Raw genomic sequence first — 56,884 nt, forward strand, 5'->3', positions numbered from 1 at the left:
GTGCTCAGGAGCCCTTCCCAGGACTTGTCGAACTTTTCCAGGCCCTCATTCTCAAGGGCGTCGACGACGGCACGGTAGCTGATTCCAGCCGCTGAGATGCCGTCGAGCACCCGATTGGACTCCACGTAGGTGTCCGTCATGGTGTCGCCGTCCACCTCACCATGGTCAGCTAGAGCGTTGAGCGTCTTCTCCGGCATGGTGTTGACCACTCCGGCGGCGGCAAGCTCGGTGACGTAGAGCGTGTCTGACAGATTCGGATCTTTGGTCCCTGTGGACGCCAGCAGAAGACGCTGTGGCCGGCCTCCCCGTTCTGCCAGGAGTCTCCACCGTTCGGAGCTGAAGGACTCAGAAGCGATCTGGTGGGCCAGCCGTGCGTTGGCAATAGCGGCCTTGGACTTCAACTTCTCAGTCCCGGGCTTGCCCTCTTCTGCTGCCAGTTCCAGCCTCTTGTCCACTTCGCTGTCAACACGGGACACAAAGAAACTTGCGACGGAATGGATCTTGGAAATGTCTAGGCCGTCGGTGTGCGCCTTCTCCAAGCCGAGCATAAAGGCATTAATGACGGCTCGGTACCGTTCCAGAGAAAACACCAGAGTGACGTTGACGCTGATGCCCTCAGAGATCACTGCCGCGATAGCTTCGATTCCCTCAACGGTGGCGGGGATCTTGATCATCACATTCTCTCGACCAACGGCCTCGTAGAGACGTTTGGCTTCTGCGATGGTGGAATCAGCGTCACGGGCCATGCGCGGATCTACCTCAATGGAGACTCGTCCGTCGACGCCGCCCGAGGCGGAGTACGTCTCGGCGAATACATCGCATGCTTCCCGAACGTCTGAAGTAGTGATTTCGAAGACGGCTTGCTCAGCGTCCGCGCCCTTTGATGCCAGTTCCGCAAGTTGTTCCTCGTAGGCATCTCCGGAGCCGACTGCGGACTCAAAGATCGTCGGGTTAGTGGTCACACCGACCACGTGATGAGTCTCGATGAGCTTCGCCAGTGAGCCGGAGTTGAGTCGCTCCCGGGAGAGATCGTCCAACCAGATGGAGACTCCCACGTCGGAGAGCGCTTTGGTGCGGGGATTGCCAGTGGTGGCGTGAGTTTCGGCTGTCATTGTGTGCTCCTTGGTCAGAAGGTCGTGAAGTTTCAGTTCTTGGCTGCGCTGATTGAGTCCTCAGCCGCAGCTGCGACTCCATCGGCGGTAATGCCGAACTGTTCGTAGAGCTCCTTATAGTCAGCTGAGCCGCCAAAGTGGTCCAGGCCCACAATCCGGCCGGCGTCACCGACGTATTGATACCAACTCAGGGGATGCGCCGCTTCGACAGCGACACGGGCCCTAACGGCGGTTGGAAGGACGGACTCTCGGTAGGAGGCCTCCTGTTCAGCGAACCACTCAAGGCAAGGGGCTGAGACGACTCGTGCAGCGATGCCCTTAGCTGCGAGGCTCTCACGAGCATCGACGGCCAGTGCGACCTCGGAGCCGGTGCCGATGAGGATGACGTCCGGATCGACGACGACGCCGTCACGGACCGCTTCAGCCAGCACATAGGCACCTTTGGCTGCGCCTTCGACCGATCCGAACTCATCGGCGGTTGCCTCCCCGGTTCCGCGGGCGAATGTCGGCACGCCCTGACGGGTGAGGGCGATGCCAGCGGGTCTGTCAGTTCGTTTGAGGATTTCGCGCCAGACGAGCGCGACCTCATTGGCATCTGCCGGGCGAGTGACGTCCAGGCCCGGAATGGCCCGCAGACTGGCGAGCTGCTCCACCGGCTGGTGGGTGGGGCCGTCCTCGCCAAGTCCGATGGAATCGTGAGTCCACACAAAGATGGAACCGGCTCCCATCAGGGCTGCAAGGCGCACCGCAGGGCGCTGGTAGTCGGAGAATATGAGGAAGGTGCCGTTGTAGGTCCTGAGCGGCACCGACAATTGGATGCCGTTGGTGATGGCTGCCGCCGCGTGTTCACGGACTCCGAAGTGGAGATTCCTTCCGAAGGGCTGGGCAGAGAACTTTCCGGTGGACCACGTCTTGGGACCGAATGAGTCTTCCCCGGCGATCAGGGTGTTGTTCGAGCCCGCCAGGTCTGCTGATCCGCCCCAGAGCTCAGGAAGCACAGGTGCAACAGCGTTGATCACCTTGCCGGAAGCAGCACGGGTGGCGACGGCGTCACCAGCAGGGAATTCAGGAAGGCTGTCTTCCCAACCTTGTGGCAGCTTACCGGCAATAAGGCGATCAAAGAGAGCCGCGGCGTCGCTGTTGTCTTCCCTCCAGCTCGAGTAGGTCTTCTCCCACTCGTTGCGGGCCTGAGTGCCACGTTCGCTGACTTTACGAGCATGAGCGATGACTTCGTCATCGACATGGAAGTGCTGTTCGGTGTCGAATCCGAGGAATTCCTTGGTGGCGGCCAGCTCTTCTTCTCCGAGCTTTGAGCCGTGGATGCCGCCAGTGTTCTGCTTACCGGGGGCGGGCCAGCCGATGACTGTTCGCAGTGCGATCAGCGAGGGCTTTGAAGTCTCATCCCGAGCGGCGGAGAGAGCCCGGTTGAGCTCATCGATGTCTTCGGAGTAGTTCCCGGTCTTGAGCCAATCAACTCGCTGGACGTGCCACCCGTAGGCCTCATAGCGGGCCATTACGTCTTCTGTGAAGGCGATATCGGTGTCGTCTTCGATGGAAATCTTGTTGTCGTCCCAGATGACGTTGAGGTTGCCGAGCTGCTGGTGGCCGGCCAGTGACGAAGCCTCAGATGTGACGCCCTCCTGCAAATCACCATCGGAGGCGATCACCCAGACATTGTGATCGAACGGAGAGGCCCCTGGGGCAGCCTCGGGGTCAAGGAGCCCGCGAAGTCGGCGCTGGCCATACGCGAAGCCTACGGAGGAGGCTAGCCCTTGTCCCAGTGGGCCTGTGGTGATCTCAACTCCGTCGGTGTGGCCGTATTCAGGGTGGCCCGGGGTCTTCGACCCCCACGTGCGCAGTGCCTGGATGTCTTCCAATTCCAGGCCGTAACCCGAAAAGTAGAGCTGCAGGTAGAGGGTGAGGCTGGAGTGACCCGGTGAGAGAATGAAACGGTCCCGCCCGATCCATTGTGGATCCGAGGGGTCATGGCGCATGACTTTCTGGAACAGCAAGTACGCCGCTGGTGCCAGCGACATTGCGGTACCGGGATGGCCAGAACCCACTTTCTCAACTGCATCGGCGGCAAGCACCCGCAGAGTATCCACGGCCTTTTTGTCTAGGTCGGTGAAGATTTCGGTCACTGTGAGTGTCCTCCAAGCGGTGATGTGTTTCTACAAAGGGGCTTACAAGGAGGCACGCCCTTGTGCCGCATCTCACTCCACCCTACCGGTGGGAGTGAATTTCGTCGTGTCTCGTTGATACGCCCAGGGCGTAGGCCACCAATTCCAGACTGCGGTGGCTGATGACCAGGTCTGCGTGGTCAATCAGCGCCGGCTTCGCACAGAATGCGACCCCCACTCCTGCTGTCTTAACCATATCCTCATCATTGGCGCCGTCGCCCACTGCGACCACATTCTGAACATTTATGCCACTGCGCTTGCTCCATTCCAGCAGGCGCTGTTTTTTGGCTTCAGGGTCGACCACCTGTCCGATGGTTCGCCCGGTGAGACGCCCGTCAACAATGTCAAGGGTGTTGGCATCAAAGTCGGTGAGACCGAGTTCGGCCGCAAGGGGTTGCAATATCTGCTGAAAACCGCCTGAGACCGCGTAAACCGGCCATCGGCGGTCTTGCCAAATATTGATAAGTTCACGTGCGCCGGCAGTTGGGGTCAGGGCCCGGAACGTCTCGTAAAGGACTGTGCTCTCTAGTCCGGCAAGGGTCTCCACCCGCGCGTGCAGGCTCTGCGTGAAATCCAATTCTCCGCGCATCGCCCGTTCTGTGACTTTCGACACTTTCTCGGCTGCGCCGGCGAACCCAGCCAAAAGATCGATGACTTCCTGATCGATCAGCGTGGAATCCACATCCATGATCAGCATCATTTTTTCTCGGGGGCGGTGCTCGGAGTCCAGGACAGTACTCGTGACGTTGGAGCTGCTGAGCTGCTCTGCGGCGTCGTCGAGCAATGACCTGACCAGCTGGGTACCAGAAGAGTCGTCAGAATCACCAAGGTCCAGGCACCATCGGACGGCATGGAAGGGGCTCGAAGCAGTGTGGAACTCAGCGGCCTCCACGTGGAGCACCGTGCCGCGACGTTCAAATTCGGCAGTCAGGGAGCGGATAAGGGCACCGTCGAGTTCTTCGGCAGCGATCATGGCAACAGTTCCGGGAGGCAGGTCAGTCATAGCGAGTCTCACCCTATAACCGCTCGGCCGGTTCGATAGGGTTAGGCGCATGAATCCAGTGCTGAATCTTTCGGGTGTCACCGTGCGGCGTGGCCGCAAGCTGCTTCTCGACAACGTGAACTTCCGAATCGACGACGGTCAGCGCTGGGTGATCCTCGGGCCCAACGGAGCAGGTAAGACGACGTTGTTGCAGATCGCCTCCGCCAGGCTCTTCCCCACCACAGGCCAGACCCAGATCCTCGACGAGACCTTGGGAAGTGTTGACGTTTTCGAACTGCGCCCGCGCATCGGGCTGTGCTCGAACTCAGTGGCTCATACGTTGCCGGGGCGCGAAACGGCGCTCAACGTCGTCGTGACCGCCGCGTATGGGGTCACCGGCCGGTGGCGAGAGGAGTACGAGCGGCTCGACGAGCGCCGGGCCTTCGCGCTGCTCAACACCTGGGGAGTGGGTACCGTCTTCGATCGACCGTTCGCCACACTCAGTGAGGGCGAACGCAAGCGGGTTCAAATTGCCCGCGCGCTGATGACGGATCCCGAGTTGCTCCTGCTGGACGAACCCGGAGCCGGATTGGATCTGGCTGGCCGGGAAGCGCTGGTCGCCCGGACTTCAGAGCTTGTTCAAGATGAGTCGGCACCGGCGACAGTACTGGTGACACATCACTTGGAGGAGATTCCACCAGGTTTCACCCACGTATTGCTCCTCCGCGACGGCAAAGTAGTCTCAGCCGGCCCAATGGCCGAAACCCTCACCTCGGAGAATCTCAGCACGACGTTTGACATGCCACTCGATTTGACCGAGCGCGAGGGCCGCTTCAGCGCCTTCATGAGGAGCTGACGCGTTGGAGGCGCTGCTCGAGTTCGAATTGCACGGCCTAGGCATAGGTCTGCTGCTGCTGATCTTCGTCGCCGCAATCTGGGCGGGTTCGATCAATACAGTCGTGGGCTCTGGGACCCTGGTGACCTTCCCGGTGCTGGTGGCGATGGGAGTACCGCCGGTCTCGGCTACCGTCTCCAACGCCATGGGTCTTATCGCAGGGAACTTTACCGGTGCCTGGGGTTACCGGAGGGAGATCGTTCAGGTTAAGTCCGTGCTGAAGCGGCTGATACCGGCATCGTTCCTGGGTGGCGTCATTGGGGCCACATTGCTGATCACCTTGCCTGAGGAGGTCTTCGGTACGGTGGCCCCCGTGCTCATCGTGATTTCACTCGCGATGGTCATTGCACAGCCGAGGCTGGCTGCGTGGGTCAGACGTCGGGCTGCGGAACGAACTGAAGATCCGGATCCGAGCAGCCCGCAGCCGGAAGACGATTCTGAGATTGTGGCACGGAAGGCGGCTGACTCCGTCGGCTGGCCCCTGATTCTGCTGGTGTTTCTGGCCGGAATCTACGGTGGGTACTTCGTCGCTGCGCAGGGCATTCTGCTTATGGGCATTATGGGCATCCTTCTGGCGGCGACCATCCAGCAGGCCAATGGCGTCAAGAACCTCCTGGTCGCTTTCGTCAACCTCACCGCCGCGGTGAGCTATGTAGTGGTCGACTACTTGATTCGCGACCCGGATGACCGCGTGATCCTGTGGGGTGTAGTGGCGATTATCGCCGTGGGTTCCACTCTCGGAGGTTTTCTTGGCGCGTGGGTTGGTCGCAAACTCTCACCCCTGGTGCTTCGGGCTGTCATCATCACGTTGGGGTTGGTCGCTCTCGCGGTCATGCTGCACAACCTTTTCTTGGGGTGACAGACGGGTATTCACCGGCGACGCTCGACGCTGTCTAACGAAACAAGGCCCCTTTCCCAGACGTACTGGGAAAGGGGCCTTGCGTTGACTTTGGCCGTTTGAACGGGGGTACCGTCATCGTTCCGGCCAGTGCGCGGAGGGGGACTTGAACCCCCACCCTCATTAATAGAGGACTAGCACCTCAAGCTAGCGCGTCTACCTATTCCGCCACCCGCGCAGGGTGCCTGCCTCAATGTGAAGCCAAGAGAGCTTAGCACGTCGGCAGGCCGAGTCAGAAACTCTTACTTCTTCCCGCCGAAACCAGCGAAGCGCTTGTTGAACTTATCCACACGTCCGGCGGAGTCCATGATGCGCTGCTTACCAGTGTAGAAAGGGTGTGAGGCCGCTGAGATTTCCACGTCAATCACGGGGTAGGTGTTGCCGTCCTCCCACTCCATCGTCTTCTGACTGGTAGCGGTGGTGCGGGTCAGTACCTTTTCGCCGGAGGAAAGATCGTTGAAGATCACCGGCTGGTAGGTCGGGTGAATATCAGGTTTCATGCTCAGGTCCTTTTCATGCGCCGCTGGTTTTTGCCAGAAGCTGGGAAACTAAAGATCATAGACCGTTGATCGGCCAACACTCGATCCTACCCTACGCATCAGCCTGGTGCCACACGGTCGCGAGCATCACGGAAGAGATAAGGTGAGGTTATGGAGAATAACGCCGTTGAATTCTGCCGTGACCTGATCCGATTCGACACCTCCAATTGGGGTGAGGGCAAGTCGAACGGCGAACGTGAGGCAGCCGAATACTGTGCTGAGGTCATGCGCCAGGCCGGCCTTGAGCCACAGTTCTTCGAGAAGGCACCGGGACGAACGAATGTCGTCGCACGGATGAAGGGGACAGACGCCACCGCTGGAGCCCTTGTAGTCCACGGTCACCTGGACGTCGTACCCGCTCAAGCTGCGGACTGGCAGGTGGATCCGTTCTCTGCGGACCTCATTGATGGCCTCATCTGGGGCCGTGGTGCCGTTGACATGAAAGACATGGACGCCATGATCCTGGCTTCGATGTTGCAGATGGCGCAGGATGGGCATCGACCCAAACGAGACATCATTTTTGCTTTCTTCGCCGATGAAGAGGACAACGGGACCTACGGTGCGCGGTGGTTGACCGATACGCATCCGGAACTCTTTGACGGAGCAACCGAAGCGATCAGTGAGGTCGGAGGATTCTCAGCAGATATTGCTGGTACCCGCGCCTACCTCATCCAGACGGCGGAGAAGGGCATTCACTGGACCAAGATGACGGCTCACGGCACAGCCGGCCACGGCTCAGCCGTCCACAAAGACAACCCGGTGGTGCACTTGGCTGAGGCTGTCGCTGCCATCGGTGCGCATGAATGGCCGCTCGAATACACCAAGACCACCCGGGCGCTGTTCGAGCAGCTCTCCGAAGTCACAGGTATCCCGTTCGACCCGGAAGACCCTTCAGCACTTATAGAAGCATCAGGATCTGCGGGCAAGTTTATTGCCGCAACGCTGCGCAACACCTCCAATCCCACACTGCTGGAGGCAGGGTATAAGCACAACGTCGTCCCGGGCCAGGCCCAAGCGTTGGTGGACGCTCGAACCCTGCCCGAGCAGGATGAGAAAGTTGCGGCAACCTTGCGTGAGTTGGCCGGGGACAAAATTTCCTTCGAACTCATGAATGAAGGCCCGGCGCTGGAGGTGCCATTCTCAGGAACATTGGTGGAGCAGATGGTCCAAGCGCTGAAAAATGAGGACCCTGAAGCGGTAGTTGTTCCCTACATGCTCGGTGGAGGAACCGACAATAAGCACCTGGCCAAGCTTGGCATCACCGGCTACGGCTTCGCCCCATTGCAATTGCCAGCGGACCTGGACTTCACTGGTATGTTCCACGGCGTTGATGAACGTGTACCAGTCGACTCACTGAAGTTCGGCGTGCGGGTGCTCCACCGTTTTCTGCTCGAGCAGTAGTGCCCGGGACTGTTTCGCCTTAGAAGGTCCGCCTGACGCGGATCATTCGACGGCGCAACCAGTATTTTCTTGTGCCCCCGGTGTAGAGCGCGGACCGACGCAACTCCCAGCGACCATACTCCGCGTACTCCACCACGCGGCGCCTGACCTCAGCCAGTGACTCACGTGGTTGGCAGGTCAGCACAAGGTACTCCCAGCCTCGGCCGTCATCATCCTCAGCGTGGTACCGGGTCATCGCGGAGGTACGACTCTGGTCTACCATTGGAACTACTCTAGAACACCCGTCAAGAGGTCTACCGCTGCGCCCTGAGACGTTGATACTGTGGCCATATGAACATGGATCCTCGCATCGCTCTCACTGCGCTCACTAACGCACTTGAGGAACACCTCTCAGCAGCAGTCAACCGCCGGGGCGAGGACGATCCTTCCGTGGAAGCGGCGTTCTACAACATCTCCGACGCCTTCGAGGCCTATGAGGATGCCCTCTTTGCATCGACAGGTGAAGTGACTCCGTTGGACCTCTACGACGAAGACGCCGACGACGGGGACGACATCATCGATGAGGATGACGACCTCGACGAGGATGTCGAAGAGGACTAGCCTCACATCCGATCGTGCCGCGCGTCGGGCCACGGGTGGCTGTCGGCGGTACTAAGCTTCGGTCGTGCTATGGATCGAAGCGATCATCTTGGGCCTGACGCAGGGACTCACTGAGTTCCTGCCCATTTCGAGCTCAGCTCACCTGCGTATCGTGGGGGAGTTTCTTCCTGGCGCCTCCGATCCAGGAGCGGCATTCACCGCAATCAGCCAGCTCGGTACGGAAACCGCTGTGCTGGTGTATTTCTGGCGTGACATTCTCCGCATACTCAGAGCCTGGCTCTCCGCTGTGACCGGCAACTTGGAACACAGCGATCCTGACGCCCGCATGGGGTGGATGATCATTGTCGGCACAATACCTATCGTGACGTTCGGGTTGGTCCTAGAGCGGTACATTGACACAACGTTCCGCACACTGTGGCTAATCGCCACCACGCTGATCGTTTTTGCCGTATTCCTTGCGATCGCTGACTGCTTCGGCACCCAGACCAAGAACCTCAGTCAACTGAGCGTTCGAGACGGAATTCTCTTTGGTTTTGCCCAGTCGTTGGCTCTCATTCCCGGAGTGTCACGCTCGGGAGGGACCATTACTGCCGGATTGCTCATGGGTTACACCAGAGAAGCGGCCGCGAGATATTCCTTCCTGCTGGCGGTCCCTGCAGTGTTCGGTTCGGGCTTCTACAAACTTCTCGGGTCAATTGACGAACCCGACGGGCCCTACACTCTTATGCACACATTGGTCGCTACTGGAGTAGGCTTCATCGTTGCCTACGTCATTATCGGCTGGTTCCTGCGGTACATCTCCACTCATTCCTACACGCTCTTCGTGGTATATCGCATTGTTCTGGGAGTGTTCGTCTACATCTGTCTCAGCTTCGGAATTATCAACGCCTGGTAGGAGTTGATCGCAGAGTGCCACCACCCACATGTGAAAGGATCGTTGCGTGAGATCGTGGAGCGTCCCCGCTGTGCCTGACCTGCCGCCCGTGTCTGAAACCCTTGAGCTCTATGACACGACGGCCTCGACAACGGTCAGCACCTCATCCAGAAGAGGGGTTGCCTCGCTCTATGTCTGCGGGATCACTCCATATGACGCGACGCACCTCGGTCACGCCAACACCTATGTGCACTTCGACACCCTGGTCCGTTACTGGCGGGCCTGCGGACTTGAGATTCAGTACGTCCAGAACGTCACGGACATTGACGATCCGCTTCTCGAACGCGCCACCGCCACGGGGGTCGACTGGCGCGACCTCGCTGAGTCACAGACGCAATTGTTCCGAGAAGACATGGCCGCACTGGGTGTCATACCCCCCACCTACTACGTGGGCGCTGTGGAGATGATCCCCGCAGTGGTGGAGGATGTTGAGCGACTCCTGGACTTAGGCATCGCCTATCCAGTGGAAGCCGTCGACGCAGCCGGCGAGGACTACTACTTCGATATCGCCGCTGCGGAGCAGCAGACGGAGTGGCGGTTGGGAAGCATCGGGCGCTACGACCGTCCCGCTATGGAAGCGCTTTTTCCCGATCGCGGGGGAGACCCAGACCGTCCCGGAAAGCGGGACCCGCTCGACCCGCTGCTCTGGCGTGCAGCCCGCGAAGGTGAACCCCAGTGGTCAGGAGGCGAACTCGGTGAGGGCCGCCCGGGGTGGCACATTGAGTGTTCGGTGATCGCCCGGCGCCACCTTCCAGCACCATTCACCATCCAGGGAGGCGGCTCGGATCTTCGCTTCCCGCACCACGAGTTCTCTGCCGCCCACGCCACCGCCGCCGATGGCCGGCCGCTGGCGGAAGGATACATGCACACCGGAATGGTGGGGCTTGACGGAGAGAAGATGTCCAAGTCACGCGGAAACTTGGTATTGGTGTCTCAGCTGCGGGCGCAGGGGACCGACCCCCAAGCGATTCGTACGCTCATACTCTCAAACCACTGGCGGGAGGACTGGGCGTATACCGATGGCGCCCTGCGAGGCGCCGAAGAGCGCCTCACCACGTGGAAGTCGGCTCTGCGAGCCACTCCTCACCGGCATGACGACGCCGTCTCAGCGACGGATCTGCAATACGCTCTCATGAGCGCCATGTCGGGAGATCTTAACTCGCCGGCTGCCCTCCACACCCTTGATCTTTGGGCGGCGGGGCAGATATCGCCCAAAACGAGCGCATCCGATGTCCGCGACGTCGTAATGGCCCTACTGGGCATTGATCTCGCTGCGTAGCAGGAGGGACACCGGCCGCCTAGGGGTGGTCACTGATTAACTTTCGGGAGGTTTCCGGCGCCTGAGGTACCGTTCGAACTCTTCGGCAATCGCGTCACCTGAAGCTTCCGGCAGGTTCGTAGTGTCCGTAGCCTCCTCCAGCCGTTTCACATAGTCAGCGATCTCGGCATCCTCCTCAGCCAGATCATCGACGCCACGCTCCCATGCTGCGGCGTCCTCTGATATTTCCTCGGCCTGGTGCGGGTCCAGCGGCACACCCAGAAGTTCCTCCAGCTTTCGCATAAGAGCCAACTGAGCTTTGGGTGAGGGTGCCTGTCCCACATAGTGCGGTACAGCAGCCCATAGGGAAAGTGATGGGATACCAGCCTGATACGCCGTGTGGGCCAAGACTCCTACGATCCCCACCGGGCCCTCATAGGTGGGCTCATCAATATCGAGAAGGTCCTGAATGTCAGAATCCTCCGAGGAGAACGACGCCGGAATAGGCCGGGTATGGGGCACATCAGCCAGCAACGCGCCGACCAGCACCACGGCATCCACATCGTGTTCCGCGGCCTTGGTCAGCAGGTCTGCGGTATAGGCACGCCACCGGAAACTGGGCTCCACACCATGTACGAACAGAAGATCAAACTCTCCATTGGCAGGCGAGGCATGCAGGATGGTGGTGGAGGGCCAGACAATTTCGCGCCCCGCAGCAGTGCGCGCAATCTTGGGCCGGGAAAACTGGAAGTCGTAGTACTCCTCGTCAGTGAGTTTCTCCACCAGGTCCGCGCCGAATGCCTGAGCTACGGTGCGGACCGCGGTCGAGGCTGCCCCGCCGGCGTCGTTCCACCCTTCGAAAGCCAGCACCATGACTGTGGGGCGGCTGGACTTATCATCGCCGTTCGCCGCCGTTTTCCGCAGATGGGCAGCCAACAGCTCCGAGCGATCTACTCTCTCCACGGGGGTGTCGGGATCCTCGGAACCGGGTGCTTGATTGTCCTCACTCACATTTCTCACAGTACTGGCAAGCCACAGCTGGTGGAAGCGTACGATGGTGGGCATGTCAGAATTGCAGGCCGTTTTCTGGGATATGGACGGCACATTGGTGGATACAGAGCCCTATTGGATCGAATCCGAGTATCAGTTAGTGAAAGACCACGGAGGTTCGTGGAATGAGGAGAAGGCCCACCAGCTGGTGGGGCAGGCGCTCACCTACTCGGCCTCTGTGCTGCAAGAAGCCGGAGTGCAGATGGGTGTACGGCAGATTATCGACCACCTCACAGCTGAAGTCGTCCATCGGTGCGGAGAACGCATACCCTGGCGCCCCGGTGCCCGTGACCTACTCCATGAGCTGCATCGCGAACGTATCCGCAATGCGATGGTCACCATGAGCTTTACGCCTCTGGCCCGTGCCATCGCCGACGCCTTACCAGCGGGCCAGCTGGAATTCGTGGTCACTGGTGACATGGTCTCAGCCGGCAAACCGGACCCTGAGGCGTATCACCTGGCCTTTGAGACTATGGCCGTGGACCACGAGCACCGGACCGGCTCGCCCTTGCAGCGTAAGCAGTGCATCGCCATCGAGGACTCAATTCCTGGAACAGCTGCGGCCGCGGCCTCCGGGCTGGTCACACTAGCCGTCCCGCATTACTCGCCGCTGCCCAGTACCGGACAATGGCACCTGATGGACACACTTGCCGGCACTGGAGTGTCGACACTCCAAGAACTGCTTCTCCGCGACCCTTCGCCGGCTACCGCATGACCCGGGCCGCACCAATCGGACAAGGGATGCGCACCGGCTTGCTGAAAGCCGGGCAGCGAGTGCAGTTGACTGACTACAAGGGACGGAAGTCGACCATCACCCTCAGTGAAGGTGGCGAATGGCATACCCACCGTGGAGTCCTCCACCATGACAAGCTCATTGCGCAGCCTGAGGGCATCGTGGTGGAGAACAGTGCCGGCTTCCGCTATCAAGTCTTACGCCCGCTGCTGAACGACTATGTGCTCTCAATGCCTCGTGGAGCGACGGTGGTCTACCCCAAGGATTCCGCTCAAATTGTCCAGGTCGCAGATATCTTCCCCGGCGCTCACGTCCTGGAAGCGGGAGTTGGGTCAGGCGCACTGAGCATTTCACTGCTGCGTGCCGTCGGCGACTCCGGGACATTGAACTCCTACGAACTCCGAGAAGAGTTTGCTGATATTGCCCGCAGCAATGTTGAAGCATTTTTCGGCGAACCTCATCCCGGGTGGTCCATTCGCATCGGAGACGCCGGACAGAAACCGATCGAGATCGAGGAACCAGGCGGTGTTGACCGCGTGGTCTTGGACATGCTCACCCCATGGAACTGCCTGAATGCCGTCCGGACCGTACTGGCTCCCGGCGGAGTCTGGGTGAGCTACGTAGCAACGGTGACACAACTGTCGCGATTGGCTGAAGAAATCAGGCAGTCAGGGGGATTCACGGAGCCGGAGGCCCACGAAACTATGCTCCGCACCTGGCACATGGATGGCCTCGCTGTTCGTCCAGACCACCGGATGGTGGCCCATACAGGGTTCCTGCTGTCGGCCAGGCGTCTCGCCGATAACCAGCTACCGCTGGAGTTGAAGAAACGTGAGAAGGTCTCCGAACCCGCCAGCGAGGACACTCAAGCCTGGGCTGGAACCAATGACGATGAGATATGGGATCAAGAGACTCTCAAGACTCGCGTGGTATCCAGGAAGAAGGCTCGCAAAGCAGCAGCCAATTCCCTCAAACACGCCGAAGCAGCCAAGGAGGTTGTCAATGACGAGTGAGCCTCACACCCAGACTGACGAGTTGCGGGGCAGGCTTGAACAGGCCCACCGACAGATCGACAACCTCCGCCAACGTCAACGGAGCCTTGAACAGCAGCTGCAGACAGCTGGACGGAACAACGAGCGGATCACCGGTCTCCTGGAAGCCACTCGTGGCCAGATCGAACAGCTTAAGCAGGCGCTGGAGGCCGATGGCCAACCCCCCTTCACCTTCGCCACGGTCATCGGCTACCGCGAACAGCGCGAGCGGACAGAAGGGCGGGAGATCGAGGCCGCCACAGCACCCGGTTGCGACGTGCTCCATTCAGGACGCAAACTGCGAGTCTCAGTATCTCCGCTGATTCGGCCCGAGGAAATCACTGCCGGTAATCAGGTGTTGCTCAACGAGAACTACACCATCATTGCAGTCCTCGAACCGGAGGGAACCGGTGAAATTGCGCGGGTCAAAGAGGTTCTGTCTGACGGCAGACTCGTGATCTTGGCCCGGGGCGAAGAGGAGCGCGTCGTCAAACTCTCGCCTGCGGCAGTCATTCACACCGAGGAGGGGGACAAGCCACCGCGTGTGGGCGACACTGTGGTTGTTGACCTGCGCACTGGCACTGCCACGGAGGTCGTTCCGCTCTCTGAGGTTGAGGACGTGGTGCTGGAAGAGACCCCCGATATCGGATACGGAGACATTGGGGGACTCGCCGAGCAGATCGAGCAGATCCGAGATGCTGTGGAACTGCCGTTCTTGCACGCCGACCTCTTCCGCGAGCATGGCCTGCGTGCACCGAAGGGCATCCTGCTCTATGGACCGCCGGGGTGTGGGAAGACCATGATCGCCAAGGCTGTAGCGACGTCTCTCGCGGACGGAGAGGCGTCTGGGGCATACTTCCTCAACATCAAAGGCCCAGAGCTGCTCAATAAATACGTCGGCGAAACGGAACGGCATATCCGGGTAATTTTCTCCCGGGCTCGGGAGCGTGCCTCGGCTGGATGCCCAGTTGTGGTCTTCTTCGACGAGATGGAAGCGCTGTTCCGTACCCGCGGCACCGGCGTCTCCTCCGATGTCGAAACCACCATAGTGCCGCAACTGTTAGCTGAGATCGACGGCGTTGAGTCGCTGGATAACGTCATCGTCATCGGTGCGTCCAACAGAGAAGACATGATTGATCCCGCGATTCTGAGGCCAGGGCGGCTTGACGTGAAGATTCGCGTTCAACGCCCGAGTGCCCAAGGGGCTCGAGAAATCCTCCGCATCCACCTGGGAGACTCCATCCCCCTGCGCCCCGACCTCATTGAGCAGTACGGGGGACGGGAGTCCCTGCGCGAAGCGCTCATTGAAGCCACCGTGTCGCAGCTCTACCCGGCACACTCGGGTTTCATGTCAGGTGCTGTCCTGAGCAATATTGTCGATCGGACCAAGAAGTTGGCCATCAAAGAATATCTGGCCCGCGCCGAGGACGACCACTTTAAGGGCATCACTCAGGAACACCTCGACGAGGCCATCAAGCAAGAGTTGGCCGAACAGCGCGACATGGTCGCCGGACTCGGGCTGACCGGCCAGAAGTCGGGGTCTTCAGTACCGGCGGGAAATGGGCCAAGCGCATGAGCGCCCGACGGTTGATCGGTATGGAGACCGAGTACGGAATCCACGCCCCCTCCAACTCGCGAGCGAGCCACGTCAGCCTCTCGATTGAGCTGGTCAACGCCTATGCCGCTCACATCACGGAAACCGGCGGAGCAGTCGCAGGAACAGAGTGGGACTACCAGTCGGAATCTCCATTGGTCGACGCGAGGGGTTGGGTCCTGCCCCGGTCAGCGGCACACCCATCCCAGTTGACGGACACATCAGAGGCTCTGAGCTATGCCACTGAACAGGAGGCTGGAGCCGGAGCCGTCCGAGACGCCTTGGGCAATGTCTCTGGTGGAGATCCCAGCCCAGCCGACACCGCCGAGAGGGACTACCACCCTCCTGGGTCAGCGCACTGGCGTGGCGACTTCTACCGCCAGAAAGCGGGTCAGCCCCAACTGTTGATGAACCTCGTGCTGGGAAACGGTGCCAGATTCTACGTAGATCACGCACATCCCGAGTACTCGTCCCCAGAAACAGTGGGTGCTAAGCGGGCAGTGCTGTATGACGTTGCCGGTGACGTCGTCGCCCGAACCGCCGCTCAGCGACTCTCTCGGGAGCCGGGCACGCCAGAAGTGCTGCTGTATAAGAACAACACGGATAACAAATCTGTCTCTTATGGGGCCCATGAGAACTACCTGGTGCCCCGCGCCCTACCCTTTGATTCCTTGGTCACCGGTCTGCTCCCCTTCTTCACGACGCGTCAAATCATCTGCGGGGCCGGACGAGTCGGTTTGGGACAACGTTCCCAGACTCCTGGATTCCAGATTTCCCAGCGGGCTGATTTTTTCGAAGAACAGGTGGGATTGGAGACCACTGTCCGGCGTCCGATCATCAACACCCGCGACGAACCGCATGCCGACTTTGACACCTGGCGCCGGTTGCACGTCATTATCGGAGACGCCAACATGAGCGAGTATTCCGCGTGGCTGCGGGTCGGCACCACTGCTTTGGTGCTGGATCTCATTGAGTCAGGGAAAGCTCCAGCCATCAAGCTCAACGACCCGGTTCAGGCGCTCAAAGACATCTCCCACGACCCGACTCTGAAATGCACTGTCGCGACGAACCGCGGGCAGATGACCGCTCTGCAGATTCAGCATCAGTATCTGCAGGCGGTGGTGGCCCACGCCCGGGAAGTCAGCGCGCCCAAACTCCCACATGCGGCCCCCGACACAGAGACCGCGGAGATCATCGAGGCATGGGGTGATCTCCTGATGGATCTCGACAGTGATGTCAGCAGAGCTGCTGATCGAGTTGACTGGGTGGCTAAGAAGGAGCTGTTGGATTCTTATAGACGCCGCGACAGGCTCGAATGGAACTCACCGCAGTTGGGCATGATCGATCTGCAGTACCACGATCTCCGCCCGGAGAAAGGCCTCTATTATCGGCTGGCACGCGCCGGGCGCATGCGGCGGTTGTTCACCGAAGAACAGATCGACTGGGCGGCATCGCACCCGCCGGAGGAAACTCGCGCTTGGTTGCGGGGCCAACTCATCACCAGGCACCCCAAGTCTGTCGCCGGAGCTTCCTGGGACCACGTGCTGCTGCGGCCAGATGAAGTCTCGCCTGTCGTGCGGCTCAAACTCACCGACCCCTTCAACGGCAATCGGGACCAGGCTGAGCATGTGTTGGACCAGGCTGAGAGCCCTGCCCACCTGGCCAGCCGTCTCCAAGACCTGCTGGGGCAGCGGTAAGATAGTTCCATGTCAGCACAGCCACAAAAGCAGCCGCACCGTCATGGTGGAGGAGATCAGCCTGATTCCGCCGACGCTGCACAGCTCCAAGGAAACGCCCAAGCCGCCGACCGTGCAGCTGAACTCGACAGCCTGCTCGACGAGATCGACACTGTGCTTGAATCGAATGCTGAGGAATTCGTCAAAGGATTCGTGCAGAAGGGCGGCCAGTAAGGAGTGGATCGCCGCGTCTACGGCGTCGAAACGGAGTTCGGACTCACTCACCGTCCCGAGACCGGGCGAGGCCTACCACCGGACGAGCTGGCGAGGTATCTCTTCCGCCCCGTGGTGGAGTTTGGCCGCAGCTCCAATATTTTCATCCCTAACGGATCTCGGCTCTACCTCGATGTGGGTTCGCACCCGGAATACGCCACTGCTGAATGTGACGACCTAATGGACCTCATCGCCTCTGATCGCGCTGGGGAGAGAGTGATGCACGACCTGGCTTTGGCGGCCGAGGAACGCATTCAGCGTGACGGATTCACCGGTCAGGTCTACGTGCTCAAGAACAATGTGGATTCTGCAGGTAACTCTTACGGCAGCCATGAGAATTACCTCATCCCGCGCACTACCCACTTCCGCAGACTCTCCGGAATCCTGCTGCCCTTTCTGGTGACCCGGCAGGTCATCGCCGGGGCAGGCCGGGTGGTCCCGGCTGATGAGAATCGTGAAGCACATTTCGCCTTCTCCCAACGGGCTGACCACATGTGGGAGGGCATCTCCAGTGCGACGACGCGGTCTCGGCCGATCATTAACACCCGCGACGAGCCGCACGCGGATGCGGCCACGCACCGCAGGCTGCACGTGATCGTGGGCGATTCCAACATGTCCACAACGACGTCGCTACTTCGCTACGGCTCCACCGATTTGGTTCTGCGCATGATCGAAGCTGGAGTTCCTATCGACGACTTTGAGCTGGAGAATCCTATTGCGGCCATTCGCCAGATCAGTCATGACATCACCGGACGTGCCACGGTGCGCACCCGCGGAGGTGATGATTTCACAGCTGTAGAGATCCAGCGGGGCATCCTCCAACGAGTCAGCCGATTCGTCACCGAACGGGGTGCCCACCACGAACGAGTCGGTGACGTTCTGGAGCTCTGGGAACGCGCCCTTGAGGCAGTCGAAACCGGAGACTATGGCCTGATTGACCAAGACATCGACTGGGCCATCAAAATGCGACTGGTCCAGGATGTGGCCACCCAGAAAGGCCTGGGTCTCGGCCATCCCCGGCTGAAGCAGATCGACATGGCATACCACGATGTGAACCCCCACCGTGGTCTTTTCCATCTTTTGGCACGCCGCGGACGGACGACAAACATCCTCACAGAGCAACAGATCACCCGAGCGATGACGACGCCGCCGCCGACTCGTGCCGCTGTCCGCGGAGAGTTCCTCTCCACGGCCCGCGCCTATTCTGCTGAATGCACCGTGGACTGGGTTCATCACAAACTCACCGGACGCCCCCTCGAAGCCATCATGGTCAAGGACCCCTTCGCCCCGCATGATGATCGTGTGGACTCGCTGCTTAACAAACTGGGCGACCGGCGGAGTGCATTGCAGGAGCGCAGCTTCGACGAACGCAGCCAGGACGCGGTCACAGTGGCCCTGACAGACAAATATTCACTGGTCACCGGCACTGAGGCTCCAGAGCCCCCGTTGATCTGACGAAAATCATCAAGAGATAGTAGAGTTCCCCCGATGCGCATCCACCGTAAAGCTCACGCCCCACTCGCTCTGTCCGCCGCGGCAGCTCTGCTGCTGACGGCGTGCTCCGATGACCCTGGTCTCGGAGACTCCGAGGCCTTGTCCGATATCGAGGTCAACCGCAATGACGAGGGTGAGGCGCCCGATGTGGTGATCTACGATGATATCGAAGCCGATGAGAATTCCTCATTCATCGTCAACGAGGGAGACGGAGAGCAAATCAGCAGCGACTCGCTGATGGACTATCAGCTGAGTATCGTCGACCCTTCCACTGGTGCAATCCAGCAGAGCTCTCACGACGACCCGGTCGATCCCTTCATGGCGCTGTCGGCCCTGGCCGCCTCACAGTTTGAGGTGGAACAGTTCTTCGCTCAGGGGCTCAGCGAAGATGGGGTTACCGTAGGTTCAGACGTGGCCTTCTACCTCGTCCCAGACGAGGAGCAGGGCATCGCTGAACCGACTCTCTACCTCTTCGAAGTCCGTGGCCAAACACCTGCTTACGCCGACGGTGAAGAGCAGGACCAATCGGGCGATCTACCGGAGATTGAGTCGGAGATCGGCTCAGTGCCGGAGCTCGGCGACTATGACCAAGAGGCAGACGCCCCCGACGATCTCAGCAGTGAGGTGCTGGTCGCAGGTGAGGGTGAGGAAGTCGCTGACGATGACTACGTCTTTGTGCAGTACCGCGGTTGGCGCTGGGAGGACGGTGAAGAGTTCGACAGCTCCTGGGTCACTGAATCCGAAATTGAGGACGAGGACGACTCTAGTGAGGAAGAAGAGGACGATGCGGAAGACCAAGAGGACGCGTCTGCTGAGCCCGGCTCAGCGGGTGAGCCCTTCGGCTTCTCCCTGACCGGCGGAGTGATCGAAGGCTGGCTCGAGGGCATTCCCGGCCACAATGTAGGAGATCGAATCCTGCTGGTCATCCCAGAAGATCTGGCCTACGGCGCCTCCACCAACGAGGACGGCACCACTGAGGGCGGACAGCCCGGCGGTGCGCTGATCTTTGTGGTGGACATTGCCCGAACCATCGACAACGAGACGATGGAGGAACTCCAGGCATCGCAGCAACAGCAGCAACAGCCTGAGCAGGGTGATATGCCGACACTTGAGCTCAGCGATGAGGAACGCGAACGCCTCGAGGAGCTCGCCGAGGAAACTGGCATGAGCCCTGAAGAAATGGAGAATTTGGCCATGCAGTTCGGCGTGACTTCCATCGAAGAGCTGGAAACCATGTTTCAGCAGATGCCTGAGGAAGATGACGATTCCGCAGATGACGCTGAAGAAGACGACACCGACGATGAGGATGAGTGACATGTCATTCGGACAACGCAGCTATGACCGTACCCGGCCCGAGGTGGACTTCCCCGGGGAAACCCCTCCCGAGGAATTGATCATAGAGGAGCTCATTCCCGGTTCCGGTCCTGAAGTGGTACCTGGCGACCAGATCGCTTGCCACTATGTCGGCGTGTCCTGGTCCACCGGTGAAGAATTCGACGCGTCCTGGAACCGAGGCGCCCCTCTGGACTTCACGGCCGGCATCGGGCAAGTCATCCAGGGCTGGGACCAAGGGTTGATCGGCATGAAGGAAGGTGGCCGGCGTCGTCTGGAGATTCCGCCGCATTTGGCCTACGGGGAAGCTGGAGCCGGCGGCGCCATCGGTCCCAACGAGACGCTGATCTTCGTGGTCGATCTCGTGCAGGTTAACAAAGCTGGCTGATCCCTTAGCGGCTATGCAGCTGGACGAGGATGACACTGCTGAGGATTCGCGCCAGACCGCTGCAGCCGAAGATGGGGTGGTCCGGGCCCTGTCCTTGGCAAATGCTCTGCTGAACCGCCCCGGTGGTCTGACTCGTGAGCAGATATTCGACAAAGTCGAACTATACCGAGCCCGCCGAAACGAGCGTGACCGACTCGTGGGTGATGAGCGCAAACGTGCTGATGCTGCGCTGGAGAAATTATTCGGTCACGACAAGGAGCGCCTCCGAAGCTGCGGGATCGACCTCAGTGAACCGACCTCTGATGACGACTACCGCTACCGGATTCATCGAAGCCAGTACGGCCTGCCCGACCTTCGGCTCAGCGCTGCCGAGCGTCTGGCGCTTTACCGGGCGAAGTTGCTCTTTGCCCAGAACAGCATCTCCGGCCTCCAGCATGCCGTGTGGGCAATTGACCCCGACAATGATTACCTCGGCTCACCAGGGCCCCTACGGGCGCTCCAAGCCTCCATCGGTTCGGAGGCCGAAATCTCCCAGCTGCTGGAGCTTTCCAAGATCGGGCTGCATGTAGCAGTCAGTTTCCGCTACACCGGCCGCGGCCGACACCGAGCAGAGACCCGCCGGGTAGTTCCTTTGGGAACGGGCCTTCGGGGACATTGGTATGTCCTCGCTCATGATCTCGAACGGGACGCTCAGCGCATCTTCCGTCTGGACCGCGTATCTGGAACTATCGAAGCCCTGCCTCCGGGCGCCCTCAGTGAGCGCGAGGCTGAGGCGGTTCTGCAGGTAGCACAGCATCAGCGCTACCACCCAGTGGACGTCGCAGCCGAACTGGACCGCAGCGGTGAGGGCTTCGCAGATGGTGACCTGGCGGCCGGTACTCTGCGGGCACATCAGGGTGGGGGACCGAAGACGTTGCCGAAGCTCACTCCCCGGACAGCGGGTCAACGCAGGGAGGACGCGGCCACAAAAACCGAACGGGTCGTCAATATGGTCGCGCTGCTGCTGGCCCGGGACGGCGTCCAGCCCAGTGAGCTTTTGGCGAAGTACGACATCACCGGTGAGCAGCTGCTTCGAGATCTGCTCAGTATCAGTCTGGTGACGACGGACGAATTCCCTGACACTCTCGACCTTCAGCCGTTTCCTCCGCTGAACGATGAAGAATTCACCACCGAGTACCTCGTGGCAGATGAGCCCATTGTCCTGCGCTCCGGTGGGAGCGTCATAGACAAGCCGGTCTCGCTGACTAAACCCGGCGCGTTGAGCCTGATGATCGCACTGAAGGTTCTCATCGAGATCAGCCCGCAGGAGGATCAGCACATCGCGGAGGCAGCGGAACAGCTCCAGGAGAAGATCAAGACGATCGTGCCGCTCGCGATAGCGCAGGCAGCCGATTCCATGTCGCTAGGGAGGAGGGCTGACCACCGACCCGTGCTGCGGAGCGTGCAGCGAGCCATCTCCGATCATCACGCGCTCAGCATCGCCTACACGGATATCTCGGGGAGACACAGTGAGCGCGTGATTGAGCCTGTCCAGATTATCTACGACGGTCCCCACATCTACGCGCGTGCCTGGTGTCGCTCCGCTGAAGGGGAGCGGTTCTTTCGACTCGATCGAATCATGCAGATTACTGATCTGCCTCATGAGCCGCAGCGGGAGGAGAGCGCAACCTTGCTCCTCACCATCAACGGGCCGCAGATTCCGGTGTCCGAGGACTCGGTACCGGTTGTGCTTCGTTTCTCTCCCAGCGCCTCCAGCCAGGCCGCCCTTTTCCACCCTGTGAAGCAGCACACCGAGAAGGGGACTGGAGCGCGCACCATTTCTACGTCATTCCTTACGCGGGAGGCCGTAGTGCGCACATGTCTCGAAGCGGGAGGTGACATCGAAGTCTTACGGCCGGTGGATCTGCGCGTCGAGATCGCTCAACGAGCACGTGAGCTGTTGAAGAGCGCCCAAGTGTGAATTGTGTTCCCGCTACGCCAGCCGCGGCTACACTTGATGAAATCAAGGAAAGGATGTCGTCATGAATATTGCCGGGTGGCAGTGGTTGATTCTGCTGCTAATTCTTTTGCTGCTGTTTGGTGCAACAAAATTGCCCAGACTGGCCAGGTCGCTCGGGGAGTCTGCGCGGATCTTCAAGTCTGAAGTGAAAACCATGCAGGACAGCGATCAGCCCAACGACTCTAGAGAGTCTGAGCGCAACGCAGTTGAAGGAGATGTCATCGACCCGACTGCTGATGTGCACAAGAGCCGCGAACGTCGCGACTTCTCCTAGAGCCGTGATGACCCTGGCCGAACGCCCTCGGTCGGCTGGCAAAGGCTCCAGAAAGCGTAGGCGGGATCCTGAAGGTCGGATGTCCCTGCGCGATCATCTGCGCGAGCTTCGCCGCCGACTGTTGATTGCTGCCGCGGGGATCGTACTGGGTGCGGTCGCCGGGTTCTTTCTCTATGAATGGTTGGTTGCTGCCCTGCAGCAGCCTGTCGTGGAGCACAGCAATAATGATGACGGGCGGCTGACTGCCTTGGCATTCAACGCCGTTGGGCAACCTTTGGATCTGATGATCCGGTTGTCACTCTTTGTGGGTGTTGTGATCTCGTCACCCGTATGGCTGTATCAAATCTGGGCATTCATCATGCCCGGACTGGAAAAACGGGAGAAACGGTACGCGATCGCTTTCATCGCGGTGAGCGTGCCACTGTTCCTTTCAGGCATATGGACCGCATATACGCTGCTGCCGCGGGCGATTCAGTTCTTCTTCTCGCTCAATCCCGAGGGCACATCCAACATCATCGCCCCAGATGTCTACTTCACCTTTGTGCTTCACCTTTTCCTGGCATGCGGGATCGCCATGGTCATCCCAGTGATCCTGGTTGGACTCAATTTGATGGGACTCGTCACTGGTAAGCAGGTGCTCAACTCTTGGCGCGGTGTGGTGATGCTGATCGCAGTGATGTCCGCCCTGGCCGCACCTGGGGGCGAAGCGATCAGCATGTTCTTCATTATGATTCCGCTGACTCTCCTCTTCGCCATCGCTATCGGACTCTGTCTGCTCCACGACAAGCGACAGGAGAAACGCGAAGCAGCCCTCAGGCCTGACGGGTGATGGTCACCTCAACGCCGAGGGTGGTGTCGGGGCCGCCTCCGGAAAGAATGCCCTTGAAAGGCGTCACGTCAGCGTAGTCGCGTCCTCTTGCCACCAGAATGTGGTGGTCCCCAGCTGGTTTGTGATTGGTGGGGTCCCAAGTGTGCCAGCGTCCGTCCCACCACTCCAACCACGCATGAGACTGCCCGACGACGGTTTCACCGATTTCAGCTTCCGGATTCGGGTGAATATAACCCGACACATAGCGGGCAGGTATATTCACTGCGCGCAGTGCTCCGATCACCACATGTGAGAGGTCTTGGCATACTCCGCGGCGTTCGGCGAAAGAGGCGTCGGCGTTGTAGTGAACCGCAGTGGTCCCGGGCTGGTACTCCATCTCATCGTGCAGCCAAGCGATGATTGCACGAGCCGTCTCATGAGGAGTCTTCCCCGCAGCGATACCGTGTGCGGCACCGGAGAGAGACTCGCCTGGTTCGGATAGTCTGGACTGCGGCAGGAAGTCGCTGAATTCCTCCACATTGGCTTCGTTGGTCAGCTCATCCCAGTCCAGCAGGTCCTCAGGCGCATGCTGCTTCTCGGTACGGTGGACTTCAACCAACGCCTCCGAGGTGACAGAGAGTTTGTCGTGACGGGTATGGAGATCAAAGGTGTAGACCTTGGCACCCCAATAATCCCGGTAGTGAGACAGCGCCGAGGCATATGGCGAGATCCGCAGGTCGGTTTCCAACACCACCTGCGCGGCGTCGGTCTGCGGAGTCACGCGTGCCTCGTTGTAGGACACCGTCACCGGGGCCCCGTAACGGTAATTGGTGCTGTGGACCACGTGCAGCCGCGTCATACGTGCTCTCCTGTCCAGGCCTGCTCGGCCGCTTGTGCGAAGTACTTCGAAGTGATGGCGTCAGACGCGCCTGAGCATGCTGCCCGCACCCGTTCCAGGTGCTCAGGAAGCTCGCCGAGGAGATCATCAGAGTGGTGGTATTCCAAGAAGGTGCAGGCCTGCCCCACAAGTCGCCGGGCAGAGTCCATTTTCCCGGTCCGACTGTACTCGGGGTCCAGCGCTATCAGCGCCTGTTCGACCTGCCGCAGTGAGGACACCACGGAACGAGGGAACAACCGGTCCAGCAGCAAGAATTCAACGGCGTAGGTGTCGCCGAAGGCAGCGCGTCGGCTGCGCAAGAAAGATTCATAGGCACCGGCGCAGCGCAGCATATTGGCCCAGGAGAGGCGGAACGCTTCCTCGTCTCCGGTGGCGAGCATCCGAGCAGTCATATCTGCCCGCTCCAACGACCTTCCTAAAGCCAGGAACTGCCAGGAGTCATCGCGGCTCATCGTTGAATCGGCCATGCCCTGCGCCGTTGCCGTGCGTTCAATCACCCATGTGCAGAACCGGTAGGTGCCCACCACATCTTGTCGGTGGCTGGTGAGTCCGTTCCACGTGGCGTTGAGTGACTCCCACACCGGGGCTGACACGGTTTCGCGCGCGCGGCGGGCGTTTTCCCTGGCAGCCGATAATGATCCGGCGATCGAGTTGGGCTGTTGCAAGTCGAAGGCCATACGCGTGACCAGCTGCTGCAACCCCGGAGGTGACTCATCCTCGCGGATATCGACTCCCATAACCGACATGAGGTTGGCTGAGACTGTGCGCTGTTCTGCAAGCGGCAGCTGGTTTAGCCGCTCGAGGTGCACATCGAGGATGCGGGCAGTGCCGTCGGCACGTTCCACATACCGCCCGATCCAGAACAGTGATTCGGCGATTCGGCTCAGCATGGGCTGCCCCCTTGATTTTGCTGTTGCTGCTGCTCATCATAGGCGTCGGACGGGTTCGCGTCAGTGTGGAAGGACGAAGGCCAAACTCTCTGGGTGGAGCGATGAGCACGTCTGGTGCTCCAGGGAACAGCGGTCGATACTTCCCCAGTCTCGGCACCACCTTCGTCTACCACCCACGTGTCCTTCGACCCCCCGCCCTGCGAGGAGTTGACGACCAGGGACCCTTCGGTCAGCGCGACCCGAGTCAGACCGCCGGGGAGAACCCACACGTCGTCACCGTCATTGATGGCGAAGGGCCGCAGATCCACATGCCGCGGGCCAAAGGTGTCGTCAGCAAGAGTGGGAACCGTTGAAAGCTGCAGCACCGGCTGCGCGATCCATCCGCGAGGGTCAGCGAGCACTTTTTGCCGCAGGGCTTCAAGTTCCTCGCGAGTGGCGGCTGGGCCAATCACCAGTCCTTTGCCGCCGGATCCGTCTACCGGCTTCACTACCAGCTCGGCGAGACGATCCATCACCTCTTCACGGGCCTCCGGTTCCTCCAAACGGAATGTATCAACATTGGGGATCAGAGGCTCTTCACCCATGTAATAACGGATGATGTCCGGCACATAGGTGTAGACCAGCTTGTCGTCGGCGACTCCGTTACCCACAGCATTGGCGATAGTGACGTTGCCGGCTCGAGCAGCATTGACTATTCCAGGAACTCCCAGCATCGAATCTGCGCGGAACTGAAGGGGATCGAGGAAGTCATCATCGAGTCTCTTGTATATGACATCCACACGCTGCTCACCCTCAGTGGTGCGCATGTAGACGCGGTTGGCTCGGCAGACCAAGTCGCGGCCTTCGACCAGCTCCACACCCATCATCCCTGCGAGCAGGGTGTGCTCGAAGTAGGCGGAGTTGTAGACCCCGGGCGTCAGGACAACCACGGTGGGGTCGTCAACACCTTCAGGCGCTGTGCGGCGCAGCGCGGAGAGCAACCGCCGCGGGTACTCCTCCACAGGACGGATGGCGGCACCAGAGAATGCCTCGGGAAGACCTTTGGCGATAGCCCGTCGGTTCTCCAGAACATAGGAGACTCCAGAGGGTACCCGCACATTGTCTTCGAGAACTCGGAAAGTGCCAGTGTCATCGCGTACCAGGTCGATGCCTGAGATGTGCACACGAACCCCGCCGGGAGTCGAGAAGCCGTGGACCTCGCGGTGGAAGTGCGCGCTCGTGGTGATCAGCGACCGGGGCATCACCCCATCCCGGACGATCTCCATGCGGTCGTAGACGTCATTGAGGAACATCTCCAGAGCTTTTACGCGCTGCGCGACCCCGGCGGAGATCCCGTTCCATTCATCGCCCGGAATGATTCGTGGAACGATGTCCAACGGCCAGGCACGTTCCTCGCCGGCAAAGTCGAAGGTCACGCCGCGGTCCAGGAATGTGCGCGCCATCGTTTCGGCCCGGGCGGAGACGTCTGGGACGGTCAGCGATTGAAGCACATCGTTGACCCCGGAATATTCGGAACGCAGCTGTCCGTCTGGCGAGAACATCTCGTCAAAGGCGGTGGAGCGTTGCATGGCCTTTGGGTACTCAGCGAAGAGATCTGACATTTTCCTACTGTCCTGTGTCGGTCTGTTTGAATACCACTATGACAGAAAACGAGAATCTCTCACGGCGCCTGGCCGAATACCGATCAGCATGCATCACTGTTTCCTCCTACACCGTCCATGTGGATCTCTCCTCCGCGGACGAAGAAGGCTCCACTGCATATCCGGTCACCACGCGCGTGGCGCTGGAGTTCGACTCCGTTGCCGGTGAGGGAAGTGTTCCATTCCTGGATTACATCGGTGTGTCCGTCGATTCAGTGCGAATCAACGGCGCTGAACGCGATGCGGTCGCGGCCACGGGCGCTGCGGGCATTCGGTTGGATGGTCTTGCTGAGGGCAGCAATGTGGTGGAGATCGAGTCGGTGTCACGGTTTTCCCGTTCGGGGGAGGGGCTGCACCGGTTCGTCGATCCCAGTGACGGGTCGGTCTATCTCTATACCCAGTACGAACCAGCCGACTGCCGCCGAGTGTTCCCGGTTTTCGACCAACCGGATATCAAATCGCGTTTTAGATTCTCGCTGACCGGCCCGGAGTCGTGGCAGTTGCGCTCCAACAGTCCAGAGCTGTCCCGGGAGGCGGTGGGCGAAGGGTTGGTACGGGTGGATTTCGCCGAGACTGAGGTGATGAGCTCCTACATTACGGCTCTGCTGGCAGGTCCCTACCATCTGGTGGCTGACTCATGGAACGGATCGACGCCGGGCGCCGACGACTTCACCATAGATCTAGCGGTGCTCTGCCGGGCGTCCCTGGCCGAGTATTTCGATGCCGAGGAGATCTTAAAGATCACCAAGCAGGGCTTGGACTTCTTCCACCGTGAATTCGACTACCCCTACCCCTGGGGAAAGTACGATCAGGTCTTTGTGCCTGAATACAACCTAGGGGCCATGGAGAATCCCGGCCTGGTGACCTTCACCGAACAGTACGTGTTCGACACAGGGGCCACCGAGGCCCAGCATGAGACGCGTGCCAACACGCTCCTTCACGAAATGGCTCACATGTGGTTCGGCGACCTTGTCACTATGCAGTGGTGGGACGACCTGTGGCTGAAGGAATCCTTCGCCGACTACATGGGCTCATATGCGGTCGACGCCACCACCGACTTCACCACCGCCTGGGTCGCCTTTGCCAACTCCCGGAAGGCCTGGGCCTATGTGCAGGATCAACTTCCCACCACACATCCAATCGTGGCCCAGATCCCCGACCTCGAAGCGGCAGACCAGAACTTTGACGGCATCACCTACGCCAAGGGTGCCAGTGTCCTCAAACAGTTGGCCGCATACGCAGGAGTGGAGGCTTTCCGGGAGGCAGCCCGCCAGTACTTCGCACGTTTTGCCTTCGGCAACGCGACTCTTGAGGACTTCCTCACTGTGCTGGAGAACGTGACCGGAAAGAACATGCGCACATGGGCGGCCGCGTGGCTGCAGACCTCGGGCATTCCGGTACTCCGGGCTCCCGTGGACGAGACCGGGGTGGTGCATGTGCACCAGTCCGGGACAGACCCGGCCACTGGCGAGCCGATCAGCCGACCCCATGTCATCCAAGTCGGCCTGTTCACCCTTGATGGCACCGGGACGTTGTCCCGCGCTCAGTCGGTACCAGCGGAGCTGGACCCCCAGGCGCCGGAGGGCATGACACCCATCCCTGGAGTGCAACTCCCCGATGAAGAGACGCCGCGGCTCATTCTGCCCAATGATGAGGACCTCACCTACGCCAAAGTCATTCTGGATACGGCATCTGTCGAGGCGGCGCTGACTTACCCGGTCGGAGACCCATTGGCTCGGGCCACGGTCTGGGCATCGCTGTGGTCTATGGTCCGTGATGGCCTGCTGGAGGCCGATCGATACGTGAACGCTGTGCTCCGACTGGGCCTGCAGACTCCCGAGGTCACCGTGGTGCAGTCACTACTGCGGCAGTCCAACCAGGCCTGTGAGCTCTACACACCGACAACCCGGCAGGAACCGCTTGAAACTCAATTCGCTGCGGGACTTGCGGATTTCATTGCGAGAACTGAGGACAGTGACGCGAAGCTGGCTGCGACCCGGACCCTGGCTGCACTGTCGCGCCGCCACAGCAGCCAGGTGGGCCATCTCAGAACCCAGCTTGTCAGCGAACAGGATGAACAGCTCCGGTGGGCTTTCCTCCAAGCACTCGCTGCCCACGGGCAGGTGGACCGCAATGAGCTTGATGATGAAATCAGCCGACGAACCACAGCCCGGGGAGAGATTGCGCACCGACTGGCGTTAGCCGCACGCCCCAGCCGTGAGGTCAAAGATGCCGCGCTGTGGCAAGCCCTGGCTGGTACTGATGCTGACGGCGTCGAGCTGTCAAATGACCAATTAACCGCGACCGTGGAAGGCTTTGTCGCCGACCCCCAGGGTCTGACGACCGGTTATGAGGAGGAGTACTTCACTTCCCTCACTGATGTTTGGGAGCGCATGTCTCAAGGGCAGGCCACACGAGTGATCGAAGGGCTGTTCCCTGGCACGCAGCACCTGGAGCAGGGCCAGCGGCCGGAAGATCATCCCATCGCGCAGCGGACGCGCCAGTGGCTGCAGGAAAACGTATCCGCACCTGCAGCGCTGCGGCGGATTGTCAGTGAGGAGGAAGACCAGCTGCTGCGCTCCCTGCGAGCACAGCACGCTGCCTCCTCACGCGACTAACGGCTCTTCGCGGCAGCCCGCTGCCGGTCCAAGAGAGTCTTCTCATCCAGCGGCGCCTCTGACGAAGCACGCAGCTGCCGGTAGTGCTCCATGGCCTCCTCCTGCCGCTCCCGTTCCGCACCGGAAGCGACCTCCATGCGCACATGTTCAGGCTCGTAGCCGAAGGAGTCCACGATGTCCTGCGCATGGGGCCGAACCCGCGCCACCAGTCGGTTGATGTAGGGAGAGAGAGTTCTGGCGCGCTGTGCAGAGATGCGCCCATTGCCCAGATACCAGTCGAGAGTCTCCTCCACAGTGGTCAGGGCGTAGATGTCGCGCAGCCAGGTCATCACCTGCCGGGTGCCCTGATCCTGGATACCTTCGAGTCCGTCGGTGAAAGCCTCCCACAGCAGCAGATCCGTGTGGGCTTTAGAGGTGTTGATGATCTCGAACTGGTGCTCATTGAAGACTTTCGCCTGCTTCTCGGCAGGCAGCTTGGCAACTGGACGCAGCTCTCCGGCCACATCAACCACCATCTGACGGACCCTGCCCGCGAGCAGGTTACGCTGGACATCGGTCTGCTTGAACCAATTCGCGCTGCGGCGCTCATTGCCAGTATCGCGGACTTCCTGAAGGGCGCGACGGAGTCCAAAGCGGTGCATCACCCGATCGCTGGCCTGGTTGGCCACATAACTGGCGAGTGCGCCGACATCGGCGTTCTTGAACTCGGCGGCATAGTCGGCAAGTAGGCGCTTAGCAACAAGCTGAAGGAGGACGTTGTTGTCGCCTTCGAAGGTTGCGTAGACATCCAAGTCGGCGCGGAGCGAGGTAAAGCGGTTCTCTGAGATGAACCCAGCGCCTCCGCATGCCTCGCGGGCTTCCTGCAGAGTATCCAGGCTGTGCCAGGTCGCCACAGCCTTCACCGCCGCAGCGAGCGTCTCCAGCTCTTGGCGGTTCTCATCGGAGTCGTCTTCTCCAGAGAACACTTCGTCGAGTTTGCCCAACAGCTTCTCCTGCGCAAACCCAAGGGCCACGGTTTTCGCCAACCGCGGGATCAGCCGGCGCTGGTGCAACTGGTAGTCCAGAAGCACCTCTTCCTCCGTGGTGGACGTGGCATTGAACTGCCGCCGCTGGTTCCCATACGTTACGGCACCGATCAACGCCAGTTTTGACGCCGCGATAGCCGCACCGGAGAGGGAAACACGACCCTGGACCAGAGTCCCGAGCATGGTGAAGAAACGGCGCCCAGGCGATTCGATGGAGGAGGTGTACGTTCCATCTTCCGCTACATCTCCGTAGCGGTTGAGCAGGTTGAACCGTGGCACACGGACGTGGTCGAAGCTCACCTGTCCGTTATCTACACCGTTGAGTCCGCCTTTGTGTCCGTCGTCGTTAATGGTGATTCCGGGGCGGACCCGGCCTTCAGCGTCCCGGATTTCCATGTAGAAGCAGTGCACGCCGTGGTTGACGCCGTTGGTGATCAGCTGCGCGAACACCACTGCCGCGGTGGCGTCAAGGGCGGCGTTGCCCAGGTAGCGTTTGGTGGCTGCTTCGAAAGGCGTGTTGATAACAAACTCGTGGGTGTCCGGGTCATAAGTCGCAGTGGTGCCCAGTGACGCGACATCGGAGCCGTGTCCGAACTCGGTCATGGCGTAAGCACCGGGTACCGAGAGGTCCATAATGCCCGGCAGCCACTGCTTCTGGTGCTCGTAGGATCCCAGGTGCAGCACTGCGGCTCCGAACAGACCCCACTGAACGCCGGACTTGATCTGCAGGGAGGGGTCGGCGGTGACGAGTTCTTCGAACGCGGCGATATTCGCACCGTGGTCATTGTCGCCTCCGAACTCCTTGGGGAAGGCACGGTGCACAGCTTTGGCTGCAACGAGCGCATGTGACTGCTTCAATGTGCGTTCGCGGTGATCTTCTTTGGTGAGGTTCTCGACTTTGTGGAACTGCGGGTCCTTCAGCACCTTTCGAGCGGTGCGCCGAGTTTCCGCCCAGCGGCCCAGCATCAGCTCTTCCAGGTGAGCCGTGTCCACAGCGGCAGTGTCGATAGGACCAGTATTGGCGTCGTCGTGAGCGCCCATTGGTGAACTCCTCAGTATTGGATCACAGTGATTGTCAACACATCCATTCTAAGATACTGACCAGTAACTTGGCTACTTGAAGCAACCGATGCTGATTCCTGGTTCGTTACTCCTGTGGCCATTGACCCTGTTCCAAGCACGTGGTGGAGTGATCCCATGGACCATGCAGGCAGATTCTTCGGTGCCGTAGTGCTGTGAAAAACCCGAAATCTCGCAGGAAGCCGCCCCGCGGGGATGAAAGTGACAGCCAACACAGGTAGGCTAAGATACTGACGAGTAATATTGGCGATACTTCAGGAGAAGACCATGGCAGAAACACCGCGCGACGCCGTCATTATCGGCGGAAACCGGATCCCCTTCGCTCGTGCCCACGGCGCCTATGCGAAGTCTTCCAACCAGGACATGCTGACCTCGGCTCTCAACGGGCTGGTCGCCCGGTACGGACTACAGGGTGAGCAACTTGGCGCAGTGGCCGGAGGAGCAGTTCTGAAGCACTCAAAGAACTTCAACCTCGTCCGTGAGTCTGCCCTCGGCACGCCCCTGGACCCCAAGACCCCTGCCTACGATGTGCAGATGGCTTGTGCCACCGGGACCGAAGCCATTGGTTCTTTGGCCAACAAGATCAAGTTGGGCCAGATCGATTCCGCCATTGGTGGAGGTGTGGACTCCATCTCGGATGCTCCCATTGTCGTCAGTGATCAGCTGCGGGGAATCCTCATGGAGGCTACGCGGGCAAAGACCGCAGGACAGCGCCTGAAGGCCCTGGCCAAGATCAGGCCCGCACACTTGGCTCCGCAGGCCCCAGGCACCGGCGAGCCACGCACCGGACTGTCAATGGGCGAACATATGGCGGTCACAGCCAATAAGTGGGGGATCACCCGTGAAGAGCAGGACGAGCTGGCCGTGGCATCGCACCGTAACCTGGCTGCCGCCTACGAAAGCGGCTTCTTCAACGACCTCATCTCGCCCTTCAAGGGGCTCAGCGCCGACAACAATATGCGCGCAGACTCCAGTGTCGACAAACTAGCGAAGCTCTCGCCAGTCTTCGGTAAGGACCTGGGCGAGAGTGCCACCATGACGGCGGCGAACTCCACTCCGCTGACCGACGGGGCCTCCGCGGTGCTCCTCGGTTCTGAGGAATGGGCCGATGCGCATGACCTGCCAAAACTGGCCAACTTCGTGGACTACGAACAGGGTGCAGTGGACTTCGTCGACGGTGCCGAGGGTCTGCTGATGGCCCCCACCTATGCGGCAGCGAGGATGCTCAAACGCAATAACCTCACCTTTGAGGACTTCGAATACTTCGAAATCCATGAGGCGTTCGCCTCCACTGTGCTAGCCCAGATGAAAGCTTGGGAATCCGAGGACTTCTGCCGCGATGTGCTCGGTCTGGACAAGCCACTGGGAAGCATCGATCGCAGCAAACTCAACGTCAATGGTTCATCCCTTGCCGCCGGCCACCCCTTCGCCGCCACTGGCGGCCGGATCGTGGCGACACTGGCCAAACTGCTGTACGGAAAGCCCGGGAAACGAGGCTTCATCTCTGTCTGCGCCGCCGGTGGCCAGGGAATCACCGCAATCATCGAAGGACGGTAATAGGCGCAATGGCTCAGGACTCCTACACGGAATTCGTCAACACAGGTGTCGGCAAGAAAATCACCAAGGCCCTAGGGCTGCCGCAACCGGCTAAGCTGCGCCGTTACACGCCGGATGCACCACTGATCCCCGGCCCCGTGGTGCTTCTGGGCGCCTCCGAAGCGTCTGACATCCTTGCACGTCGACTGCTCGGGTGGGGGTTGGACGTGCGGCGACACATTGGGCCCAAAGAGAAGGTCGCCGCCGTGGTGGCACTGTTCGACACTGCGGCAACTCCCGCTCAGCTCAGTGAGACCGTGCTCGCCGTTGGCGGGCTGTTGAAACAGCTGAAAGCCTCCGCGCGCGTCATCACGGTCTTCCGGGACCCTGCCCACACTGAGGATCCCGCAGTGCGAGCAGCCCGGAAAGGGGTTGAGGGCCTCACTCGGTCATTGGCGCACGAAATGCGCGCTGGGAGTACGGCGAACGGCATTGTGCTCCATGAAGAGCTCGACATTGCGTCACCGTCAGTGGCTGGGGCTCTACGTTTCCTGCTGTCGGGACGGTCCGCGTTCGTCTCCGGTCAGTTCATCACCGTGGACTCAGTAAACGGTGCACTCCCCGAAGATTGGGCCGCTCCCTTGGCGGGCCAGGTCGCGGTGGTCACCGGTGCCGCTCGTGGGATCGGGGCCGCCATCGCTCGCACGCTCCACCGTGATGGAGCACGCGTGATTGCTGTGGACATCCCAGCTGCCGGGGAACAGCTTGCCGCAGTCGCCAATGAGGTCGCTGGTACCGCACTCCAGCTTGACATCACCGACGACGACGCCGGGGAGCAGATCCTCTCCCACGCTGATCAGTACTATGGCCGGCTGGACATCGTGGTGCACAACGCCGGCATCACCCGGGACAAGCTGCTGGCCAATATGGACTCCGCGAGGTGGGACTCAGTCATCGCCGTCAACATCGAGTCCCAGCTGCGCATGAACCGGGCACTGTTGAAGTCCGATCTCTTCAACCGTCCCGAGGGCACGGTGGGACCACGGATCGTATCCCTGGCATCTACCTCGGGTATCGCCGGAAACCGTGGCCAGTCAAACTATGCCGCCTCCAAAGCCGGAGTCATCGGCATGGTCTCCGCTTCCTCGGCGCAACTGCAGGCCCGTCATGGCACGATCAACGCTGTGGCACCAGGTTTCATCGAGACAGAGATGACCGCAAAGATGCCATTCGCGACGCGTGAGGTGGCGAGACGACTGAACTCCTTGAACCAGGGTGGACGTCCAGAGGATGTTGCGGAAACAATCGCCTATCTGGCTTCCCCAGCAGCAGCCGGTACCTCTGGTCTGACACTGAGAGTGTGCGGCCAGAACCTTGTCGGAGCGTGAGAGATTATGAATGAGCCGATTCGTATTCCCCTACCGAAGCTGAGCCGCCTGTATCAGAAGGCTGGCCTCGATGCCGTGCGGTCGAAGCTCGCCTCTGCTGGCAGGCTCACCGCGTTTCCTGAGCAGTCAGTGGTGGCAGATCACCCGGGTATTTCAGACGACCAGGCGGAACAGTACCGGCGGCTGTTGGGAGGGGAGGCTTTCGACAAAGCCCACCGGCTCTCCCTACCCTCGGTCTTGCTTCACATAGCTGGTTTTCCCGTCCAGATGGCGCTCATGTCTCGGGATGCTTTTCCGCTGCCGTTGATGGGCATGGTTCACCTGTCTAATGAGGTGCTCCATAGCCAGCCAGTGGGCGCCGGCACTCCGCTGCAGATTCTCGCCAGGGCGGATCACTTCGCTCCGCACCGTCGCGGCACGCAAGCCGATGTGATCATCGAGATCTACCCGGCGGGGATGGATATAGCCACAGCGGGCCCAGCCGACTGTCTATATTCCAGCACCTCTCGGTACCTCGGGATGGGGACGTATCTCTTCCCCAAAGAGGAGGGAAGTTCCTCCCCACGTGAGGACTTCACTCCGCCGCCGAAAACCGCTCTGTGGACTCTGGGGTCGGATGCCGGTAGGCAGTATGCCGCGGTCTCCGGCGACTACAACCCCATCCATCTCAGTGGCGTGACCGCTAAAGCTCTCGGACAGAAACGCGCAATCGTTCACGGTATGTACCTGGCAGCCCGAATGCTTGAGGGCCGAGAGCCCGAGTCAGCCGGCCACCGCTGGGACATCACCTTCGAAGCGCCTGTTGGGCTGCCTGGCAAAGTCGCTTTTGCCGCGGAGCAGGTGGACGAGAAGACACAGCAGTTTGTGGGCTGGGACCCGCGGAAGGGCCGCAGACACTTCAGCGGCAAGCTCGCTCTGCCCTAATGACCTCTCATGAGGCATTATCGGTAGACTGAGTCAATGAGCATTCTTCCTACGATCCGCTCACCACAGGACCTCTCCAAGCTCAGCATTGAGCAGCTGGAACGGTTGGCGGAGGAGATTCGGCAATTCCTCATCACCCACGTCTCCGCCACAGGCGGTCACCTAGGGCCCAATCTGGGCGTCGTCGAACTCTCTTTGGCGATCCACCGGATATTTGACTCTCCCCGCGATTCGATCATCTTCGATACCGGGCACCAGTCCTACGTGCACAAGCTCGTCACGGGGCGTCAAGACTTCTCGACCCTGCGGCAGCAGGGTGGACTTGCTGGTTACCCGGATCGGTCTGAGTCCATTCATGACATCGTCGAATCTTCCCATGCCTCAAGCTCCCTCGCCTGGGCGGACGGGATTTCCCGTGCCCGGACACTGGCGGGGGAGGGGGACCGCTACGTGGTTCCCGTCATCGGTGACGGAGCCCTGACAGGTGGCATGGCGTGGGAGGCCCTGAACAACATTGCGGCCGACAAGAACCGTCGGGTGGTCATCGTTGTCAACGACAATGGCCGTTCTTATGCACCTACCGTGGGGGGTATTGCGAATCAGCTCTCCAATCTCAGACGAGGGTTTTTGGACAAAGTTCGGACGCATCCGGTCTACGAATCGGTGATGGACGGCACAAAGCACAAACTCGTCAGCGGTGGACCCATGAGCCGGATGGTGTACCGGAGTCTGCATGCAGCCAAAAAGGGCGCCAAAGACTTCTGGGCACCGCAAGGGCTCTTTGAGGACCTGGGCATGAAGTACATAGGTCCGGTCGACGGTCACGACCAGTCAGCCCTGGAAGAGGCACTCAGCGATGCGCGGAAGTACGAAGGGCCCGTGATCGTACACGCCCTGACCGAAAAGGGGCGCGGCTACGCACCTGCGCGGGCGGACGAGGCCGATCAGTTTCACGCAGTCGGGGTCATCGACCCGGAAACTGGTGATCCTGTGTCACGCGGGGCTGCCCGTTCGTGGACCTCAGTCTTTGAAGAAGAGATCGCCGCCATCGCAGACGAGCGAAGTGACATTGTGGCCCTGACCGGAGCGATGCTGACCCCAGTGGGACTGCGCACGCTGGCCGCTAGGCATCCAGATCGGGTCATCGATGTCGGTATAGCTGAACAGCATGCTGTGACCTCAGCTGCAGGACTGGCCTACGGTGGCCTGCATCCCGTCGTGGCGCTCTACGCGACGTTCCTCAACCGTGCCTTCGATCAGATTCTGATGGACGTTGCGCTTCACAAGGCAGGGGTGACCTTCGTTTTGGATCGTGCTGGGGTGACCGGCCCGGATGGTCCCAGCCACCACGGTATGTGGGATCTTTCGCTCCTGCAGATCGTCCCAGGAGTGAGAATCGCGGCACCTAGAGATTCCACTCGGCTGCGCGAAGAGCTCCGCGAAGCGGTCGCGGTGGAGGAAGGCCCCACCGTGGTGCGGTTCTCCAAGGGGTCAGTCAATGATGAGCTCGACGCCGTGGAAAGACTCCGAGACAGCGTTGATGTTCTCTACACCAGCAGTGAGCACGATGCCGACGGCTCCTATACCAACGATGTCCTGATCGTCTCCGTAGGTGCCATGGGTGAACTGTCCCTGGATGTTGCGCGGCGCTTGGAAGACCAAGGAATCACCGCAACCGTGATCGACCCCCGGTGGGTTTTGCCGGTGCCCGAATCTGTCGTCGCGCTTGCCGCTCGTCACCGAATCGTGGTGTGCATCGAGGATGGGGTCAAAGCTGGTGGTGTAGGTTCCCGGATCCGCCAAGTGATGCGCGAAGCTGGGGTGGACACCGCGCTGAATGAAGTTGGGCTTCCGGTGGAGTTCCTAGACCACGGATCCCGCAACCAAGTCATGGAGCGTGTGGGCCTGACATCTGCCCAGATTGCCCACGACACAGTCGCTCAGGTGCTCGGGACGAAAGTCCCCTTCGCCCGGCGTTTGCCAGGGGAGGATCTGCCCACCGGAGAGATTCCCGCCTTCCGCGCACGGCGCTAGCCTACGCTTCACGAGGCGAGCCTTCCGGTGGGCTGATCCCACCCGATCAGCTGTGGAACCCAGCGCCGTTGACGCGCTGGCTCACTCCCAGTTGGTCCAGATAGGGCGTGATCCCCCCGCGATGGAACGGCCAGCCTGCCCCCAAGATCATGCACAGATCGATGTCTTTGGGCGAAGCGACCACCTCGTCCTCCAGCATGAGGCCGATCTCCTCCGCCAGGGCCTCCAGAACTGTGGTCAGCACTTCTTCCGAGGACTGGGGTGAATCGCCGAACTCCATCAATTCTAGGGTTGCAGCTTTGATGTGCTGAGACCCCGATTTGTCGCTGCTCCAAATCTCCGTCACACCGTGATCAATCAGCGACTGGAGGTTCGGTGAGACATAGAATCTGTCTCCGTACGTCGCGTTCAGGGACTCGGTGACGTGCTGAGCTACTGGTAGGCCCACCATCGCCAACAGCTCAAAGGGCGACATAGGGAGTCCCAACGGCTTGAGGGCTTGGTCCGCAGTGCGAGCGTCAGTTCCGTAGTCGAACGCTTTCTGGACTTCAGCCATAAGCCGCAGTAACAGTCGGTTCACGACAAACGCGGTAGTGTCTTTGGTCAGTACTGGAGTTTTTCGCAGGGTCGCGGCAAGGTCGAACGCTGTAGCGATCGGCTCCTCCGCGGTCTGAGCAGTCCGGGCGATCTCCACCAGAGGCATGACCTGGACTGGGTTGAAGAAGTGGAAACCGATGACCCGTTCGGGGTGTTTGAGGTCTGCTGCCATTTCTGTCACGGACAGCGATGAAGTATTTGTCGCCAGGATCGTTTCAGGGGACACAATGTCCTCCAACTCGGCGAACACCTGCTTCTTCACACCGATCTCTTCGAAGACAGCTTCAATGACAAAGTCGGCATCGGCGTACACCGCCTTATCTGTTGACCCACTGACCAACTCAGTGAGCGCATCTGCCTGCTCTTGCGTCAGCCGGCCCTTCTTGACCTGTTTAGCGTTCTGTTCTGCTATGTAAGCCAGCCCTTTATCGACACGTTCCTGGTCGATGTCACTGATCACCACTGGGACGCGCAACTGCTGGGCGAACACGAGCGCCAGTTGTGAGGCCATCAAACCTGCCCCGACGACGCCCACGCTCTTTACTGAGCGCGGACTCACCTGAGGTACCCCGGCGGGTTTCTTTGCTCGCTTCTGCACGAGCTCCATGAACCCGTAGACCACATTCTTGAATTCGTGACTGACGAGAAGGACCCCGAGTGCATCAACTTCAAGCTCTCGATCTTGGTCACGGGAGTTATGCGGCACCCGACGGAATATCTCTAGGGCGCGCAGTGGTCCCGGCGCGGAGTCTCCGGTCTTTGCTGCGACCGTCTGTTCAGCTGTCTGAACTGCTCGTGCCCAGGCTCCGCTGCCAGAGTCGTGAGTACGGTGCTCCGAGACTGAAGCTAGGGCTGCGTCGTCCTTGCTGAGGACCTTGGCCGCCCAGTCCAGTGACTCTTGCTCGAAGGAGGAGTCCTCGAACAGTGCATCGGCAATGCCGATCTCGAAAGCTTTCTGACCGTTGAGTGACGTGTTGTTGTTGAGCGCATTGACGAAAATGACTTGCGCTGCAGCTTCAGGGCCGATCAGCTTGGGCAGTCGGTAGATGCCACCCCAACCCGGGATGAGTCCCAGGAATGCTTCGGGAAGGCCAATAGCTTTGGTGGAAGCTGAGATTGTGCGGTAGTCAGCAGGCAGCGCAACCTCGAGTCCTCCACCGAGTGCCGAACCGTTGATGAAACCGAACGTGGGCAGCGGGAAATCCTCGACTAGGTTGAAGACGTCATGCCCCAACTGTGCCAGGGCGATGCCATGTTGAGTGTCGGAGAGTTCCCGCGCTGAGACGATATCGGCCCCCGCGGCGAAGACACCCGGCTTACCTGTCACACCGAGGGCTGCGATCTCACCAGACTCTGCTCGGGCGTACTGGGCGCTGACAGCCTCACCGAAGGCGATAAGAGAGCCGGGCCCTAACGTGTTGGGACGTTTGTCCTCATTATTGTCCAGTCGGATCAGGGCCAGGGTGCCTGCATTTCCAGGAAGCTCGACGTCTTCGACATGGGAATGGGTCACCATTTCGTGCGGAAAGCTTTCCGTCAGATGACGGTAGTGCGAGAAGTCGGCAGACAACGGTGGCCTCCTGTAGTGAGTGGGCATGATGCGTTCCGCATCACATACTACCCACCAGTAATACTGCTGGCCATCATCAGCTAGAGGTCGATCAGTTCATCAGGGTCAAGCATGGCCACCGTAATGATCGCTGAGGTTTCATTGACCTGCCATGGACGTGCCCCATACTCCTTCAGGGCGGCCGCCACTGTGTCCGGATCGATGACAATCGGCGGGGTCCAGCAGATCTGCTTCAGAACGGCCGGGGCCAGCAACGACTCTGGCATCATCTGGAGCTGTTCTGCCCGTCGCGCCAGGCGGTCGCGGGCCGTGCGGAACTGTCGAAAAGCCAGCGGATTGCGGTCCTTCCAGGTACGCGGCGGGGGAGGAGCGCCGGTTGAACGCTGGCGTGAGGGAAGATCCTCCGCGGCAACTCCATCCTGGATGGCACGCAGCCACCGCGGGGCTTCCCTTTTCGCAGCGCGGCCCTGAAACCCAGGCACGGCCGTAAGCTGTGGCACCGTGCGTGGAAGAGCATCTGCGGCAGCCACGAGCGCGCGGTCGGGCAACAGATGTGTCGGTGCCACATCGCGGTTCTCAGCCAGCGATTCCCTCGCGTTCCAGAGTTCACGGAGCACAGCCAACTTGCGTGGAGAATTCAACTTGCTGAGCCCCGAGGTCTTCCGCCACCGGTCTGACCGGGGAATACTAGTTGGCTCAAAGAAGCGGAGGTGGTCGAACTCCTGTTTCGCCCACTCCGTTTTGCCTTGCGCCTCCAATAGCGCGGAGAGTTTCTCCCGCAGTGCCATGAGCAGTTCCACATCAAGAGCTGCATAGCGCAGCCACTCCGCGGGCAGAGGGCGTCGGGACCAGTCAGCGGCCGAGTGCTCCTTGGCCAGTCGTAAGCCTAGAAGGTGCTCCACGACAGCACCCAGTCCCACTCTCGGCAGACCCGCTAAGCGCGCGGCAAGCTCTGTGTCGAAGAGCTGATGTGGATACATGCCCAGTTCTGCCAGGCATGGAAGGTCCTGCGTGGCCGCGTGAAGAATCCACTCTGAGTTGCCAAGCGCCTCCTGAATAGGGTCGAGTGTTTCGAAAGGCTCCGGGTCGATGAGCCAGATGCCGGACTGAGCGCGTTTGACCTGGACTAAGAAAGCTCGTTGCCCGTAGCGGAAACCCGAGGCGCGCTCAGCGTCTACGGCCACCGGACCATACCCAGCCGCCAGAGCCTCCGCGGCACGTGCGAGACCCCGCTGGCTGTCAATAACAGTGGGGACACCGCCGTCGGGCTCCGTGATCAGTGGCAGCTCTTCAGTCTCGGGATCCGCCATCAGCCCCTCCGAATATGCGGCAGGGCGACGACTCCGTCAGGGAGCGGTGGGAGCCCCGCAAAGGAACAGACCATATCGGCCCAGGCTTCCAGATGTGGTGCGAAGAGCGAGTCCTCGGGCGTCCAAGAGGCGCGCAGCTCGACATCGTTGGTCGCCTCGCGACCTCCCAGAGATCCGAATGACTCTGACAGAATGCGGGTCGCTGTACCACCAGCATGAGAGAAGTTGACCCCGTGCTGCGCCAATGAATCGCTCAGCCACGTCCAAGCGACCGAAGCGAGAAGCGGGTCATTACCCATTTCTGGCTCTAGCTCGGCGCGGATGTAGATCACTACCCGGAAGCTCCCACCCCACGACTGCTGGCCTGCTGGATCATGAAGCAGGATGAATCGGCCGGTAGCGGGATGATCGGCGATCTCGGCGCCCAATGCCACAGAGTAGGGTGCTAGCTTCACCGGGGCAGGTACTTCCTCGACCACCGCATCAGCACGAGGCGAGGCTCGGCGCAGCTGATCGAGGGCACTGCGGAACAGGGCAGGTACCTCCTCGAGGCTGGACGCCGGCCGCGCTGGGCTTCCGGCGAGGGGGCCGAATACACTCACCATCTAAGACTATGGAAACCCCCCACGGTACGGGGTCAGGCACGCCGCACAAAGACGGAGATCCGGAGAACCGCACGTCATCCGGGCTCGTGGGCAAGCTCCTTGGCAGCAGCGCGCCGGACAAGATCGTCAATCTGCTCATCTGTGGTTTCCCAGGAACACATGAGGCGCAAGACCGGGTTACCTGTCGGGGCCGTATCCCAGGTATGCGCCAAATAGGTACTTTGAATCCGCGCTGCCATGTCTGCAGGAACTTCCGGGAAGACGGCGTTAACGGACGGTTCGGCGCTGAGCTGGACTCCCTCCAAAGCCTGGAGGCGTGCGCCGAGCTGGGCTGCCTGGGCGTTAGCGTGATAGGCATTGCGCTGCCACAGATCTGTGGCGAAGAGCTCAAGCAGCTGTGCGGCGATAAAACGCTGCTTGCTTGCCAGTTGCATTGAGAACTTTCGGATGAATCCCATACCGGCGACCCTCTCCGGGTTGACCACCACCAAGGCCTCAGCGGCCAGGGCGCCGTTCTTGGTGCCGCCCAGGGACACCACATCCGCACCCGATTGGGCTACCAACTCGCCCAGGCTTACGCCCAGTGCAGCCGCGGCATTTGACAGTCTGGCGCCATCAATATGCACGCCCATACCGTGGTAGTGAGCGGTCGAGGAGACTGTGGCGAGCTCTTCTAGGCTGTAGAGCGTGCCCACTTCTGTGGACTGAGTCAGTGTGACCGCCAGTGGTTGCGCGGCATGCACGAAACCCATCGCGCCCAGCTCAGCCTTAACATCCGCGGATGTCAGTTTGCCTTCGGATGTGGGGCGGGGAAGGAGTTTGATAGCTCCCAAGCGTTCTGGTGCGGCGCCCTCATCGTTGTTCAGATGAGCTCCCATGCTGCATATGGCCGCCCCCCACCTCGGCAACATCGCCTGCAGGGCGACCACATTGGCGCCAGTGCCATTGAAGACCGGATAGATCTCAGCCTGAGACCCGAACTCCGATTTGGCCCAGTCCAGCAGCTGCGCCGAGACACTGTCACCGCCGTAGGGTACAGCTGCGTGCTGGTTCGCTGTACTGAGGGCAGCCAAGATGCTGGGGCTGACGCCGGCGACGTTATCGGAAGCGAAGCTCGGATCAAGGTGCGTACCGGAAGAGCGCTGTTTTCCCATCTCAGGCAGTCACCGTGCCGTCAGCGTCTGCCGCAGGCTCGAAGGTCATGGAGGCAGAGTTGATGCAGTAACGCAGGTCGGTCGGGGTGTCGAACCCTTCCCCTTCAAACACGTGCCCCAGGTGCGAGGCGCATGAGCCGCACTGCACTTCAATGCGTGTCATGCCCATGCTCGAATCGTTCACATACGTGACGTTGGAGTCCTCTGCCGGCTTGAAGAAGCTCGGCCAGCCGCAGCGTGAGTCGAACTTAGTCTCAGACTCAAAAAGCTTCGCGCCGCAGGCCTTACAGAAGTAGGTGCCGGGCTCCTTGTTGTCCCAGTACTCTCCTGTGTAGGGCCGTTCGGTGCCTCCCTCGCGTAGTACATGGAACTCAAAATCGCTGAGCTTATTGCGGAATGGATCGTTCTGCATGGACCCAGTTTAGGGGTCTTCGCTGAGCGCGACGTACAGTAGAGAGAAGGTCGGAGACAGTGGGAGGACTATGGAAGCTGAGCTCAGGCGAACCTGGAAGCGGACCGTCGATGCGGCCGAATTAGCCCAGGTCATAACAGATCGAAAGGTCCGGCAGTTGCTGCGTGGCGTCCGGCGAGAGCCGGAACCCACGCCATGGATACGAGCAGCGCTGTTAGGTGCCGGAACGGGCCTCGCCGTAGGAACGGCACTTGCGGGAATCATGTCCAGTGCCTCCGCATACTTGGCCCGCGTGGTTGTCACACCCGTCCATGATGAGACGGAAGACCTTGAGGTCCTCGCTGTGATCGAGGACTCAGATGGGCTTCAGGTCATTCTGCCAGTGACCGCCGACACTGTGGTGGAGGGAACTTACGGGCTGCACTTTGATCGGGGTAGCTCTGTGGCGCAGATCGGTGAGATCACCTCACTTGAGCCAAAGCACGGAACAGTCACGCGCAGAGTTCTGGGCGTCAACGGCGGAGACTTGCGGAAAACGCGGTCCGCATTCATCAGCTCCGCTTTGTATCGCAACCCTGCAGAAGCCGGGTTCGACTACTCGGAGGTCACACTAAATCTGCCGGTGGGCGAGGCCCCCGCTTGGTACGTGCCGAACCATAACCCAAAGGGCCCACTAGCTGGGAAGAACGTATGGGGCGTCATGGTGCACGGACGCACTGGGACACGAGTGGAGGGCATTAAGGCGCTCAATACTGCCCGTAGGCTCGGCATGGAATCGTTGTTGGTCTCCTACCGCAACGACGGCGTCGCTCCTGCCGGCCCGGATGGCCTCTACGGACTCGGTGGCACAGAGTGGGAGGACGTGGAAGTGGCGGTTCAGTACGCCCTCGACCACGGCGCAGGGGATGTTGTGCTGTTCGGCTGGTCCATGGGGGGAGCCGTGGCCTTGCAAACCGCCGATCAGTCGCCGCTCTCCCCACGAATCCGAGGCATGGTCCTCACCGGACCAGTCATTGACTGGATCGACGTCCTGAGCCATCAGGCGAGGGCGCGCCGAGTGCCGGAACCAGTCGGTAAGCTCGCCCAATGGCTCCTCTCCAACGACGCCGGACGGACCGTGACTGGACTCGCAGCCCCGCTGGACCTGAAGGCGCTCAACTGGATTGCCCGCTCCGACCAGCTGCATACCCGCAGTCTTATTTTGCACAGTGTCGACGACGAGGTGGTTCCCTATCAGCCGAGCCGAGAATTGGCTGAGCGAAACCGACTGGTGAGTTTCGTGCCGTTCCACCGAGCACGCCACGTCAAGGAATGGAACTGCGACCCGGAACGCTGGGAATCTGCCGTATACGAATGGGCCACTGACCTGTTCAGCGCGCCGTTGCCGGGCCAGTCACCCTGAGGGGTCGAAACCCTCAAAGATGACGTTGTCCCCCAATGTCAGAGCTCGGTCCATATCGCGTCGTGTAGTAATGGTCCACAAGAGGAGCGGCCACTTCCGTCTAATGAGCCAGGACCTCCTCTTGGTGGTGAACCCGAACTCGTAGCCCACGTAATGTGGCCGCGACACTGTGGTGAAGGCCAAGTTCTGCAGAAGCAGCCGAGTGCCCCAGCTCATGGAGCGCACGTCAGCCAAACGGCCAGCGAGTTGGCCACGGACAACCTCCGGAGCGTTGCGGTAGAACCACCCGACGATGAACGGGTCGAATGACTGCACTGCCAGCGGGCCGCTGTAGTCACCCAACACTGAAAATGTCGCAGCGGCTCGCAAGTACCGATGATCGCCTGCTTTGATCTCCACGAGCACCGGCACCCGGCCGTCAATGAAATCTAGGGTCTCGGTCAAGGTAGGTGGGTGCTGATCGGTGCCTGCAATACGAATGTCTCGGAGCTGCTCTACCGTCAACTCCCGAATCCGCTCAGGACGGTCAGAGAGTCGAGCGAGATCAGTGTCGTGGTGGACGACCATTTTGTCATCGGCCGTGAGCTGCACGTCGAGTTCTATAGGCAGCCCCGCCTCAATGGCAGCGTCGAATGCGGCCAGCGTGTTCTCGGGCGCATGCACGCTGTGCAGCCCCCGGTGCGCCACGGGCCGTGCCACCAACCATGAGGGAACCCTGCTCACTGGGCAGCGGCCATCTGCTGCCGAATGTTGTGCTTAATCCGCCCCAGCATGGCTGCCATCCCGCGCAAACGCAGCGGTGTGATCGCCTTCGCCAAGCCCAACCTCTGGTGCAGATCATCCGGCACCGCCAGAATCTCGTCGCCACTGAGTCCGGACAAGCCCTGCTGCAGGATTGAGGCGAATCCACGGGTGGTGGGCGCCTCCGCCGGGGCGGCGAAGACTAACTGAACCGTGCCGTCGTCGTTGTGCTCAATCGCCAGAAACAAGGGTGACTGGCATTCGACTACCTGTTCCATAGACTCCGAATAGTTATCGCCGTACTTAGCTGGCAGTTCAGGCAGTTCACGGGAGAAGTCGAGCAGCAGCTCCAGCCGTTCCCGGTCACCCACAGAGTGAAAGTCCTCGGCGATCTCGGCGAGGGCCGAGGGAAGATTCGGATCGTCAGTCATGGGTTAAGCCTAGCCCCTGAATCAGCACGCACTGTGACGAGGTGCAGAAATCCCGTACGGAAAAAATGCTCAGGTGGGAGCTGAAGAGGACCACCTGACGTCGGCGTAAAGTGGTGGGCATGTCTTCTGCTGTCCAACCGTTGTCCGAACGCTCGCCCCAGGTAACTGTCGACGACCTTCTTGCGGGCTTGCGGCCCTCCTTCAGGTTCTCTGATGTCTCATTCGACAGCTATATCCCCGATCCGGAACATCCCTCTCAGGAGAAGGCAGTCAACGCCCTGCGTGAGTTCTCCGGCACAGTGGGGAAGCAGGCGTCGTCGTTCTTCGGCAAGCTCTTTGGTGGCAAAGCAAAACCGCAAGGGCCTGCGGGCATATACCTGGATGGAGGGTTCGGTGTCGGAAAGACTCACCTTCTGGCGTCGCTCTATCACGCTGCAGAGGCACAAGGGGTGCCAGAAGACGAACGTGCTTTCGGGACGTTTGTGGAGTACACCAACCTTGTGGGAGCGCTCAGCTTCCGCAAGACGGTCGAAGTGCTGAGTGACTACCAGCTCGTCTGTATTGATGAATTCGAGCTCGACGACGCCGGAGACACCACGCTCATGTCACGGTTGCTCCGTGAGCTCGCCGATGCGGGGGTGAAGCTTGCGGCCACCTCTAACACTCTTCCCGGATCTCTGGGAGAGGGAAGGTTTGCAGCTGCCGACTTCAAGCGCGAAATTCAGGTACTCGCCGACCAGTTCCGGGTGATACGAGTCGACGGTGAGGACTACCGGCACCGCGGACTGCCTGAGGCTCCGGCTCCGCTGAGCACCCAGGAGCTGGAAGCCTTCGCCGAGAGCAAGTACCCAGACCAGGCTCGCGCGGTGGATGACTTTGATGCTCTCTGCGATCACTTGAGCAAAGTGCACCCCAGCCGGTATCGCCAGCTGGTCACCGGAGTTGACGTGCTGGTTCTCAAAGATGTGGCAACTGTCGAAAGCCAATCCTTGGGGCTGCGGTTCGTCGTTCTAGCGGATCGGCTCTATGACCAGGACATAAAACTGATTGCCTCTGGGGTTCCGTTCGATCAGATGTTCACTGAGGAGATGCTCTCCAGCGGCTATATGAAGAAGTACTACCGCACAGTGTCCCGTCTGACGGCACTGGCACGGGCCGGCCAGATGGGAGAGCAGGCCTTATAAGCTGGTAAGTCATCGTTCACATGACGTTCACAGACGGGTGCTTCTATATCGGGAACGTCATAGTCGGCAGAGAGAGTAGGCAGAAATGGTCAAGCAGGAATGGTGGGAGGGCCTTGAGGCAAATAAGCCTCGGCAGAACCTCCGTGAGTTTATCGACCAGCTGCGTGCCGGAGGCTACACCGTTCAGGACGGGCACACCCCCGACCCCGACCTGATCGATCCTCAGGGAAACGCCGTAGAAACCTGGCAGGAGAACTACCCCTACGACCAACGTATGAGCCGTGAACTCTACGAGATCGAGAAGTACCACCTGCAGGTGGAGCTGCTGAAATTCCAATATTGGGCGGAAGACTTCGGTCTCAAGCATGTGATCGTCTTCGAAGGACGCGACGCGGCTGGCAAGGGCGGAACGATCAAACGATTCACCGAGCATCTCAACCCGCGAACTGCCCGGGTAGTGGCCCTCTCAAAACCTTCTGACCGGGAACAAGGCCAGTGGTATTTCCAGCGGTACGCCTATTACCTCCCTACCGCCGGTGAGATGGTGCTGTTCGACCGCTCCTGGTACAACCGGGCGGGAGTGGAACGGGTGATGGGTTTCTGCTCAGATGAGGACTATGAGATGTTCATGAAGCAGGCTCCCAGGTTTGAGCAGATGCTCGTCGACGCGGGAATTCACCTGACGAAGTTCTGGTTCTCGGTTACGCAGAAGGAGCAGCGCACTCGGTTCGCTATCCGGCAGATTGACCCTGTCAGGCAGTGGAAGTTGTCTCCGATGGATCTGGAGTCTTTGGACCGTTGGGAGGATTACACCGACGCGAAGGAGGAGATGTTTCGGCGAACCGACACCGACCACGCGCCCTGGATGACCATCAAGTCCAACGACAAGAAACGTGCGCGGCTCAATGCGATGCGTCATTTCCTGTCCCAGTTCGAATACGAAGGCAAAGATCACGCAGTTGTGGGCGAGCCGGACCCGCTGATTGTTCAGCGCGGGCGCAACGCGGTTGGCGACTAGTCGCCCACCGGCCAGGGAGCCCCTGAAGGGCGGCGTTCCATCAACACGAGGCGGCCCGTGCCAGGCTTCCGCTGCTGAGGTCCTCACGCGATAGGATCGATGAGGCAATACACACTTGACACCGACTGATCGCTGAGGGAGACGCATTCAATGGGCGCTGATATTGGAGTAACCGGCCTTGCCGTGATGGGCGCAAATCTGGCTCGAAATTTGGCGAGGAACGGGTACACCGTTGCCCTGCACAATCGGACGGTGGGTCGGACTGACGCTCTGATCAATTCCTACTCATCTGAGGGGGAGTTCGTCCGGACCGAGTCCCTGGCCGAGTTGGTCGAATCTCTGGAGCGCCCTCGCCGGGTGCTCATCATGGTCAAGGCCGGCGGACCGGTCGATGCCGTAATTGATGAGCTCACACCGCTGCTCGATGAGGGTGACATCGTCATCGATGCCGGAAACTCCTATTACGAGGAAACTCGACGCCGCGAGGCAGCATTGCGCGAACACGGCCTGCACTTTGTGGGCGTGGGAGTCTCCGGAGGGGAAGAAGGCGCGCTGAACGGTCCGTCGATCATGCCCGGTGGTTCTAAGGAGTCCTACCAAACGCTGGGCCCAATGCTGGAGAAGATCGCAGCTGACTACCACGGGGAGCCCTGCTGTGCATGGGTAGGCACTGATGGTGCAGGACACTTCGTGAAAATGGTCCACAACGGCATCGAGTACGCCGATATGCAGGTCATTGGTGAGTCGTACGACTTGATGCGCTCCCTGACCGGCCTCGAGCCCAGCCAGCAGGCGAAGGTCTTCCGGGAGTGGAACACCACCGACCTTGCATCGTATTTGATCGAAATCACGTCTGAGGTGTTGGAGCAGGAGGATGAGCTGACCGGCCGGCCCCTGGTCGACGTCATTGTTGATGCCGCAGGGCAGAAAGGCACTGGCCGCTGGACTGCCATCTCCGGAATGGACGTCGGGTCGCCGGTGACTACTATTGCTGAGTCAGTCTTCGCGCGGTCTATTTCCTCCCAGCAGGAGCTGCGCAAGATCACCAACCAGGTCTTCCCCGCAGGTATCAGCGAGGCGGTCACCGCAGAGGAGCTCTACGGGGCCGGGGACGCTCGTCAGGATTTTGTGGAGGATATCCGCAAAGCGCTATACGCCTCAAAATTGGTCTCATACGCGCAGGGCTTCGATATGCTCACTGCCGCCGGAGCCGAATACGGGTGGGAACTGGACATGCGCGCGATCGCAAGTCTCTGGCGTGCGGGGTGCATCATCCGCGCGGATCTGCTCGATACAATCATGAAGGCCTATGAGGCACCAGCAGACGAGCGGCCGGCGAACCTACTGCTCGCACCGGAGTTCACTGAAGCGATCAGCGAATGCTTACCAGCCTGGCGCCGAGTAGTAGCAGCCGCTGCCACCTACGGAGTACCAGCCCCCGTGTTCAGCTCTTCGCTCGCCTACTACGATTCGCTCCGCCGGGATCGATTGCCGGCCGCTCTAACCCAAGGTCTCCGCGACTACTTCGGCGCCCATACCTACCAGCGCATCGACAAGCCCGGTACGTTCCACACTCGCTGGTCTGGTGACCGGACAGAAACTGAAGCGTAGTTACCGCACCTGAATCGCACTGGCTGCCGGGTCCCAATCTCTCCCGGCAGCCGAGGCGTCCATGGCCTCGTTGCTGAGTCGGTCGGCGTCGCCGTTTTTGGCTCGGGGGATCCACGTGTAGGTGACCTGCATAGGGGAGAGGATTTGAGTGGCCTGATGGGCCAGGCGTTTCATATCGTCGTGCTTGATCTTCCAACGCCCGCTCATCTGTTCCACGACGAGCTTGGAGTCCATGCGGACTTCCACCTGGGCCTCGGGGTTGATGTCCCGAACCAGCTGCAGTCCAACGATGAGACTTGAATACTCGGCCACGTTGTTGCTGGCCTTTCCCAGGGGCAGAGCCTTGGCTGCCAGCACATTCCCTTGCTGGTCTCGCACGAGAGCACCTGCCCCCGCGATTCCGGGATTTCCACGGCTGCCGCCGTCGGCTTCAATAATTAGGTCAGTCACAGATGAGAACTCTACCGCCGCACGCGGTGGTCGCCGTACAGGCCAGGTGGGTTCAGTGACCAGGAGTAATGACAAAGTCCCACGGATCGGTGTTAATCCCGGACACGGCAATCTCCACCTCGAAATCTCGATCGAGGAGCGCCCGGTCCAGCGTCTGGGCTGCGGCAGGAAGCCACAACCACTCGCTAGCGAAGTGTGAGACGTCAATGAGGTAGGGCCGTTGCCCTCGTGCGGCCTCCCTGGCCTCAGACGCTGGATGATGTCGCAGATCCGCGGTGATGAAGACATCAGCTTCTGCCTCCCGAGCCGCGTTGAGGAGCGAGTCACCTGCCCCGCCGCACAGGGCAACCTTCTGGATGAAAGCATCTCGGTCACCCGCCACCCGAACGCCTCCCGCGACTGCCGGGAGAACCCCGAAGACCGTGGCAGCAAAGTCTCCCAGCGTGGTCCCCTGCGGCAGCGACCCGATTCGCCCTAGGCCCTCCTCCGGCAGTCCAGTCTGCGTCGGTGCCAGCGGGCGTGTATCGGCCAATCCAAGAATTTCGCACAGCACATCATTGACCCCTCCCACGGCCGAGTCACCGTTGGTGTGTGTTGTCAACAGGGCGCACCCGGATTCGATAAGCCGGTGAACCACCTCACCTTTGAAGGTGCCGGCCTCCACACTTGTCACTCCGCGCAGCAGCAGCGGGTGGTGCGTGATGAGCAGGTCCGCCTCCGCTGCACAGGCCTCATTCACCACGTCTGATACCGGGTCAACAGCGAAGTGAATCTTGCGCACCGGTGAGTCGCGGCGACCGGCCACCAACCCCACTGCGTCCCAGTCCTCCGCGAGGTATGCGGGCCATAGGTCCTCGACAACGTCGAGCACCTCCTGCAGTGATGGAGTTTGTGCCATGCCTCATTTCTACCCTGTCCGAACCGTGAGCTCCAGGAATGAACCGCAACTGCGTGCAGTTGGCACCGGTATGACTGAACGGACCGTAGTTCTTGCCGCCGGATGCTTCTGGTGCCTGGACTCCATTGCTCGCAGACTCATCGGAGTGAGCCAAGTGCGCTCCGTTTACACCGGAGGGACCGGCCCAGCTCACTACCATGCAGTCTGCTCAGGCACGACCGGTCATGCTGAAGGGGTTGAGATCACTTTCGACCCGGAGAAGCTGCCAGCAGAGGTGGTCTACGAGATCTTCTTCTCCACGCATGACCCCACCTCTCTGAACCGCCAGGGCTACGATGTCGGAACCCAGTACCGATCCGCCATGTTCTACACGTCGCAGGAGGAGAAGGCTGAGTTCCAGAGGGCGATCGACGCCGCCCAACAGCACTTCAGCGGGCCGATCGTCACCAGCCTCGAACCCCTGGGAACAATCTATGAGGCTGAGCCCGAGCATCAGGACTTTCATTCCCGCCAGCCCGGAGTCGGATACTGTCAGTTCATCATTGACCCAAAGATTGCCAAACTCCGAGCCGGATGGAGCCGGTGGCTCCGTGAAGAAGTCGCCGCATAACCGCAGCCCGCATCGCGCGGATAGTCTGGTATCCGGAGACCAATTGTCATGCCATTGAAAGGACCACATCCATGCCCATGCTCAACAACATCAGCGAAGCGATCGGAAACACACCGCTGGTCAGGCTGAACAAGCTTGACGCCGACCTGCCCGGAAATGTGGCGGTCAAATTAGAGTTCTACTCCCCGGCTTCTTCCGTGAAGGACCGGATTGGTGCTGCCATTATCGATGCCGCTGAGGCCGCTGGAGTCCTGCAGCCTGGGGGAACGATCGTGGAAGGCACCTCCGGAAATACCGGCATCGCCCTGGCTATGGTGGGCGCGGCGCGCGGGTATCGAGTGGTCCTGACTATGCCCGAGACTATGTCGACTGAACGCCGGGTAATGCTGCGTGCCTACGGTGCCGAGATCGTGCTGACCTCCGGTTCGGAGGGGATGCGCGGTGCGGTAGAGAAGGCGAAGCAGATTGTTGAAGAGACTGAGAACTCGATCTGGGCCCGCCAGTTCGCTAACGAAGCGAACCCAACAGTCCACTACAACACCACCGGTGAAGAGATTTGGCGCGACACTGAAGGTGAAGTAGACGCTCTGGTTTTCGGCATCGGCACCGGGGGAACGATCACCGGGGCAGGGCGTCGTCTGCGGGAGTACAAACCCGACATTCACATCGTCGCAGTGGAGCCGGAGGACTCACCGATCCTCTCCGGTGGTACACCAGGGCCCCATAAGATTCAGGGCATCGGCCCAAACTTCGTCCCCGACATTCTGGACCGCAGCATCTACAACGAGGTCATCACGGCCAACCTCGAGGAGTCTTTGGATACTGCCCGCAGGCTTGGCCGGGAAGAGGGCATACTGGGCGGAATCTCCACCGGAGCCAATGTTGCCTCCGCCTTGCAGCTCGCGGCGCGCGAAGAGATGCGGGATAAGCTCATTGTCACTGTCGCCTGTGACTTCGGAGAGCGATACATCTCCACCATGCTCTTTGAGGACATTCGCGGCTAAGGACACCTGCCGCAAGGCACGTCGGAAGGAAGTAGCTTTGGGTTTCATCTCACGTCTGCGCGAAGACATCACCACGGCTCGCGAACATGACCCTGCTGCTCGGTCCAACGCCGAAATTGTGCTGGCCTACTCGGGTCTGCACGCCATTTGGGCGCACCGTGTGGCACACAAGATGTGGTCGGTCCCACCATTGAAGACACCTGCACGAGTCCTTTCGCAGGTCGCCCGCGGCCTCACCGGGATCGAAATCCATCCCGGTTCGACGATCGGACGTCGATTCTTCATCGACCACGGCATGGGTGTTGTGATCGGTGAAACTGCAGAGATCGGCGACGACTGCATGCTTTACCAGGGTGTGACACTTGGCGGCACCTCACTGGAGCAAACCAAGCGACACCCTACGCTCGGTGATGGAGTCACCGTAGGTGCAGGAGCGAAAGTCCTGGGGCCGGTTGAAATCGGAGAAAATTCAGCTGTCGGCGCGAACGCCGTGGTGGTGAAGTCGGCGCCCGCAGAATCAGTGCTCATCGGGGTTCCCGCGAAGGACCGCAAACGTCGCGAAGAAGAGCATAAGCCGCTGGTGGACCCGGCGGCCTATGCCCTGGACCCTGCTTTGTTTATCTGAGAGCCTGAAGCGTATGGGAAGCGCATGGATCGGAGTCTTGACGTACCTGTTGTTCGTGGGCGGGGGGATAATCGTCGCTGGATTGGTCCTCTACGCGGTGATCCGGGGAGCCGTGCTCTCGGCCTTAGGGGCCCATGCCGCTGAGCGCAGCATTTCTGGCTAACGTGCCATGTCACCAGGATCCAGCCTGTTAGCTGGAACTGATCAGATCAAGCTGATGCGGCCTGTTTTTCTCAGCTCGGCGGACTTCTACCTTCCAGCGCTGTGAGGCGACATGGGCGACGTCGTCGACGCTCTCCGGCCGGGAGTCAGCTCTGAGGAGCATCCCGGTGAGCTCACCGCGCGCAGCCTTAGCGAAGTGAGTGACGACCTTTCGGTGACCATCCTTCTCCATGAAATTGTTCACTGCCAGAGTCTGCTCATGCGGTGGGCGGAAAGCCTTTACGTAGGAAGCGGAGCGACAATCCACCACCAGCTGGTCTTGGACCCGCTCAGCGAGAGGCTCCGCTAGTCGGTGTCTCCAGTAAGAACCGAGGTTTCCGAGTTCAGGGAGCTTAACGTCCATAGCGCAGCGATAGCTGGAGATCCGGTCAGTGAACCCCGTCACACCGAATAGCCCTGAGAAGATCAGCACGGTGGCGGCGGCCCGCCGGAGCTGTTCAGCGTTCAGCTGGTCCGCTTCGAGGGCGTCGAAGAGCACACCTGTATAGATCTCGTATGACGGTGCTGTCGGTGCCCGATGCAGCGTGGTGTTGGCAGCCACCTCGTCCAGCACGCTCGCCCCGACCTTAAGGACCTGCTGCGCATCGTCGCGACGACTCGCAGAGATGAGGGCCTCCATCACTTGCGCACGTTGCTGGGCCAACTCAGGTAGCACTAGGGATTCAAGGTCGACGGTGGCGGCTTGAGTGTCGTTGGGAGGGGTCTTGCCCTCGCTGGGCGGAAGCATGATGAGCACCGGGACAGGGTAGCAACAGCTTGCTTGGGCCAGAAACAATGTGCTCGAGTTTCTTTTCGTTTGCAGTGTGACCCTGCCGCCACCACACGGCGGTCCGGGAGTAGGATGGGTCGAAGGGGCGGGTCGGCCAGACCATCGCGGCACCGTAGTGTCGAGGAAAGTCCGGGCTCCGCAGGGCAGGATGGTGGGTAACGCCCACTCGGGGAGACCCGCAGGCCAGTGCCACAGAAAATAGACCGCCCGTCGCTGGTCTCCAGCGCGGGTAAGGGTGAAACGGTGGGGTAAGAGCCCACCAGCGCCTCAGGTGACTGAGGCGGCTCGGTAAACCCCATCCGGAGCAAGGTCGAGCAGGATACGTTCGAGGGCTGCCCGCCCAAGTATCCGGGTTGACCGCTTGAGGTCCGCGGCAACGCGGTACCCAGATGGATGATGGTCCACGACAGAACCCGGCTTATCGGCCGGCCCGCCCCGCAGGCTTGTATAGAGTAGACCAGTCAGCAAGACAAAGACGTCTTAGTCGAAAGGACTTCAATCCTCTATGTCCGCCGTGAGCATACACCTCAATGAATGGATTGACCGCGAAGCCCAAGCAGAGGCCATGATCCCTCTGATCGGTCGGCTCTACCGCGAAAATAACGTGGTCACCAGCATTTACGGGCGCCAACTGGTCAACCAATCCGCGATTGACATTTTGAAGGCCCACCGATTCGCCCGTCAGGTGGATGAAGTTGAACTTCCGATTGCTGAGACGCTCCCGCTGATCCAGGCACTCGACACGTTGGACTTGGGTGCTGCGAGTATCGACATCGCCCGGCTCAACAACCGCTTTAAGGCATCGAAGGCCTCTGGCCTCGAGGCCTTCCTCAGAGACGAGCTCGCCGACGTGGTGGGGAAAAAGGGGCAGGGACGGGCTGAGCCTCAGGATGTGGTGCTCTACGGATTCGGGCGTATTGGTCGCCTTCTGGCTCGGATTATGGTCGGCCATGCCTCTTCAGCCACAGGGCTGCGGCTGCGGGCGATCGTGGTTCGGAAGGGGAAGGACAACGACCTTGCCAAACGCGCCTCGCTGCTGCGCAGAGATTCAGTCCACGGACCCTTTGCCGGTTCGATCCGGGTCGATGAAGAGAACTGCGCCATCATTGCCAATGGCACGTATATCCAAGTCATCTATGCCTCGACCCCGGAAGAGATCGACTACACCGCCTATGGCATCAAGGACGCTGTGGTGGTGGACAACACCGGCATCTGGCGCGATCGGGAGGGTCTGAGCAAGCACCTGCAGTCCACGGGCACTGGCCGGGTGCTGCTCACTGCTCCGGGCAAAGGAGACATCAAGAACATCGTCTATGGGGTCAACCACTTACAGATCGACGACGACGCCGCGCTTCTCTCAGCGGCCAGCTGCACCACCAACGCCATCACCCCGGTCGCGAAACTGATGCAGGATCACTACGGAATTGACCACGGACACGTGGAGACCGTTCACTCTTACACCAATGACCAGAACCTGATCGACAACTTCCATAAGGGCGAGCGGCGAGGACGATCCGCGGCGCTGAACATGGTGCTCACCGAGACGGGCGCTGCCAAAGCAGTAGCCAAGGCGTTACCTGAACTTGCAGGCAAACTTTCTGGCAACGCGATTCGCGTCCCCACCCCTGATGTGTCCATGGCGATCCTGAATCTGGAGTTGCAACGAGCTACGACCAAGGATGAGCTCAACGCGTTTCTGCGCAAGCAGTCCTTGGAAGGGCCCCTACACTCACAAGTCGACTACATCGATTCCGCCGAGGTGGTTTCCACCGATTTTGTTGGATCCACGGCCGCAGGCGTGGTGGACGGTTTGGCTACAATCGTCAACGGCAAGCAAGCCATCCTCTACGTCTGGTACGACAACGAGTACGGCTATTCCGCTCAGGTGGTGCGTGTGCTTGAGCACATCGCCCAGTCCGAGCCGCCCAAGTATCCGCGAGTCTGAGCAGCACAGTGGTAGTTTCTTCAGGTGCCCAGTCTTGCCGCACCCGTAGGCGACGCTGAGAAGCCCCACCTGAGAACGCCGGGAATCCCACGCGCTCTCCTGCAGGGGTTCCTCGGCTCTCTTCTGGTGCTCTTCGGCTCCTTCGGCGTGGGCTGGCTCGCCAACGGGTCAGACATCAACCGTTGGTTCTGGGTCATCCCATTACGCACCGAACCCTGGGGTGTGACCGTCTCCACGGTGGCGCTAACGCTCGGATGCTGGGTGATGTTCCACGCTTGGCTTCTGGTGGGCCGCGCGCTGAGGGAAGCCGACCGGGGGATCTGGCAACCAGGCAGCCTACGTCTCGTCAATATCGCCACAGCGGTGTGGGCTGTACCCCACCTGTTCTGTGTGCCGATCTTCTCCCGGGACGTCTTCGCCTACCTCAACCAGGGACGTCTGGTGCTCGCAGGCGGAGACCCATACCAGGAGGGGGTGTCCCAACTGGAGAACTGGTTCCATTTCGGCACAGATCCCATGTGGGCCCAATCGGAGACCCCCTACGGCCCCATGTTTCTATGGATCGAAGCCGCGGTCATGTGGGTGACCAATAATCATGTCGACACGGCAGTTCTGCTTTTCCGAATGGCATGTGTCGCCGGCGTCATCCTGATCATGATCTATGTACCCAAACTCGCAGAGCACTACGGGGTGCACGGCGGACGTGCACAGTGGCTGGCATGTGCCAACCCGCTGTTCATCATCAGCTTCATCTCTAGTGCGCACAACGACGCTCTCATGATGGGGTTCGCACTGGCTGGGATCTATGCTGCTGCGACCGCGGACAGACACTGGTCCAGGGG

The 56,884-nt window shown here is 60.3% G+C and carries 52 protein-coding genes, 1 tRNA gene and 1 other RNA gene (1 of these 54 cut by a window edge); 33 read left to right on the plus strand and 21 right to left on the minus strand.

The genetic code is table 11. From position 1 onward, the window contains the following. The 3 genes from tal to serB form a co-directional block, all read right to left on the minus strand. The coding region (gene tal, locus FH975_RS01070) for a transaldolase (protein WP_162319672.1) at positions 1-1,112 on the minus strand (1,112 nt) is incomplete at its 3' end. Between the two features lie 32 nt (positions 1,113-1,144). Then, positions 1,145-3,253, minus strand: coding sequence for a transketolase (gene tkt / locus FH975_RS01075; RefSeq protein ID WP_328821720.1), 2,109 nt, complete (start codon positions 3,251-3,253; stop codon positions 1,145-1,147). 82 nt (positions 3,254-3,335) lie between these two features. After that, a complete protein-coding gene (gene serB, locus FH975_RS01080; RefSeq protein WP_162319673.1) occupies positions 3,336-4,295 on the minus strand; it encodes a phosphoserine phosphatase SerB in 960 nt (319 codons plus the stop codon). A gap of 49 nt (positions 4,296-4,344) precedes the next feature. Between serB and FH975_RS01085 the strand changes: the two genes are divergently transcribed. Continuing rightward, positions 4,345-5,130 carry an ABC transporter ATP-binding protein gene (locus FH975_RS01085; RefSeq protein ID WP_153077529.1) on the plus strand — a complete coding sequence of 262 codons (786 nt, stop codon included), beginning with the start codon at positions 4,345-4,347 and terminating at the stop codon, positions 5,128-5,130. A 4-nt stretch (positions 5,131-5,134) separates the two neighbouring features. Beyond that, the gene (locus FH975_RS01090) at positions 5,135-6,028 is read left to right on the plus strand and encodes a sulfite exporter TauE/SafE family protein (RefSeq protein ID WP_235928260.1); all 894 of its coding nucleotides are present in this window, start codon (positions 5,135-5,137) and stop codon (positions 6,026-6,028) included. Between the two features lie 130 nt (positions 6,029-6,158). Here the strand turns inward: FH975_RS01090 and FH975_RS01095 are convergent. Together FH975_RS01095 and FH975_RS01100 are read right to left on the minus strand one after the other, a co-directional pair. Next, a tRNA-Leu gene (locus FH975_RS01095) sits at positions 6,159-6,245 on the minus strand. A gap of 64 nt (positions 6,246-6,309) precedes the next feature. Beyond that, entirely contained in the window at positions 6,310-6,567 is a 258-nt protein-coding gene (locus FH975_RS01100; protein WP_138252229.1) for a type B 50S ribosomal protein L31, read from the minus strand. 150 nt (positions 6,568-6,717) lie between these two features. On the opposite strand from FH975_RS01100, the gene FH975_RS01105 reads away from it, so the two are divergent. Beyond that, positions 6,718-8,007 carry a M20/M25/M40 family metallo-hydrolase gene (locus FH975_RS01105; RefSeq protein WP_153077530.1) on the plus strand — a complete coding sequence of 430 codons (1,290 nt, stop codon included), beginning with the start codon at positions 6,718-6,720 and terminating at the stop codon, positions 8,005-8,007. Positions 8,008-8,026: 19 nt separating this feature from the next. On the opposite strand, the gene FH975_RS01110 is transcribed toward FH975_RS01105, so the two are convergent. Beyond that, positions 8,027-8,269, minus strand: a complete 243-nt coding sequence (locus tag FH975_RS01110) for a DUF5703 family protein (protein ID WP_153077531.1) — start codon at positions 8,267-8,269, stop codon at positions 8,027-8,029. A gap of 68 nt (positions 8,270-8,337) precedes the next feature. Between FH975_RS01110 and FH975_RS01115 the strand changes: the two genes are divergently transcribed. The 3 genes from FH975_RS01115 to mshC all read left to right on the plus strand — a co-directional run bounded on the left by FH975_RS01115 (position 8,338) and on the right by mshC (position 10,820). Continuing rightward, positions 8,338-8,607: a hypothetical protein gene (locus tag FH975_RS01115; RefSeq protein ID WP_153077532.1), complete on the plus strand. Its 270-nt coding sequence runs from the start codon at positions 8,338-8,340 to the stop codon at positions 8,605-8,607. Positions 8,608-8,671: 64 nt separating this feature from the next. Next, complete coding sequence (locus FH975_RS01120; RefSeq protein WP_162319674.1) at positions 8,672-9,502, plus strand: undecaprenyl-diphosphate phosphatase; 831 nt, start codon at positions 8,672-8,674, stop codon at positions 9,500-9,502. Between the two features lie 46 nt (positions 9,503-9,548). Next, on the plus strand, positions 9,549-10,820 hold the full coding sequence (gene mshC / locus FH975_RS01125) for a cysteine--1-D-myo-inosityl 2-amino-2-deoxy-alpha-D-glucopyranoside ligase (protein ID WP_162319675.1): 1,272 nt from the start codon (positions 9,549-9,551) through the stop codon (positions 10,818-10,820). 36 nt (positions 10,821-10,856) lie between these two features. Here mshC and FH975_RS01130 read toward each other — a convergent pair whose 3' ends face one another. After that, positions 10,857-11,738 (minus strand): PAC2 family protein, encoded by an 882-nt coding sequence (locus FH975_RS01130; RefSeq protein ID WP_407938609.1) that lies wholly within the window; start codon positions 11,736-11,738, stop codon positions 10,857-10,859. Positions 11,739-11,862: 124 nt separating this feature from the next. On the opposite strand from FH975_RS01130, the gene FH975_RS01135 reads away from it, so the two are divergent. From FH975_RS01135 to tatC, 11 genes are all read left to right on the plus strand, one after another. Continuing rightward, positions 11,863-12,564, plus strand: coding sequence for an HAD family hydrolase (locus tag FH975_RS01135; RefSeq protein WP_235928262.1), 702 nt, complete (start codon positions 11,863-11,865; stop codon positions 12,562-12,564). Beyond that, positions 12,561-13,595 (plus strand): tRNA (adenine-N1)-methyltransferase, encoded by a 1,035-nt coding sequence (locus tag FH975_RS01140; protein WP_162319676.1) that lies wholly within the window; start codon positions 12,561-12,563, stop codon positions 13,593-13,595. Before FH975_RS01135 ends, FH975_RS01140 begins: the two co-directional genes overlap by 4 nt. Further along, a complete protein-coding gene (gene arc, locus FH975_RS01145) occupies positions 13,585-15,189 on the plus strand; it encodes a proteasome ATPase (RefSeq protein ID WP_153077538.1) in 1,605 nt (534 codons plus the stop codon). Before FH975_RS01140 ends, arc begins: the two co-directional genes overlap by 11 nt. Next, positions 15,186-16,904 carry a depupylase/deamidase Dop gene (gene dop / locus FH975_RS01150; RefSeq protein ID WP_162319677.1) on the plus strand — a complete coding sequence of 573 codons (1,719 nt, stop codon included), beginning with the start codon at positions 15,186-15,188 and terminating at the stop codon, positions 16,902-16,904. Before arc ends, dop begins: the two co-directional genes overlap by 4 nt. 9 nt (positions 16,905-16,913) lie before the next feature. Further along, the gene (locus FH975_RS01155) at positions 16,914-17,117 is read left to right on the plus strand and encodes a ubiquitin-like protein Pup (protein WP_153077540.1); all 204 of its coding nucleotides are present in this window, start codon (positions 16,914-16,916) and stop codon (positions 17,115-17,117) included. A gap of 3 nt (positions 17,118-17,120) precedes the next feature. Continuing rightward, positions 17,121-18,611, plus strand: coding sequence for a Pup--protein ligase (gene pafA, locus FH975_RS01160; protein WP_162319678.1), 1,491 nt, complete (start codon positions 17,121-17,123; stop codon positions 18,609-18,611). A gap of 33 nt (positions 18,612-18,644) precedes the next feature. Then, positions 18,645-19,964 (plus strand): FKBP-type peptidyl-prolyl cis-trans isomerase, encoded by a 1,320-nt coding sequence (locus FH975_RS01165; protein ID WP_162319679.1) that lies wholly within the window; start codon positions 18,645-18,647, stop codon positions 19,962-19,964. 1 nt (position 19,965) lies between these two features. Continuing rightward, a complete protein-coding gene (locus tag FH975_RS01170; RefSeq protein ID WP_153077543.1) occupies positions 19,966-20,370 on the plus strand; it encodes an FKBP-type peptidyl-prolyl cis-trans isomerase in 405 nt (134 codons plus the stop codon). A gap of 13 nt (positions 20,371-20,383) precedes the next feature. Next, entirely contained in the window at positions 20,384-22,330 is a 1,947-nt protein-coding gene (locus FH975_RS01175; protein ID WP_162319680.1) for a helix-turn-helix transcriptional regulator, read from the plus strand. 61 nt (positions 22,331-22,391) lie between these two features. Then, the gene (gene tatA, locus FH975_RS01180; RefSeq protein ID WP_153077545.1) at positions 22,392-22,643 is read left to right on the plus strand and encodes a Sec-independent protein translocase subunit TatA; all 252 of its coding nucleotides are present in this window, start codon (positions 22,392-22,394) and stop codon (positions 22,641-22,643) included. Between the two features lie 79 nt (positions 22,644-22,722). Further along, entirely contained in the window at positions 22,723-23,472 is a 750-nt protein-coding gene (gene tatC / locus FH975_RS01185; protein ID WP_153077546.1) for a twin-arginine translocase subunit TatC, read from the plus strand. On the opposite strand, the gene FH975_RS01190 is transcribed toward tatC, so the two are convergent. From FH975_RS01190 to FH975_RS01200, 3 genes are read right to left on the minus strand one after another with little or no spacing between them, the layout of a single operon-like run. Then, positions 23,456-24,310 (minus strand): transglutaminase family protein, encoded by an 855-nt coding sequence (locus tag FH975_RS01190; protein WP_153077547.1) that lies wholly within the window; start codon positions 24,308-24,310, stop codon positions 23,456-23,458. The genes tatC and FH975_RS01190 overlap by 17 nt on opposite strands. Next, entirely contained in the window at positions 24,307-25,239 is a 933-nt protein-coding gene (locus tag FH975_RS01195) for an alpha-E domain-containing protein (RefSeq protein WP_153077548.1), read from the minus strand. The genes FH975_RS01190 and FH975_RS01195 overlap by 4 nt, the downstream gene beginning before the upstream one ends. Further along, on the minus strand, positions 25,233-26,840 hold the full coding sequence (locus FH975_RS01200; protein WP_153077549.1) for a circularly permuted type 2 ATP-grasp protein: 1,608 nt from the start codon (positions 26,838-26,840) through the stop codon (positions 25,233-25,235). The genes FH975_RS01195 and FH975_RS01200 overlap by 7 nt, the downstream gene beginning before the upstream one ends. A gap of 38 nt (positions 26,841-26,878) precedes the next feature. Between FH975_RS01200 and pepN the strand changes: the two genes are divergently transcribed. Continuing rightward, positions 26,879-29,497 (plus strand): aminopeptidase N, encoded by a 2,619-nt coding sequence (gene pepN / locus FH975_RS01205; protein WP_162319681.1) that lies wholly within the window; start codon positions 26,879-26,881, stop codon positions 29,495-29,497. On the opposite strand, the gene FH975_RS01210 is transcribed toward pepN, so the two are convergent. Next, positions 29,494-31,563: an acyl-CoA dehydrogenase family protein gene (locus tag FH975_RS01210; protein WP_153077551.1), complete on the minus strand. Its 2,070-nt coding sequence runs from the start codon at positions 31,561-31,563 to the stop codon at positions 29,494-29,496. The genes pepN and FH975_RS01210 overlap by 4 nt on opposite strands. A gap of 306 nt (positions 31,564-31,869) precedes the next feature. Between FH975_RS01210 and FH975_RS01215 the strand changes: the two genes are divergently transcribed. From FH975_RS01215 to dxs, 4 genes are read left to right on the plus strand one after another with little or no spacing between them, the layout of a single operon-like run. After that, positions 31,870-33,159 carry an acetyl-CoA C-acetyltransferase gene (locus FH975_RS01215; RefSeq protein ID WP_162319682.1) on the plus strand — a complete coding sequence of 430 codons (1,290 nt, stop codon included), beginning with the start codon at positions 31,870-31,872 and terminating at the stop codon, positions 33,157-33,159. 8 nt (positions 33,160-33,167) lie between these two features. Next, entirely contained in the window at positions 33,168-34,526 is a 1,359-nt protein-coding gene (locus FH975_RS01220; RefSeq protein WP_162319683.1) for a 3-oxoacyl-ACP reductase, read from the plus strand. Between the two features lie 6 nt (positions 34,527-34,532). Further along, positions 34,533-35,450 carry a MaoC family dehydratase gene (locus tag FH975_RS01225; RefSeq protein WP_162319684.1) on the plus strand — a complete coding sequence of 306 codons (918 nt, stop codon included), beginning with the start codon at positions 34,533-34,535 and terminating at the stop codon, positions 35,448-35,450. A 36-nt stretch (positions 35,451-35,486) separates the two neighbouring features. Beyond that, positions 35,487-37,484 carry a 1-deoxy-D-xylulose-5-phosphate synthase gene (gene dxs, locus FH975_RS01230; RefSeq protein ID WP_153077555.1) on the plus strand — a complete coding sequence of 666 codons (1,998 nt, stop codon included), beginning with the start codon at positions 35,487-35,489 and terminating at the stop codon, positions 37,482-37,484. Between the two features lie 46 nt (positions 37,485-37,530). Here the strand turns inward: dxs and FH975_RS01235 are convergent, their stop codons facing one another. The 5 genes from FH975_RS01235 to msrB form a co-directional block, all read right to left on the minus strand. Beyond that, complete coding sequence (locus tag FH975_RS01235) at positions 37,531-39,678, minus strand: 3-hydroxyacyl-CoA dehydrogenase NAD-binding domain-containing protein (RefSeq protein ID WP_407938601.1); 2,148 nt, start codon at positions 39,676-39,678, stop codon at positions 37,531-37,533. 53 nt (positions 39,679-39,731) lie between these two features. Then, a complete protein-coding gene (locus FH975_RS01240; RefSeq protein WP_162319685.1) occupies positions 39,732-40,961 on the minus strand; it encodes an HRDC domain-containing protein in 1,230 nt (409 codons plus the stop codon). After that, complete coding sequence (locus FH975_RS01245; RefSeq protein ID WP_162319686.1) at positions 40,961-41,566, minus strand: DUF3000 domain-containing protein; 606 nt, start codon at positions 41,564-41,566, stop codon at positions 40,961-40,963. The genes FH975_RS01240 and FH975_RS01245 overlap by 1 nt, the downstream gene beginning before the upstream one ends. A gap of 74 nt (positions 41,567-41,640) precedes the next feature. Then, positions 41,641-42,720, minus strand: a complete 1,080-nt coding sequence (locus FH975_RS01250; RefSeq protein WP_162319687.1) for a threonine aldolase family protein — start codon at positions 42,718-42,720, stop codon at positions 41,641-41,643. Between the two features lies 1 nt (position 42,721). Further along, a complete protein-coding gene (msrB, locus tag FH975_RS01255; RefSeq protein ID WP_162319688.1) occupies positions 42,722-43,132 on the minus strand; it encodes a peptide-methionine (R)-S-oxide reductase MsrB in 411 nt (136 codons plus the stop codon). A gap of 70 nt (positions 43,133-43,202) precedes the next feature. On the opposite strand from msrB, the gene FH975_RS01260 reads away from it, so the two are divergent. Continuing rightward, positions 43,203-44,534: an alpha/beta hydrolase family protein gene (locus FH975_RS01260; protein WP_153077561.1), complete on the plus strand. Its 1,332-nt coding sequence runs from the start codon at positions 43,203-43,205 to the stop codon at positions 44,532-44,534. Here FH975_RS01260 and FH975_RS01265 read toward each other — a convergent pair. Beyond that, positions 44,526-45,233, minus strand: coding sequence for a glycerophosphodiester phosphodiesterase family protein (locus tag FH975_RS01265; protein ID WP_162319689.1), 708 nt, complete (start codon positions 45,231-45,233; stop codon positions 44,526-44,528). The genes FH975_RS01260 and FH975_RS01265 overlap by 9 nt on opposite strands. A gap of 20 nt (positions 45,234-45,253) precedes the next feature. Beyond that, entirely contained in the window at positions 45,254-45,706 is a 453-nt protein-coding gene (locus FH975_RS01270; protein ID WP_153077563.1) for a SufE family protein, read from the minus strand. 119 nt (positions 45,707-45,825) lie between these two features. Between FH975_RS01270 and zapE the strand changes: the two genes are divergently transcribed. The 3 genes from zapE to gndA all read left to right on the plus strand — a co-directional run bounded on the left by zapE (position 45,826) and on the right by gndA (position 49,519). Beyond that, positions 45,826-46,890, plus strand: a complete 1,065-nt coding sequence (gene zapE, locus FH975_RS01275; RefSeq protein WP_153077564.1) for a cell division protein ZapE — start codon at positions 45,826-45,828, stop codon at positions 46,888-46,890. A gap of 85 nt (positions 46,891-46,975) precedes the next feature. Then, entirely contained in the window at positions 46,976-47,908 is a 933-nt protein-coding gene (gene ppk2 / locus FH975_RS01280) for a polyphosphate kinase 2 (RefSeq protein WP_153077565.1), read from the plus strand. A 150-nt stretch (positions 47,909-48,058) separates the two neighbouring features. After that, positions 48,059-49,519, plus strand: coding sequence for an NADP-dependent phosphogluconate dehydrogenase (gene gndA, locus FH975_RS01285; RefSeq protein ID WP_153077566.1), 1,461 nt, complete (start codon positions 48,059-48,061; stop codon positions 49,517-49,519). Here the strand turns inward: gndA and FH975_RS01290 are convergent, their stop codons facing one another. Both FH975_RS01290 and FH975_RS01295 read right to left on the minus strand, forming a co-directional pair. After that, positions 49,520-49,969: a reverse transcriptase-like protein gene (locus FH975_RS01290; protein WP_328821721.1), complete on the minus strand. Its 450-nt coding sequence runs from the start codon at positions 49,967-49,969 to the stop codon at positions 49,520-49,522. A gap of 52 nt (positions 49,970-50,021) precedes the next feature. After that, the gene (locus FH975_RS01295; protein ID WP_162319690.1) at positions 50,022-50,867 is read right to left on the minus strand and encodes a Nif3-like dinuclear metal center hexameric protein; all 846 of its coding nucleotides are present in this window, start codon (positions 50,865-50,867) and stop codon (positions 50,022-50,024) included. Positions 50,868-50,937: 70 nt separating this feature from the next. Here FH975_RS01295 and msrA point away from each other — a divergent pair, with 70 nt between their 5' ends. From msrA to FH975_RS01315, 4 genes are all read left to right on the plus strand, one after another. Beyond that, entirely contained in the window at positions 50,938-51,477 is a 540-nt protein-coding gene (gene msrA, locus FH975_RS01300) for a peptide-methionine (S)-S-oxide reductase MsrA (protein ID WP_153077615.1), read from the plus strand. 71 nt (positions 51,478-51,548) lie between these two features. Then, positions 51,549-52,481, plus strand: a complete 933-nt coding sequence (gene cysK / locus FH975_RS01305; RefSeq protein ID WP_162319691.1) for a cysteine synthase A — start codon at positions 51,549-51,551, stop codon at positions 52,479-52,481. A gap of 37 nt (positions 52,482-52,518) precedes the next feature. Then, positions 52,519-53,106, plus strand: coding sequence for a serine O-acetyltransferase EpsC (gene epsC, locus FH975_RS01310; protein ID WP_153077569.1), 588 nt, complete (start codon positions 52,519-52,521; stop codon positions 53,104-53,106). Positions 53,107-53,119: 13 nt separating this feature from the next. Continuing rightward, positions 53,120-53,269 (plus strand): hypothetical protein, encoded by a 150-nt coding sequence (locus FH975_RS01315; protein WP_162319692.1) that lies wholly within the window; start codon positions 53,120-53,122, stop codon positions 53,267-53,269. Positions 53,270-53,296: 27 nt separating this feature from the next. Here the strand turns inward: FH975_RS01315 and FH975_RS01320 are convergent, their stop codons facing one another. Further along, positions 53,297-54,055, minus strand: a complete 759-nt coding sequence (locus FH975_RS01320) for a YaaA family protein (RefSeq protein WP_235928344.1) — start codon at positions 54,053-54,055, stop codon at positions 53,297-53,299. A gap of 128 nt (positions 54,056-54,183) precedes the next feature. Here FH975_RS01320 and rnpB point away from each other — a divergent pair. The 3 genes from rnpB to mptB form a co-directional block, all read left to right on the plus strand. After that, positions 54,184-54,534: RNase P RNA component class A (gene rnpB, locus FH975_RS01325), an RNA gene on the plus strand. 68 nt (positions 54,535-54,602) lie between these two features. Further along, the gene (locus FH975_RS01330; protein WP_162319694.1) at positions 54,603-56,042 is read left to right on the plus strand and encodes a glyceraldehyde-3-phosphate dehydrogenase; all 1,440 of its coding nucleotides are present in this window, start codon (positions 54,603-54,605) and stop codon (positions 56,040-56,042) included. Positions 56,043-56,066: 24 nt separating this feature from the next. Continuing rightward, positions 56,067-56,884, plus strand: partial view of a polyprenol phosphomannose-dependent alpha 1,6 mannosyltransferase MptB gene (gene mptB / locus FH975_RS01335; RefSeq protein ID WP_162319695.1) — the beginning only. The gene runs 901 nt beyond the window's last position; the window shows 818 of its 1,719 coding nt (coding positions 1-818); its start codon is at positions 56,067-56,069; its stop codon lies off the right edge, out of view.

Origin of the sequence: Nesterenkonia haasae (genome assembly GCF_010119385.1) — a bacterium.
Classification (GTDB): Bacteria; Actinomycetota; Actinomycetes; order Actinomycetales; family Micrococcaceae; genus Nesterenkonia; species Nesterenkonia haasae.

What these genes read in the sequence shown, in the direction of transcription:
- FH975_RS01170 (WP_153077543.1), top strand. Translation starts at nt 19,966, where the DNA reads ATGTCATTCGGACAACGCAGCTATGACCGTACCCGGCCCGAGGTGGAC.
- FH975_RS01210 (WP_153077551.1), bottom strand. Translation starts at nt 31,563, where the DNA reads ATGGGCGCTCACGACGACGCCAATACTGGTCCTATCGACACTGCCGCT.
- zapE (WP_153077564.1), top strand. Translation starts at nt 45,826, where the DNA reads ATGTCTTCTGCTGTCCAACCGTTGTCCGAACGCTCGCCCCAGGTAACT.
- FH975_RS01320 (WP_235928344.1), bottom strand. Translation starts at nt 54,055, where the DNA reads ATGCTTCCGCCCAGCGAGGGCAAGACCCCTCCCAACGACACTCAAGCC.
- dxs (WP_153077555.1), top strand. Translation starts at nt 35,487, where the DNA reads ATGAGCATTCTTCCTACGATCCGCTCACCACAGGACCTCTCCAAGCTC.
- FH975_RS01195 (WP_153077548.1), bottom strand. Translation starts at nt 25,239, where the DNA reads ATGCTGAGCCGAATCGCCGAATCACTGTTCTGGATCGGGCGGTATGTG.
- FH975_RS01085 (WP_153077529.1), top strand. Translation starts at nt 4,345, where the DNA reads ATGAATCCAGTGCTGAATCTTTCGGGTGTCACCGTGCGGCGTGGCCGC.
- FH975_RS01140 (WP_162319676.1), top strand. Translation starts at nt 12,561, where the DNA reads ATGACCCGGGCCGCACCAATCGGACAAGGGATGCGCACCGGCTTGCTG.
- FH975_RS01115 (WP_153077532.1), top strand. Translation starts at nt 8,338, where the DNA reads ATGAACATGGATCCTCGCATCGCTCTCACTGCGCTCACTAACGCACTT.
- FH975_RS01215 (WP_162319682.1), top strand. Translation starts at nt 31,870, where the DNA reads ATGGCAGAAACACCGCGCGACGCCGTCATTATCGGCGGAAACCGGATC.
- pepN (WP_162319681.1), top strand. Translation starts at nt 26,879, where the DNA reads ATGACAGAAAACGAGAATCTCTCACGGCGCCTGGCCGAATACCGATCA.
- msrB (WP_162319688.1), bottom strand. Translation starts at nt 43,132, where the DNA reads ATGCAGAACGATCCATTCCGCAATAAGCTCAGCGATTTTGAGTTCCAT.
- FH975_RS01235 (WP_407938601.1), bottom strand. Translation starts at nt 39,678, where the DNA reads ATGCCCACTCACTACAGGAGGCCACCGTTGTCTGCCGACTTCTCGCAC.
- FH975_RS01240 (WP_162319685.1), bottom strand. Translation starts at nt 40,961, where the DNA reads ATGGCGGATCCCGAGACTGAAGAGCTGCCACTGATCACGGAGCCCGAC.
- gndA (WP_153077566.1), top strand. Translation starts at nt 48,059, where the DNA reads ATGGGCGCTGATATTGGAGTAACCGGCCTTGCCGTGATGGGCGCAAAT.
- msrA (WP_153077615.1), top strand. Translation starts at nt 50,938, where the DNA reads ATGACTGAACGGACCGTAGTTCTTGCCGCCGGATGCTTCTGGTGCCTG.
- FH975_RS01155 (WP_153077540.1), top strand. Translation starts at nt 16,914, where the DNA reads ATGTCAGCACAGCCACAAAAGCAGCCGCACCGTCATGGTGGAGGAGAT.
- FH975_RS01135 (WP_235928262.1), top strand. Translation starts at nt 11,863, where the DNA reads ATGTCAGAATTGCAGGCCGTTTTCTGGGATATGGACGGCACATTGGTG.
- FH975_RS01175 (WP_162319680.1), top strand. Translation starts at nt 20,384, where the DNA reads ATGCAGCTGGACGAGGATGACACTGCTGAGGATTCGCGCCAGACCGCT.
- serB (WP_162319673.1), bottom strand. Translation starts at nt 4,295, where the DNA reads ATGACTGACCTGCCTCCCGGAACTGTTGCCATGATCGCTGCCGAAGAA.
- ppk2 (WP_153077565.1), top strand. Translation starts at nt 46,976, where the DNA reads ATGGTCAAGCAGGAATGGTGGGAGGGCCTTGAGGCAAATAAGCCTCGG.
- FH975_RS01190 (WP_153077547.1), bottom strand. Translation starts at nt 24,310, where the DNA reads ATGACGCGGCTGCACGTGGTCCACAGCACCAATTACCGTTACGGGGCC.
- tatC (WP_153077546.1), top strand. Translation starts at nt 22,723, where the DNA reads ATGTCCCTGCGCGATCATCTGCGCGAGCTTCGCCGCCGACTGTTGATT.
- FH975_RS01315 (WP_162319692.1), top strand. Translation starts at nt 53,120, where the DNA reads ATGGGAAGCGCATGGATCGGAGTCTTGACGTACCTGTTGTTCGTGGGC.
- FH975_RS01220 (WP_162319683.1), top strand. Translation starts at nt 33,168, where the DNA reads ATGGCTCAGGACTCCTACACGGAATTCGTCAACACAGGTGTCGGCAAG.
- FH975_RS01330 (WP_162319694.1), top strand. Translation starts at nt 54,603, where the DNA reads ATGTCCGCCGTGAGCATACACCTCAATGAATGGATTGACCGCGAAGCC.
- FH975_RS01270 (WP_153077563.1), bottom strand. Translation starts at nt 45,706, where the DNA reads ATGACTGACGATCCGAATCTTCCCTCGGCCCTCGCCGAGATCGCCGAG.
- FH975_RS01295 (WP_162319690.1), bottom strand. Translation starts at nt 50,867, where the DNA reads ATGGCACAAACTCCATCACTGCAGGAGGTGCTCGACGTTGTCGAGGAC.
- FH975_RS01245 (WP_162319686.1), bottom strand. Translation starts at nt 41,566, where the DNA reads ATGGTGAGTGTATTCGGCCCCCTCGCCGGAAGCCCAGCGCGGCCGGCG.
- FH975_RS01250 (WP_162319687.1), bottom strand. Translation starts at nt 42,720, where the DNA reads ATGGGAAAACAGCGCTCTTCCGGTACGCACCTTGATCCGAGCTTCGCT.
- cysK (WP_162319691.1), top strand. Translation starts at nt 51,549, where the DNA reads ATGCCCATGCTCAACAACATCAGCGAAGCGATCGGAAACACACCGCTG.
- FH975_RS01100 (WP_138252229.1), bottom strand. Translation starts at nt 6,567, where the DNA reads ATGAAACCTGATATTCACCCGACCTACCAGCCGGTGATCTTCAACGAT.
- FH975_RS01110 (WP_153077531.1), bottom strand. Translation starts at nt 8,269, where the DNA reads ATGGTAGACCAGAGTCGTACCTCCGCGATGACCCGGTACCACGCTGAG.
- arc (WP_153077538.1), top strand. Translation starts at nt 13,585, where the DNA reads ATGACGAGTGAGCCTCACACCCAGACTGACGAGTTGCGGGGCAGGCTT.
- FH975_RS01165 (WP_162319679.1), top strand. Translation starts at nt 18,645, where the DNA reads ATGCGCATCCACCGTAAAGCTCACGCCCCACTCGCTCTGTCCGCCGCG.
- FH975_RS01105 (WP_153077530.1), top strand. Translation starts at nt 6,718, where the DNA reads ATGGAGAATAACGCCGTTGAATTCTGCCGTGACCTGATCCGATTCGAC.
- dop (WP_162319677.1), top strand. Translation starts at nt 15,186, where the DNA reads ATGAGCGCCCGACGGTTGATCGGTATGGAGACCGAGTACGGAATCCAC.
- tatA (WP_153077545.1), top strand. Translation starts at nt 22,392, where the DNA reads ATGAATATTGCCGGGTGGCAGTGGTTGATTCTGCTGCTAATTCTTTTG.
- FH975_RS01225 (WP_162319684.1), top strand. Translation starts at nt 34,533, where the DNA reads ATGAATGAGCCGATTCGTATTCCCCTACCGAAGCTGAGCCGCCTGTAT.
- FH975_RS01260 (WP_153077561.1), top strand. Translation starts at nt 43,203, where the DNA reads ATGGAAGCTGAGCTCAGGCGAACCTGGAAGCGGACCGTCGATGCGGCC.
- FH975_RS01200 (WP_153077549.1), bottom strand. Translation starts at nt 26,840, where the DNA reads ATGTCAGATCTCTTCGCTGAGTACCCAAAGGCCATGCAACGCTCCACC.